General features: G+C 64.1%; 54 protein-coding genes, 2 tRNA genes and 1 pseudogene (1 of these 57 running past the window's edge). 30 read left to right on the top strand and 27 right to left on the bottom strand.

Annotated features, from left to right (window positions below):
• The 5 genes from HL671_RS08655 to HL671_RS08635 form a co-directional block, all read right to left on the bottom strand.
• Positions 1-111: the 5' end (the start) of a retron system putative HNH endonuclease gene (locus HL671_RS08655; protein WP_172236131.1), read on the bottom strand. The gene continues 507 nt to the left of window position 1, outside the view; 111 of the gene's 618 nt are visible here — the first part of the coding sequence; its start codon is at positions 109-111; its stop codon lies beyond the left edge, outside the window.
• Positions 108-1,514 (bottom strand): AAA family ATPase, encoded by a 1,407-nt coding sequence (locus HL671_RS08650; RefSeq protein ID WP_172236130.1) that lies wholly within the window; start codon positions 1,512-1,514, stop codon positions 108-110. Before HL671_RS08650 ends, HL671_RS08655 begins: the two co-directional genes overlap by 4 nt.
• Entirely contained in the window at positions 1,511-5,098 is a 3,588-nt protein-coding gene (locus HL671_RS08645) for a helicase-related protein (RefSeq protein WP_172236129.1), read from the bottom strand. Before HL671_RS08645 ends, HL671_RS08650 begins: the two co-directional genes overlap by 4 nt.
• A 515-nt stretch (positions 5,099-5,613) precedes the next feature.
• A tRNA-Glu gene (locus HL671_RS08640) sits at positions 5,614-5,688 on the bottom strand.
• A 285-nt stretch (positions 5,689-5,973) separates the two neighbouring features.
• Complete coding sequence (locus HL671_RS08635) at positions 5,974-6,312, bottom strand: hypothetical protein (RefSeq protein WP_012046587.1); 339 nt, start codon at positions 6,310-6,312, stop codon at positions 5,974-5,976.
• Between the two features lie 31 nt (positions 6,313-6,343).
• Here HL671_RS08635 and HL671_RS08630 point away from each other — a divergent pair, with 31 nt between their 5' ends.
• The gene (locus HL671_RS08630) at positions 6,344-7,324 is read left to right on the top strand and encodes an RluA family pseudouridine synthase (protein ID WP_172236157.1); all 981 of its coding nucleotides are present in this window, start codon (positions 6,344-6,346) and stop codon (positions 7,322-7,324) included.
• A gap of 219 nt (positions 7,325-7,543) precedes the next feature.
• Positions 7,544-8,443 carry an RNA polymerase sigma factor RpoH gene (gene rpoH / locus HL671_RS08625; RefSeq protein WP_012046589.1) on the top strand — a complete coding sequence of 300 codons (900 nt, stop codon included), beginning with the start codon at positions 7,544-7,546 and terminating at the stop codon, positions 8,441-8,443.
• 80 nt (positions 8,444-8,523) lie between these two features.
• On the opposite strand, the gene HL671_RS08620 is transcribed toward rpoH, so the two are convergent.
• Together HL671_RS08620 and HL671_RS08615 are read right to left on the bottom strand one after the other, a co-directional pair.
• Positions 8,524-9,147, bottom strand: coding sequence for a peptidoglycan recognition protein family protein (locus HL671_RS08620; protein WP_172236128.1), 624 nt, complete (start codon positions 9,145-9,147; stop codon positions 8,524-8,526).
• A gap of 18 nt (positions 9,148-9,165) precedes the next feature.
• A complete protein-coding gene (locus HL671_RS08615; RefSeq protein ID WP_172236127.1) occupies positions 9,166-10,401 on the bottom strand; it encodes a GGDEF domain-containing protein in 1,236 nt (411 codons plus the stop codon).
• 259 nt (positions 10,402-10,660) lie between these two features.
• Here HL671_RS08615 and HL671_RS38300 point away from each other — a divergent pair, with 259 nt between their 5' ends.
• On the top strand, positions 10,661-10,858 hold the full coding sequence (locus tag HL671_RS38300) for a hypothetical protein (RefSeq protein ID WP_041751019.1): 198 nt from the start codon (positions 10,661-10,663) through the stop codon (positions 10,856-10,858).
• Positions 10,859-11,031: 173 nt separating this feature from the next.
• Here the strand turns inward: HL671_RS38300 and HL671_RS08605 are convergent, their stop codons facing one another.
• Positions 11,032-11,436 (bottom strand): response regulator, encoded by a 405-nt coding sequence (locus HL671_RS08605; RefSeq protein ID WP_172236126.1) that lies wholly within the window; start codon positions 11,434-11,436, stop codon positions 11,032-11,034.
• 150 nt (positions 11,437-11,586) lie between these two features.
• Between HL671_RS08605 and HL671_RS08600 the strand changes: the two genes are divergently transcribed.
• Positions 11,587-12,426 carry an SDR family NAD(P)-dependent oxidoreductase gene (locus HL671_RS08600; protein ID WP_012046593.1) on the top strand — a complete coding sequence of 280 codons (840 nt, stop codon included), beginning with the start codon at positions 11,587-11,589 and terminating at the stop codon, positions 12,424-12,426.
• Between the two features lie 858 nt (positions 12,427-13,284).
• On the opposite strand, the gene HL671_RS08595 is transcribed toward HL671_RS08600, so the two are convergent.
• Positions 13,285-14,103, bottom strand: coding sequence for a lytic murein transglycosylase (locus HL671_RS08595; protein WP_172236125.1), 819 nt, complete (start codon positions 14,101-14,103; stop codon positions 13,285-13,287).
• A 358-nt stretch (positions 14,104-14,461) separates the two neighbouring features.
• Here HL671_RS08595 and HL671_RS08590 point away from each other — a divergent pair, with 358 nt between their 5' ends.
• Complete coding sequence (locus HL671_RS08590) at positions 14,462-14,977, top strand: hypothetical protein (RefSeq protein WP_012046596.1); 516 nt, start codon at positions 14,462-14,464, stop codon at positions 14,975-14,977.
• A gap of 169 nt (positions 14,978-15,146) precedes the next feature.
• Positions 15,147-15,461, top strand: a complete 315-nt coding sequence (locus HL671_RS08585; RefSeq protein WP_172236124.1) for a hypothetical protein — start codon at positions 15,147-15,149, stop codon at positions 15,459-15,461.
• Positions 15,462-15,563: 102 nt separating this feature from the next.
• Here the strand turns inward: HL671_RS08585 and HL671_RS08580 are convergent, their stop codons facing one another.
• Complete coding sequence (locus HL671_RS08580) at positions 15,564-15,938, bottom strand: thiol-disulfide oxidoreductase DCC family protein (protein ID WP_012046598.1); 375 nt, start codon at positions 15,936-15,938, stop codon at positions 15,564-15,566.
• Positions 15,939-16,306: 368 nt separating this feature from the next.
• Between HL671_RS08580 and HL671_RS08575 the strand changes: the two genes are divergently transcribed.
• Positions 16,307-16,543: a hypothetical protein gene (locus HL671_RS08575; protein ID WP_008963614.1), complete on the top strand. Its 237-nt coding sequence runs from the start codon at positions 16,307-16,309 to the stop codon at positions 16,541-16,543.
• Between the two features lie 287 nt (positions 16,544-16,830).
• Here the strand turns inward: HL671_RS08575 and HL671_RS08570 are convergent, their stop codons facing one another.
• Entirely contained in the window at positions 16,831-17,778 is a 948-nt protein-coding gene (locus tag HL671_RS08570) for a DUF817 domain-containing protein (RefSeq protein ID WP_172236123.1), read from the bottom strand.
• Positions 17,779-18,478: 700 nt separating this feature from the next.
• Here HL671_RS08570 and HL671_RS08565 point away from each other — a divergent pair.
• Positions 18,479-18,937: a hypothetical protein gene (locus HL671_RS08565; RefSeq protein ID WP_172236122.1), complete on the top strand. Its 459-nt coding sequence runs from the start codon at positions 18,479-18,481 to the stop codon at positions 18,935-18,937.
• A 135-nt stretch (positions 18,938-19,072) separates the two neighbouring features.
• Here the strand turns inward: HL671_RS08565 and rpoD are convergent, their stop codons facing one another.
• From rpoD to HL671_RS08545, 4 genes are all read right to left on the bottom strand, one after another.
• Entirely contained in the window at positions 19,073-21,181 is a 2,109-nt protein-coding gene (rpoD, locus tag HL671_RS08560) for an RNA polymerase sigma factor RpoD (protein WP_012046601.1), read from the bottom strand.
• A 409-nt stretch (positions 21,182-21,590) separates the two neighbouring features.
• Positions 21,591-23,606, bottom strand: coding sequence for a DNA primase (gene dnaG / locus HL671_RS08555; protein ID WP_012046602.1), 2,016 nt, complete (start codon positions 23,604-23,606; stop codon positions 21,591-21,593).
• 105 nt (positions 23,607-23,711) lie between these two features.
• On the bottom strand, positions 23,712-24,110 hold the full coding sequence (locus HL671_RS08550) for a gamma-glutamylcyclotransferase family protein (RefSeq protein WP_172236121.1): 399 nt from the start codon (positions 24,108-24,110) through the stop codon (positions 23,712-23,714).
• A 64-nt stretch (positions 24,111-24,174) separates the two neighbouring features.
• Positions 24,175-24,999 (bottom strand): transglutaminase-like domain-containing protein, encoded by an 825-nt coding sequence (locus HL671_RS08545; protein ID WP_172236120.1) that lies wholly within the window; start codon positions 24,997-24,999, stop codon positions 24,175-24,177.
• A gap of 208 nt (positions 25,000-25,207) precedes the next feature.
• Between HL671_RS08545 and HL671_RS08540 the strand changes: the two genes are divergently transcribed.
• Positions 25,208-26,011 carry an N-formylglutamate amidohydrolase gene (locus HL671_RS08540; protein WP_012046605.1) on the top strand — a complete coding sequence of 268 codons (804 nt, stop codon included), beginning with the start codon at positions 25,208-25,210 and terminating at the stop codon, positions 26,009-26,011.
• 2 nt (positions 26,012-26,013) lie between these two features.
• On the opposite strand, the gene HL671_RS08535 is transcribed toward HL671_RS08540, so the two are convergent.
• A complete protein-coding gene (locus HL671_RS08535; RefSeq protein WP_012046606.1) occupies positions 26,014-27,423 on the bottom strand; it encodes an aminotransferase-like domain-containing protein in 1,410 nt (469 codons plus the stop codon).
• Between the two features lie 86 nt (positions 27,424-27,509).
• Between HL671_RS08535 and HL671_RS08530 the strand changes: the two genes are divergently transcribed.
• The 3 genes from HL671_RS08530 to HL671_RS08520 all read left to right on the top strand — a co-directional run bounded on the left by HL671_RS08530 (position 27,510) and on the right by HL671_RS08520 (position 29,197).
• Positions 27,510-27,653 (top strand): DUF1127 domain-containing protein, encoded by a 144-nt coding sequence (locus HL671_RS08530; protein WP_012046607.1) that lies wholly within the window; start codon positions 27,510-27,512, stop codon positions 27,651-27,653.
• A gap of 22 nt (positions 27,654-27,675) precedes the next feature.
• Entirely contained in the window at positions 27,676-28,512 is an 837-nt protein-coding gene (locus HL671_RS08525; RefSeq protein ID WP_012046608.1) for a PhzF family phenazine biosynthesis protein, read from the top strand.
• Positions 28,513-28,612: 100 nt separating this feature from the next.
• Entirely contained in the window at positions 28,613-29,197 is a 585-nt protein-coding gene (locus tag HL671_RS08520; protein ID WP_172236119.1) for a Uma2 family endonuclease, read from the top strand.
• A gap of 48 nt (positions 29,198-29,245) precedes the next feature.
• Here HL671_RS08520 and HL671_RS08515 read toward each other — a convergent pair whose 3' ends face one another.
• Positions 29,246-29,866, bottom strand: a complete 621-nt coding sequence (locus tag HL671_RS08515; protein ID WP_012046610.1) for a LysE family translocator — start codon at positions 29,864-29,866, stop codon at positions 29,246-29,248.
• A 122-nt stretch (positions 29,867-29,988) separates the two neighbouring features.
• Here HL671_RS08515 and HL671_RS08510 point away from each other — a divergent pair, with 122 nt between their 5' ends.
• Entirely contained in the window at positions 29,989-30,303 is a 315-nt protein-coding gene (locus HL671_RS08510) for an ArsR/SmtB family transcription factor (RefSeq protein WP_012046611.1), read from the top strand.
• Complete coding sequence (locus tag HL671_RS08505; RefSeq protein WP_012046612.1) at positions 30,290-30,838, top strand: SRPBCC family protein; 549 nt, start codon at positions 30,290-30,292, stop codon at positions 30,836-30,838. The genes HL671_RS08510 and HL671_RS08505 overlap by 14 nt, the downstream gene beginning before the upstream one ends.
• A gap of 7 nt (positions 30,839-30,845) precedes the next feature.
• On the opposite strand, the gene HL671_RS08500 is transcribed toward HL671_RS08505, so the two are convergent.
• From HL671_RS08500 to HL671_RS08485, 4 genes are all read right to left on the bottom strand, one after another.
• Positions 30,846-31,268, bottom strand: a complete 423-nt coding sequence (locus HL671_RS08500; protein ID WP_012046613.1) for a hypothetical protein — start codon at positions 31,266-31,268, stop codon at positions 30,846-30,848.
• A 96-nt stretch (positions 31,269-31,364) separates the two neighbouring features.
• Positions 31,365-32,141, bottom strand: coding sequence for a DUF2189 domain-containing protein (locus HL671_RS08495; protein ID WP_041751025.1), 777 nt, complete (start codon positions 32,139-32,141; stop codon positions 31,365-31,367).
• 322 nt (positions 32,142-32,463) lie between these two features.
• The gene (locus tag HL671_RS08490; RefSeq protein WP_172236118.1) at positions 32,464-34,071 is read right to left on the bottom strand and encodes an acyl-CoA synthetase; all 1,608 of its coding nucleotides are present in this window, start codon (positions 34,069-34,071) and stop codon (positions 32,464-32,466) included.
• Positions 34,072-34,354: 283 nt separating this feature from the next.
• A complete protein-coding gene (locus tag HL671_RS08485; protein WP_172236117.1) occupies positions 34,355-34,810 on the bottom strand; it encodes a GatB/YqeY domain-containing protein in 456 nt (151 codons plus the stop codon).
• Positions 34,811-35,002: 192 nt separating this feature from the next.
• Between HL671_RS08485 and carA the strand changes: the two genes are divergently transcribed.
• Positions 35,003-36,199 (top strand): glutamine-hydrolyzing carbamoyl-phosphate synthase small subunit, encoded by a 1,197-nt coding sequence (gene carA / locus HL671_RS08480; RefSeq protein ID WP_012046617.1) that lies wholly within the window; start codon positions 35,003-35,005, stop codon positions 36,197-36,199.
• A gap of 117 nt (positions 36,200-36,316) precedes the next feature.
• Here carA and HL671_RS08475 read toward each other — a convergent pair whose 3' ends face one another.
• Positions 36,317-36,643, bottom strand: coding sequence for an ArsR/SmtB family transcription factor (locus tag HL671_RS08475; protein WP_012046618.1), 327 nt, complete (start codon positions 36,641-36,643; stop codon positions 36,317-36,319).
• Between the two features lie 51 nt (positions 36,644-36,694).
• Between HL671_RS08475 and HL671_RS08470 the strand changes: the two genes are divergently transcribed.
• The 4 genes from HL671_RS08470 (at position 36,695) to HL671_RS08455 (ending at position 39,441) form a co-directional block, all read left to right on the top strand.
• Positions 36,695-37,153: a YeeE/YedE family protein gene (locus HL671_RS08470; protein WP_335341769.1), complete on the top strand. Its 459-nt coding sequence runs from the start codon at positions 36,695-36,697 to the stop codon at positions 37,151-37,153.
• Positions 37,154-37,161: 8 nt separating this feature from the next.
• Positions 37,162-37,614, top strand: a complete 453-nt coding sequence (locus HL671_RS08465) for a DUF6691 family protein (protein WP_012046620.1) — start codon at positions 37,162-37,164, stop codon at positions 37,612-37,614.
• A 29-nt stretch (positions 37,615-37,643) separates the two neighbouring features.
• Positions 37,644-38,537, top strand: coding sequence for an MBL fold metallo-hydrolase (locus HL671_RS08460; protein WP_172236116.1), 894 nt, complete (start codon positions 37,644-37,646; stop codon positions 38,535-38,537).
• A gap of 103 nt (positions 38,538-38,640) precedes the next feature.
• Entirely contained in the window at positions 38,641-39,441 is an 801-nt protein-coding gene (locus HL671_RS08455; RefSeq protein WP_172236115.1) for a sulfite exporter TauE/SafE family protein, read from the top strand.
• Positions 39,442-39,494: 53 nt separating this feature from the next.
• On the opposite strand, the gene HL671_RS08450 is transcribed toward HL671_RS08455, so the two are convergent.
• A complete protein-coding gene (locus HL671_RS08450) occupies positions 39,495-40,022 on the bottom strand; it encodes a Dps family protein (protein WP_012046623.1) in 528 nt (175 codons plus the stop codon).
• A gap of 109 nt (positions 40,023-40,131) precedes the next feature.
• Here HL671_RS08450 and HL671_RS08445 point away from each other — a divergent pair, with 109 nt between their 5' ends.
• From HL671_RS08445 to HL671_RS08425, 5 genes are all read left to right on the top strand, one after another.
• Positions 40,132-40,836: a class I SAM-dependent methyltransferase gene (locus HL671_RS08445; RefSeq protein ID WP_172236114.1), complete on the top strand. Its 705-nt coding sequence runs from the start codon at positions 40,132-40,134 to the stop codon at positions 40,834-40,836.
• A gap of 112 nt (positions 40,837-40,948) precedes the next feature.
• A tRNA-OTHER gene (locus tag HL671_RS08440) sits at positions 40,949-41,025 on the top strand.
• A 222-nt stretch (positions 41,026-41,247) separates the two neighbouring features.
• On the top strand, positions 41,248-44,712 hold the full coding sequence (carB, locus tag HL671_RS08435; protein WP_172236113.1) for a carbamoyl-phosphate synthase large subunit: 3,465 nt from the start codon (positions 41,248-41,250) through the stop codon (positions 44,710-44,712).
• A 211-nt stretch (positions 44,713-44,923) separates the two neighbouring features.
• Positions 44,924-45,400: a transcription elongation factor GreA gene (gene greA, locus HL671_RS08430; protein WP_012046626.1), complete on the top strand. Its 477-nt coding sequence runs from the start codon at positions 44,924-44,926 to the stop codon at positions 45,398-45,400.
• A gap of 285 nt (positions 45,401-45,685) precedes the next feature.
• Positions 45,686-46,090 (top strand): DoxX family protein, encoded by a 405-nt coding sequence (locus HL671_RS08425; RefSeq protein WP_012046627.1) that lies wholly within the window; start codon positions 45,686-45,688, stop codon positions 46,088-46,090.
• Positions 46,091-46,231: 141 nt separating this feature from the next.
• Here HL671_RS08425 and HL671_RS08420 read toward each other — a convergent pair whose 3' ends face one another.
• On the bottom strand, positions 46,232-46,711 hold the full coding sequence (locus tag HL671_RS08420) for an Lrp/AsnC family transcriptional regulator (protein WP_012046628.1): 480 nt from the start codon (positions 46,709-46,711) through the stop codon (positions 46,232-46,234).
• 284 nt (positions 46,712-46,995) lie between these two features.
• On the opposite strand from HL671_RS08420, the gene trxB reads away from it, so the two are divergent.
• The 4 genes from trxB (at position 46,996) to HL671_RS08400 (ending at position 50,627) form a co-directional block, all read left to right on the top strand.
• Positions 46,996-47,961 (top strand): thioredoxin-disulfide reductase, encoded by a 966-nt coding sequence (trxB, locus tag HL671_RS08415; protein ID WP_172236112.1) that lies wholly within the window; start codon positions 46,996-46,998, stop codon positions 47,959-47,961.
• Positions 47,962-47,968: 7 nt separating this feature from the next.
• On the top strand, positions 47,969-48,892 hold the full coding sequence (locus tag HL671_RS08410; protein ID WP_012046630.1) for a LysR family transcriptional regulator: 924 nt from the start codon (positions 47,969-47,971) through the stop codon (positions 48,890-48,892).
• 473 nt (positions 48,893-49,365) lie between these two features.
• Entirely contained in the window at positions 49,366-50,286 is a 921-nt protein-coding gene (gene dapA / locus HL671_RS08405; RefSeq protein ID WP_172236111.1) for a 4-hydroxy-tetrahydrodipicolinate synthase, read from the top strand.
• Positions 50,287-50,456: 170 nt separating this feature from the next.
• Positions 50,457-50,627, top strand: coding sequence for a hypothetical protein (locus HL671_RS08400; protein WP_168167853.1), 171 nt, complete (start codon positions 50,457-50,459; stop codon positions 50,625-50,627).
• A gap of 133 nt (positions 50,628-50,760) precedes the next feature.
• On the opposite strand, the gene HL671_RS08395 is transcribed toward HL671_RS08400, so the two are convergent.
• On the bottom strand, positions 50,761-51,438 hold the full coding sequence (locus tag HL671_RS08395; protein WP_012046633.1) for a ParA family protein: 678 nt from the start codon (positions 51,436-51,438) through the stop codon (positions 50,761-50,763).
• A 1,813-nt stretch (positions 51,439-53,251) separates the two neighbouring features.
• Between HL671_RS08395 and HL671_RS08390 the strand changes: the two genes are divergently transcribed.
• Both HL671_RS08390 and HL671_RS08385 read left to right on the top strand, forming a co-directional pair.
• Positions 53,252-53,995, top strand: a complete 744-nt coding sequence (locus tag HL671_RS08390) for a response regulator transcription factor (protein ID WP_172236110.1) — start codon at positions 53,252-53,254, stop codon at positions 53,993-53,995.
• Positions 53,996-54,036: 41 nt separating this feature from the next.
• Positions 54,037-54,687, top strand: coding sequence for a response regulator transcription factor (locus HL671_RS08385; protein WP_172236109.1), 651 nt, complete (start codon positions 54,037-54,039; stop codon positions 54,685-54,687).
• A gap of 121 nt (positions 54,688-54,808) precedes the next feature.
• On the opposite strand, the gene HL671_RS39300 is transcribed toward HL671_RS08385, so the two are convergent.
• Together HL671_RS39300 and HL671_RS39295 are read right to left on the bottom strand one after the other, a co-directional pair.
• Positions 54,809-55,534 carry a thioesterase domain-containing protein gene (locus HL671_RS39300; RefSeq protein WP_470287770.1) on the bottom strand — a complete coding sequence of 242 codons (726 nt, stop codon included), beginning with the start codon at positions 55,532-55,534 and terminating at the stop codon, positions 54,809-54,811.
• Positions 55,523-55,832, bottom strand: a pseudogene (locus tag HL671_RS39295) (phosphopantetheine-binding protein); the annotation flags it as partial. The gene HL671_RS39300 and the pseudogene HL671_RS39295, both read right to left, overlap by 12 nt.

Here is a 55,832-nt window from a genome sequence, read left to right as displayed (position 1 = left end):
GTTTTGGCGCAAATCGCCATGACACTGGGTCCGCATGAACGTGTACCAGTCTTGGCCATGAGGCTGGCCGGCAAGGCAAGCTGGCTCGGCAGAACGGATGATCGTCTTCATCTTTTTCCCAGCGCCTCAATCTGCCGAACTCGCAGGTCGGCGCGACGTAGATCAGGATCGCTCTTCCCGAGCGCATCTTCCAATTCCGCTCGCAAGGCGCGAGCCTCGTCGCCGTCTTGCTTGCGCTCTTCGACCAAACGCAGATAGCGCTGCAATTTCTGGGTAGTATCGACACTCGGTGGCCGCGCGTGCGTTCCGAACACTTCAGCGAGAACCCTCGAGTTTTCGGCGCCGTATGTGCCGACATCGTCCGGCAGGCTTTCGAACTCGTGCTCCGAGGTGAGGAGGTGAATATGTTCTCGGCGCACCGTCGTCAGCACAGCGGGACTGTGCGTGGTGATGATGAGCTGCGTGTTGGGAAAGGCGGACCTGAGGCTGGGAATGACGGTCTGCTGCCATCGGGGATGCAAGTGCAATTCGATCTCGTCGATGAGGAGAATACCGGGCGCCTCAAGCGGGTTTGGCCAAGTCGGATTGGCTTGCACGAGCCGGCGCGCAAAATCGAGGAATAATGCCAGAAGATTGCGATAGCCATCGCTGAGCTGGCCCAGCTCCATGACTTGATGCTCGCCATCCTGCGACCCGAGATCGACCATCAAGCGCGGCGGGTTGCCGTCGAAATAGACGCGCTCCACGCCGGCGATCGATTTCTTCAACACCTCTCGGACAGCGTGGAGATCAGGAAGCTCAGCTGCCTTCGCGGCTTTATTGCTTGCGCGCGCTCGCAGCTCCTCATTTTCACGCAGATAAAGCCATTGACACATCGAGGCGAAACTCTCGCCCGCATCCATCGCGTTGACATACGCCTCGACTCTTCCTTGCGCACCTTTGAAAATTCCGCTGAGTTCCGGCATTCCGTTGATGCGACGGCGCGCGCGGTAATATGCAACTGCTGGAAGAGGGATGAGCGCTTGCGGACCGCTCGTATTTATTTCCTGCCACACGGCGCGGAAATATCTGGCCAACTGAGACAGTTGCTCCGAAGCGCTGGATGCATAGCTGAAATTATTGGGTGGAGTGAAAACGATGTGTTGAGACCATTCCAATATCGGTGCGGAATCGTCTGGGATGAGTGTTCGCGCCGCAAACTCGCCGACGGCATAGAAGTCCGTCGCTTGTGCGCGAACTTGCACAAAGGGTTTCCTGCCAACAGATGGATCCGCAGCATTCCGGTCGATATAGATGTCGGTCGGCTTGAGGGTAGCATTTTGCTGCGTCCGCTGGCGTTGACCGCCGGCGCCGTTCGCCGCAACGATCTCATAGAGAGCGATAGCGATCGCGTCGAGGACGCTGCTCTTGCCGGCCCCATTCGCTCCCACGATGATATTGACGTCCGGTTGCAGAGCGATCGGCAGCGACTCGAAGCAACGGAAGTGCGTGATTTCGACTCGTGAAAGTTTCATCGAGGCATCTCCGCACGCCTTAGCAATTCTGAGAATTCATAGTTGACGCTCGTTACTCCGAAATCCGGCTCTTGGCCGAACGGTCTCCGCAAATAGTAGACCTCGTGCGCCCCGTCTGCGCCGAACGCAACCATAGCCAGGATGAAGTCATCAGGTTTGTTGAGCGAATAAAGGATCTCGTTCTTCGTCACGGTAACGGTGTCCGCTCCCATGACGCGGCCCTTCACTTCGATGAAGCGCAGGCGGCCCGTGCCGGGGATGGCGCTCTCGATGTCGTAGCCGAGCTTCTCGAACTCCCGATCAGTCGGGACGAAGCCGAGACCGCGCTCGATCTCCATCACGATCTCCCGGGCCCGCGCGGCCACAGCTTGGGTATCAACCACGACATGGACCGACGTCTGCGGTTGCCCGCCCATCGCACAGATCAACCCGATAGGCGCCACCAGCAGGCCGCCGAGCACCACTGGCGGCAGCGGCGCCAACTGGCGCTCGCGTTTGATTTCTTCCGTGCGCTTTTGCAGGCGAGCCTGTAGCTCGTCCGCCCGCTTTCGCGCCTCACCCGAGTTCAGCCGCGCATTGGCCTTGCCGGAGCGTTCCTGTTCCTTGAGCTGCTCGGCCCGGAAGTCCCAGTAATTGATCTCTTTGGTCAAGCGGTCCTTGACTGCCGCCTCGGTCTTGTCGAGCAGCGCGAGTTTGCGGTCGCGGACCTCGGCCAAGTGCTCCGGCACCACTTGGGCAATGGCGTGCGCCTGTGCCTTGCTTTCGAGGTCGCGTCCAATCCATGAGGCCTCGGCGCGCGCGAGGATCAGCTCTGCCGTCGGCTCGCCCTCGGCGAGCGGGCGATAGTCGAGATAGGGCGCATAGTTGAGATGCCGCGCTGTGCCCTTGGAGTCGATCTCCACGAACAGCAATCGCTTAGAGACGACGCGGCGTTCACCGGACTTAGTGAGGCTCGCGTCCTGGATCGCGTGTTCGAGGAAAAACAGCACGCGCGGGCTTGTGCCTTGATCGCGCTCGTCGACGAGCACGGCGCCCCGCCGCAACAGGTCGCGGTAGCGTTCCAGGCTTATGTCGATGACGGCATTCAACAGCGGATGGCCCGGACAGACGAACGCCGCCAGAGGCTGTCCCTGCGGCGCCACCAGCGCCTTCTCAAAGGCGATGCGCTCATAGCGCGGCATCACCGGTTCACCGAAGCCGATCAAGCGATCGCGATTGCGCACCGGTGCCGGGACATGAGTGATCTCGTAACGTCTGGGCTCACGCTGCCGAACGGCACCACCCAGACGCTTGAAGGCTTCGAGGAAGAAGGACTCGACATAGTGCGGCTGGAGCCGGCGCGCCTCGGCCCGCTCCATTTCCTCACGAATATGGTAAACGCGCGAGGCGTCCATGGAATCGTGTGCCAGCGCGCGGTCTTCGAGCAACTCCCGCAAGGAGTTCTTGTCGAAAGCGTTCTCGACCACCTTCGTCAGCCGCGCCCGGACCTCTGGCTCATCGCCGTAGCGGATCGCGTCTATTAGCAGTTCGCGGAGCGAGCGGCCTTCGAACTGCACTTTGCCGAGCACGTCGAAGACCTGGCCGCCGAGCGCGCTGCGCGCCTGCGCCAGCTTGTCCAACAGTTTGTGATAGACATCGCCCTCGCGGGTCTCTTCCGCCACCAGATTCCAGAGATGGCAGACCTCGGTCTGGCCGATACGATGAATGCGCCCAAAGCGCTGCTCCAACCGGTTCGGATTCCAGGGCAGATCGTAGTTCACCATCAGATGGGCGCGCTGGAGATTGATGCCTTCGCCAGCGGCGTCGGTCGCCAGCAGCACCTGGACTTCGGGATCGTGCCGGAAGGCTTCCTGCGCATTCATGCGCTCCTCTCGGCCCATGCCGCCGTGGATGGCGACGACCGCCTGAGCACGTCCGAGCAGTGTCCCGATCCTCGATTGCAGGTAGTTCAGCGTGTCGCGATGCTCGGTGAAGATGACCAGCTTCTGATGCGGCGAGGGCGTCGGCTTCGGCGGCTCTGGCACACCCGCATCGTAGGGACCGGCTTCTTCTGCGAGGTGGTTGCTGATCGAAGCAGGGGTGAAGATTTCGCCGAGCAGGGTCGCCAGCTCGCGCCACTTCTTGTCTTCGCCGCTCCGCCGGATCGACAGCGCGAGCGCTTCGAGGCGCTTCAGCGTCTCTATCTCGATGCGCAGCTCCTCTATCGAGCGCGCCGCCGTGGCCTGGTCGACAACCTGCTCCTCGGTCTCTTCCAGTTCGGCGTCGGGCGCGTCGTCTAGATCCTCCACCTCTTCGCGATCGAGCAAAGGCGTCCGGGTGTCGAACACGCCGCCGACCTGGCCACCGCGGTGCAGAACCTCCAACTCCCGCAGCCGGCTTTCGAGCCGTTCTCGCCTGCGCCGCAGCGACTGATAGATGGCCTCCGGGGACGAGGCGAGACGGCGCTGAAGGATGGTCAGCGCGAAGCCGACCGTTCCGGCGCGCTTGTCGTTCTCCAGCGCCTCGGCGCGATTGAACTCTTCGCGCACGTAGTCGGTAACGGCCTTGTAAAGCGCAGCCTCGGCGTCCGAGAGCCTATAGGGTACGGTGTAGGCGACGCGCTCGGGGAAGAGCGGCGTCGCGTCGAATTTCAGCAGATTCTCCTTCACCATGCGCCGCATCAGGTCTGAGACGTCGGCTACATGCACCCCGTCGCGGAACTTGCCCTCGAAGCGGTCGCCGTCGAGGAGCGCCATGAAGAGCTGGAAGTCCTCCTCCTTGCCGTTGTGCGGCGTCGCCGTCATCAGCAGGAAGTGGCGCGTGAGCTGCGAGAGGAGCTGCCCCAGCCGATAGCGCTTGGTGTACTTGACCTCGCCGCCGAAGAAGGTCGCCGAGAGCTTGTGCGCCTCATCGACCACGACGAGGTCCCAGCGGCAATCGGGTGCCTGCAGCTTGAGCTGGACGTCCTCGTTACGGGCGAGCTTGTCGAGCCGCGCAATAGCAAGGTTGGTCTCAAGAAACCAGTTACCCGTGCGCGCCGCCTCCAGCTTGTCGTTGGTCAGAATGTCGAACGGCAAGTTGAAGCGGCGATAAAGCTCGTCCTGCCACTGCTCAGCCAGACTCCCCGGGCAGACGACGAGACAGCGTTGCAAGTCGCCACGGGCGATCAGCTCCTTGATGAGGAGCCCGGCCATGATCGTCTTGCCGGCGCCCGGATCGTCAGCAAGCAGGAAGCGCAAGGGCTGACGAGGCAACATACTCTCGTAAACGGCCGTGATCTGGTGCGGCAGGGGCTCGACCACCGAAGTGTGAACCGCCAGCACCGGGTCGAACAGATGAGCGAGGTGGATGCGCTGAGCCTCGGACACCAGCCGGAACAGCGCTCCGTCCCCGTCGAAGCTCCAGGGCCGCCCTTCCTCGACAATTTCAAGATCGCTTTCGCGGTCCCGGTAGAGCAACTCGTTGCCGACCTTGCCCTCCGCGTCCTTGTAGGTCAGCTCGATCGCGTCCGATCCGAACCACTGGACGTTCACCACCGTCACTATACCGTTGGGTAAAACACCGCGGATCGACGCGCCGGGTTTAAGGTCTTCGAGGAGGCTCATTCAGCGCTCCTCCGTTCGGTCAAACGCGGTCGCTTGCCCCACCTGCATTAGCGCTCTCACAGAATCAAACCTGTTTCCTTCCGACATACAGCCTGACGTTCTTTGTCGCCATTGTCGTCGCAAATTCCACTCTTCGAAGTTCGGCTATGGTCTATAGGCAAAGCTATTGCGCGGCCAAAGTGCAATTGGGCTTCTCAGCAGCCGATTTGACGGGACAGCCGACATGGCGCGCAACGACATTGGTCTTCGGCCAGCCGGCTATAAAGACCGTTTGTCAAATTCTCCCCTGCGATGTGCCCGACACAGCGCGGCGCTGAACTCCCTCTTCGTGAGGTGAGTCAGTGATTCAGCTAAACGCTGACAGCCTCTGGAGCGGGGATAGATGTCAGTGCAGGCCGCCGGCGTCAGGGGGCGGGTCTCGGCAAGTGACCACAGACGTTCATGGCCGTCCGCAATCGCTTATTTGACGAATATTTGACGACTTTTGCCAGATCCGGCTAAGTCATTGATTTTATTGGCGCTCCCTAGGGGAATCGAACCCCTGTTTCAGCCTTGAGAGGGCCGCGTCCTAACCGCTAGACGAAGGGAGCGTGAGGTGAACCGCATAGCCTCGAAATCGCCGCGCCGCAAGACGGGGAATGGGATTTTTGTGGGGGCGGTGGAGGAGAGAGTCCCCGGGGGGACCCCCACCCCCGCCCCCTCCCCGCAAGGGGGAGGGGCGCTCACCGCCCGGGTCGTGGAGGGGAGCGGGTGTCAATGGGGACGGAAACAGCCGGCCGCGAGGGCGGTGGGCTCCCCTCCCCCTCTTGCGGGGAGGGGTCGGGGGTGGGGGCCGCGAGTCCCGCTCGACGTGGAGGCGTCCGCATCGCCTGCCCTTACGGCTCCACGGCGAAGCGGAGGCGGCCGGTGGGTTTCAGGGTTTTGGCGTCGAAAGTACGGATCTCGGTGGTGCCGGCGATGTCGAGCGTGACCGCCAGGCGGTCACCGGCGGTGCCGGTTGCGACGATGCGGGCGCCCTTGGGCAGCATCGCGGTGAGGTCCGGGCCTGAAGCTGTGCTTCCATCGCCGCGGAAAAGGCGATAGCCGATGGCGACCAGAAGCACTGCGATCGCGACCGAGGTGGTCACGCCCGCGATCATCATCATGCGCCGCAGCCGCGCCATCAGCTGGGCCTGCTCGGGCGAGGACGGCTCGGGCGCAACGGTAGAGTTCATGGACATCTCGACTTCACATTCCCACGGTCTGATGACGGTCATTGTCGCCGGCGACGAAGGCTCGCCGCGGCTCGATCGCGTGCTCGCGGCCCGGCTGCCGGAGCTGTCGCGGTCCCGGCTGAAGGCGCTGATCCTGGCCGGCCAGGTCAGCCTCAGCACCGGGGCGGTGCGCGACCCCGCTTATCACGTCGCCAGCGGCGACACGATCACAATCGACGTGCCCGAAGCGGCCCCGCCCGAGCCGAAGGCCGAGGCGATCCCGCTCCACGTCGTCTACGAGGACGACGATATCGTCGTCCTCGACAAGCCGGCCGGCCTCGTGGTGCATCCCGCCGCCGGGCACGAAACCGGGACCCTGGTGAACGCGCTGATCGCGCATTGCGGCGCCAGCCTGTCCGGGATCGGCGGCGTCAAGCGGCCCGGCATCGTCCACCGGCTGGACAAGGATACCACCGGGCTGATGGTGGTCGCCAAGAACGATCACGCGCACGCCTCGCTGAGCGCGCAGTTCGCCGATCACGGCCGCACCGGCGCGATGGAGCGCGGCTATCTGGCGTTTTCCTGGGGGCTGCCGCACCGGCCGCATGGCACCATCAACGCCCCGCTTGACCGGCATCCGCATGCCCGCGACAAGATGGCGGTGCGGCCACGGGGCCGCGAGGCCATCACCCATTACGAGGTGCAGGAGAGCTTTGTCGGCCGCGACGGCAAGCCGGTGGCGTCGCTGATCGCCTGCCATCTCGAGACCGGGCGCACCCACCAGATCCGGGTGCATCTGGCGCATCTCGGCCATCCCCTGCTCGGCGATGCCGTCTATGGCCCGCACTTCAAGACCAAGGCGAACCAGCTGGCGCCAGGCGCGCGGGCGGCGCTGGAGGCGCTCGGACGGCAGGCGCTGCATGCCTATCTGCTGGTGATCGAGCACCCCCGGACGGGAGAAATTCTGCGCTGGGAATCGGAGCTGCCGGAGGATCTTTCCCTCTTGCGGGAGGCGCTGCGAGCGGCGCTATGACGCAGGACCTTCAGAAAAGCGCAAGCATGCCAAGAGGTTATAGCAGGGACACGGGGACGTGACCCCCGGAATCCTTCCACCTCGGGCTGAAAATGGTGTATGTTGCGCCTGCGTCGAATGGTCGACGCGTGGAACGTCGCAAACCGGTTGGCTTTAACCAAGCGACCGCTTTGCCTGGCCCGCCGCTATCGGGGGCCTGAACCAACTGGAGGGCGCTCAATGGCCCGTACAGCTACACTACCGGTTCTCAACGGAGAATCCGGACTTGCACGCTACCTCGCTGAGATCCGCAAGTTCCCGATGCTGGAACCGCAGGAGGAGTACATGCTCGCCAAGCGTTGGCGTGAGCATGACGACAGTGACGCAGCGCAGAAACTCGTCACCAGCCATCTCAGGCTCGTGGCCAAGATCGCCATGGGCTATCGCGGCTACGGCTTGCCGATATCCGAAGTCGTGTCGGAAGGCAATGTCGGCCTGATGCAGGCGGTGAAGAGGTTCGAGCCCGAGAAGGGCTTCCGCCTCGCCACCTACGCCATGTGGTGGATCAAGGCGTCGATACAAGAGTACATCCTGCGTTCCTGGTCGCTCGTGAAAATGGGCACCACCGCGAACCAGAAGAAGCTGTTCTTCAACCTGCGCAAGGCGAAGAGCCGGATCTCCGCGCTGGATGAAGGCGATCTGCATCCGGATCAGGTCAAGCTGATCGCAAAGCGCCTCGGCGTGACCGATCAGGACGTGGTCGACATGAACCGCCGCCTCGGCGGCGACGCCTCGCTGAACGCGCCGATCCGCGACGACGGCGAAGCGGGCGAATGGCAGGACTGGCTGGTCGATACCTCGCCCAACCAGGAAGCCATCATGGCCGAGCACGAGGAATACGACCACCGCCGGCAGGCGTTGAACGGCGCGATCGGCGTGCTCAACGCGCGCGAGCGCCGCATCTTCGAGGCGCGGCGTCTGGCCGACGAGCCGATGACGCTCGAGGACCTCGCCGCCGAGTTCGGCGTGTCGCGCGAGCGCGTGCGCCAGATCGAGGTGCGCGCATTCGAGAAGGTGCAGTCCGCCGTCAAGGGCGCCATCGCCAAGCAGGAGGCGGCGGCCCTGGAGGCCGCGCATTAACGGCGCGGCTTCCTAGCTTAAGGTGGTTTTGATGCGATCGGAGCCGGCGGAGACGCCGGCTTCTTGTTAGGTGAGGCTCGTTAGTCAGGCGCGGCGCGGGCGAGCTCGGCGAGCGCGCAGCCCTCGCAATAACGGGCGTCCTTGTAGTCGATCCAATTATGCGCATAGATCCGGTCCCGCGGAATCCGGTAGCGCAGCCGGAGCAGCTTGGAGAGCACGCGCCATGCGGCGATCTGGGCTTCCGTAGCGGGCGTGGTGACGTCGGGATAGTTGCCGGCGAACTCCACGCCGATGGAATTGTCGCGCACGACCTTGCGATAGGTGGATGCGTTGTCGATATAGCGGTTGTCGTTGCGATTGGCGCCGTCGCCATGCAGCGTGACCATGGTTTCAGGCACCGCCCAATACACCGTGCCGTCGGTTTCTACCCACAGGGTCACGCCGCGCCGTTTCGGGGTCTTGGCCTGCGCCAGCGCCCCCGCCCGCGCCGACCCCGCCGGCCCCTCGGTCTGGTGGACGATGATGTTGGTCCAGGGATGCGCCTTGGCCGGGTCGCCCCACGGCGCCAGCCAGACGATTCTGAGGCCCGGAATATACGGCGTGCCGGATGCGCGGGCCATTGCGGCGAGGTCGTCCGCCGCGGCCGGCCGTGAGAGGAAGAGCAGCGCAAGCGCTGCGTGGCGGGAGAACAGGAGCGGCCTCATGGCCGAACATTAGCACCGCTATTCGGCGGCGGCATCCTGGCGCGGGTGATGCAGGGCCAACGCGGCGATCTGCTCCGGGGCCAAGCTGGGTGCATCGGGCTCGCTTTGATAGACGGCATAACGGTTCTTGCCGTCCTTCTTGGCCGCATACAGCGCCTGGTCCGCCCGCGCCATCACCCGGTCCGGGAATGCACCGAGGTCCCGCGTCCACTCGGCCACGCCGATCGACACCTCGATCGGCACGTCGGCTCCGGCGCAGGCCTCTGCATCGTCGCGGCAGACCTGCAGGATCCGTCGCGCGATCATCGCGCCCTCCCGCAAAGAGGACGACGGCAGCAGGATGCAGAACTCGTCGCCGCCGGTGCGCGCAAGCATGTCACCCGGCCTGAGCCGGGTCTGCGCCATCAGCGTGAAGTGCTGCAGGCAGGCATCGCCCGCCGCATGACCGTGATTGTCGTTGATGAGCTTGAAGCCGTCGAGATCGATCACCAGCAGCGCGAACGGCTTTCCGGACCGCTCTGCGCGCGCGCACTCCTCGCCGAGCCGCTGCATCAGATGGCGCCGGTTGGCGACGCCGGTAAGATCGTCGAGCAGCGCGAGATCGGCGACCTCGTTGCGCAGGCGGTCGACGGCCATCAGCAGAAAACCAAAATTGAGCGACATCGACAAAAAGATCAGCAACAGCACCGCAGCGGCCTGACCGCTGGTGGAATGACTGAAATTGAAGTCCGCGCCAATAAAGGCGCCGATCGTCCGCGCCGCGAACACGGCGATGATCAGGACCGACAGCAATCCGGCGAGTCGCGCCCCTGGATTGATGGGTCCGTTTCTGGCGTCCAGCACCAGCCGCGCGATCACCGCCATCGGGACCGCCTGCCCGAGCGAGTAGCACAGGATCCGTAGCGGTCCGTGGTCGTAGACATAGAGAAAGAAGGCGATCGACGTGCAGGTCAGCGCGACCACGGAGAGGCTCAGTCGCCACGAGGCTGCACGGCCATAGAAGCGCTGCACGCCCATCGCCGCGAGGCAGATCGCGAACGTCATCAGCGAGGCGCCGGCGAGCAGGGGCATGAAGGAGCCGAAATAGAATTGGCCCAGCGCGCACAAGGCGGCCGGCGCGCACATGAACGCAGAGGCTGTCCAGTAGCGCGCCGATGCCAGATTGGGGTAGCTCCGCATCACATAGGCCCAGATCAGGCCCAGTGCGAGGAAGTTGACCACGAAGGCGGTCCACAGCGTCGGAACGTTCAACATCCCGATTGCCGGATGCGATCGATCCTGCCCTCACTGTCTCGCAACGCCACGCTCATGACCATCCCTGTCTTTTACGGGCACCATGAGCGCGATGCGCTTAACGTTTCCTCAAATCCGGAACCAAGATTGCGCCTTGGTTTTGAAACAATGAAGACACGATTAGTCCGCTGTTAACCCTCTCGCGAAGCCCGCGCGAACGCCGCAACGGGCTGCGGCCTCCATCGAGCTGTGGATAAGGGCAAGTTGCCCAGGTGACAGGGTGAGGCAGAGCTTCGCGAATCTGCTGGGATCGTCTCCCGAGGCTGATGCATGGCTCCTCTGCGCCAGCGAGGCCTCGAAGTCGCGTTGCAATCCATCCACTCCTGACGAGGATTCCATGGCGAAGAAAGCGAAGAAGGCCGCGAAGGCGACCAAGAAAGCGGCGAAGAAGACCAAGAAGGCCGCCAAGAAGAAGTAGTCGTACTCCCCCGGGTGGGAGCGCGGCTTCCACCCGGTGTCACCGCCGTCGCGCTGCCGATCGCCAATCGTTCATCGCCCGCCTTCATCTCCCTCGCCACCCCGGCCTACGCCTTCGCATTTCCAGAAATGGTACGACCGAGCCGATCCGTCAAGGCGATCCGGCCCGCCGGCTCACTCCCCCCATCTGCGGGCCATCTCCGGCGCACGCTCCAGCGTCACTTCGGCCTCGCGCAGCACGTCGAGCGGCGCCCACGGCTTGCTCCAGAACTTCGTGCCGCCCGGCAGCGGCTGCGACAGCGGCCGTCCCGATGTCACGACCACGTTGATATGGGGATGGCGCGCCCGCGCGATGTGCGCGAGCTCCACGCCGCTCATGCGACCGGCGAGATTGACGTCCGTCATCATCAGTACGATGCGGTGACCGGGCTTGTTGAGCACCAGTTCCGCAGCCTCGGCGCTCTCGCACGCGATCACGTCGTAGTCGCTCTCCTCCAGCAGCAGCGCGATCATCTCGCGCTGGGTCGGATCGTCCTCGACGATCAGTGCGGTCGCGCGAAACGGCTGCGACTGTCCCATGCCTGTACCTCCACGAAATGTGCCACGGCCCATTGCAATGTGAGTTAAAAGCGGAACAGCAGGATGGTTCGGTTCCAATGCGAAAAACTGGCAGAAAATCCAGCCCGCTTTGGAACGGCGACGCGAACGCGCGAGGGAGGGACAGCGGCGATGACGGCAATCAGCGGCGCGGCGGCGGCCGTGACGGGAGCATCCAGCGGCATCGGCCGCGCCTTGGCACAGGAACTCGCGGCGCGCGGCTGCGATCTCGCTTTGGCCGATCGCGATGAGGCGGGCCTGGCCAGCGTAGCAAGCGAACTCGCCACGACAGGCCGCAAGGTCACCACGCATCGCCTCGATGTCAGTGACGGCCAGGCGATCGGCCAGTTCGCCGAGGATGCGACGCGCGCGCATCCCAGCCTCAACATCGTCATCAACAATGCCGGCGTCGCGCTGTTCGGCGGTTTCAACGAGATCGACCAGGCCGAGATGGAGTGGCTGTTCAACATCAACTTCTGGGGCGTCGTGCACGGCACCCGGGCCTTCCTGCCGCATCTTGCGCGGCAGCGCGCGGCGCACATCGTCAATCTGTCCTCGATCTTCGGCATCATCGCCCCGCCCGGCCAGTCGGCCTATGCGGCAGCCAAATTCGCGGTGCGCGGTTTCTCCGAGAGCCTGCGTCATGAGCTTGCCACCGCCAACAGCCCAATCAGGCTGTCGGTCGTGCATCCCGGCGGCGTCGCCACCGCGATCGCGCGCAATGCCCGCGCCGGCCACGGCATGACCGACAATGCGCGCCGCGTGCAGGCGATCGAGCGCTTCGAGCGGCTGGCCAGGACCACCCCGCGCGAGGCGGCCCAGCGCATCATCCAGGGCATCGAACGCAACGAGCCGCGCATCCTGATCGGCGGCGACGCGCGAATCATGGATCTGCTGCAGCGGTTCATGCCGGGCACCTATTGGAAGGTGATGGCCAAGCGCCTGGAGAAGGCGGCCGCGAAGCAAGGCTGATGCGTCGGTCGAACGCATAAGGCCTCGCGGCGCGTCACGCGTCCGAGTCTTGTGCATTCGCCGCCCTCATCAGGATGGAGGGCGCAGGGAGAGCCAGGCCTCGGCTGAGGCCTGCGGCCCGCGTGCGATAAGAAAATGCACGCGGCGGTTACCACAGGTTCAGCCGGAGCGACCCGGCCCTCCCTGCGCGATGGTCTGACGCGTTATACGTGGTCTCCCTGGTGCGCCGGCGTGTTGGCCACCATTGTCAGTGCGATGCGCGAGCATCGCGACCAACGTGATACCAGCATCGGGGTATCGGGACGCCACGATTTCGGCGTGCGCAGCGCTTCGTTCGTCGGCGCGGCCAAGCCACGCTGCGGAGCTCTACGCCCATCGCATCCTATCAGCCCGCGCCTCGTGACGATCGCGAAACGCCCCTCCGGCGGGCCGGGACGGCGGCAAATGTGCGGCTGATTTGCCCGACGACACAAGAGGTGTTGGTGCGACAAAGCAACACGACGGGCAGTTTGCGCATGACGGGCATGTGCCGAGATCTCTCGGCGTGTCATTCCGGGACGTGCGTGAGCCGCGAGCCCGGAATCCATCACCACGACCGGCTGCGGTGAGATACGGTCGTCGCTCCAGCAGTCGCCAACGACATTTCGTGGTAATGGATTCCGGGCGCGCGCCCTGAGTGCCGCCGCGAAATGACGGCGTGGTTGGGGTTGAGCGCTGTGGCCAGACCCGAAGCTGTCATCGCCCGGCTCGCCCGGGCGATCCCGTATTCACAGCCAATCATTGTCGAGCTGAGAGGTCACGGCGTACTGGATGCCCGCCTTCGCGGGCATGACAGCGAGGGGGAGGCGATCCCCTGCCCTATCGCCCCACCAGCTGATCGGCGAAATAGCCGATGGTCTTGCGATAGATCACAGCCCTGTTCCACTCGCGCATCGCGTCGAAATTCGCCGAGCCCTCGTCATAGGGCGCGCCCATCTTAAAGCCGTTGCTGTGGAGCAGATTGGCGGTCGAGGCCAGCACGTCGGCGGTGGAGTGACGCAGATCGACGCGGCCGTCGCCATCGAAATCGACGCCGTATTTGATGTAGGAGGACGGCAGGAACTGGGTCTGGCCGATCTCGCCGGCGAAGGCACCGATCAGATCGCGCAAAGTGAGATCGCCGCGCTCGACGATCTTCAGCGCCGCCATCAGCTCGGTCTGGAACAGCTCGGTGCGGCGGCAATCATGCGCCAGGGTCGCCAGCGTGCGGATCACCGGCAGCTTGCCCATGTCGCCCTTGCCGAAATCGGTTTCCAGCCCCCAGATCGCGATCAGGATCTGGCGCGGCACGCCATATTGCTGCTCGATGCGCGACAGCAGCGCCGCATGCCGCTGCAGCATCGCGCGGCCGCCATTGATGCGGCCGGGGCCGACGCGGGTCGCGACATACTGCTCGAAGCTCTTGTTGAAGGTGTAGCGCTGGCGGCGGTCGAAGGCGAGCACGGCCGGATCGAGCGTCACGCCCGACAGCGCCTGGCTGATCGTTGCGGACGAGACGCCGGCGCTCTGCGCCTCTGCGGAGAAGCTGGCAACGAACGTGTTGAAATCACCGCCGCAGCGCGCGGCCTGCGCGGAGCTGACCGCCGAGAGGGCCGAGAGCGAGGCCGCGAGCAGCACGGCAAGACGACGCAAGAGCATGCGGGATCCTTGTTGATTCCAGATTGCCCCGATCATGGCATGAGCGAAATGCTGGCGTCAAAACTGCGGCGGTTCAGACAAGGCGTTCACCCCACAACCGGTGCACCCTCTCCCCCGCGTGTGCTATCGCCTATGGCGCTCGACAGAGTGTGCCCGTCTGTTTCCACGTCGTCATGGCCGGGCTTGTCCCGGCATGACGGAGTAACAGATTGGCAGGCGTTCGTGCTGCGGCTTGTCCCATGTGGTGCGGCACGATGAATGACTCCCGCGGTCTGCAGCTTCCCCATACCCGCTTGATCCTCGTCAACATCCGGCCACCGTCCGCTTTCTAAGCTGACCGGCAAAAGGAGACGACGCCATGATCGGGATTACGCTGACCGCCGACCAGATCCGCTCGGCCCCGCCGGAGGTGCGGCGCTGGATCGAGCATCAGGTGCTCGCCAGCCTCGGGCTCGGCGCGGAGGCAGCGCCGGCGACGCCCGCACTGCCGGTGCCGGGTGCGCATCTCGTCGCCTGCACCGCCGATGACGCGGCCAAGATCCTGGCGCAGATCGAGGGCGTGCTGCCGGCGGTCAACGTGTTCTTCGAGTTCAGCCGTCCCGGCATCTCGCTCGGGCAGCCGCCGATCATGATGTTCCGCCTGATCGACATCCTGCATCATACCCGGCTGCAGAACATCGGCCAGGTGATGGCCTCGCTGGAGATGATCAACAAGGCGCTGATCGACGCCAGGAACGATCCGTCAGCACGGTTCTGCGGCTTCGACCATGAAGGCCACTGCCTGATCGCCCCGGAAACCCAGCGCGCGATTGCCAGCGTCTGGCAGAGCGTCATCGCCAAGCAGCATGGCGTGGCCGAGGGCGAGGCGGCGTGAGGCTGCACGGCGCAGCGATTGACGCTGCGCATGTCCCAAAACGAAGCACGGCCAGGGAAGCACGCCCAGGTCGGTTCAGCCATGCCTGTTCCGGGCGGCTCCGGCCTTGAGCCCGCCGGGATCGGTGCTACGATTCCGCCGTCGTTTCCGATCCCAAGGGAGATCGCCGATGCCGCCCCGCCAGCGCCGATTGCTCCAGGTCCCCCTGTTCCGCCTGCTCGCGATCAACCTCGCGCTCGGCCTCGTCATGGCCGTGGTGCTGGTCGGCGGCCTCCTGGCGCTCGATCCCTGGGGCCTGCGTCACCTGATCTTCGCCGACCATTCGCCTGGCGTCGCCATCGGCCTGCTGCTCGGCTCGTTCTTCGTCACCTTCGGCTCGACCGCGATGGGCACGGCGATCATGGCGCTCGGCGGCAGCGACGAGGATGACGGTCCGCAAGGCGGCACGCGCGTACCAGCACGGGTGAAGGTGCGGAGGCGATAGAGGCGAGCTGTCGCCGCAACGGTGCTGCGCCCCCCTCCCCCTTGCGGGGAGGGGAGCTCACCGTCATCGCCGCGACGGCCTTGGCTCAAGCGCGCACGCGCCTCACCAATGCCCCTTGCGCTTGTTCCAGGCGAACAGCACGTCGGCGAAGCGGTCGTAGCCGAACCGGGTCAGCGGGCGCACCAGCGGGTTGCCGAACAGAGTCGCCAGCCAGCCTTCACCCGGCGTCAGCTTCCACAGCAGCAGCGCGACGTCGGCGCCGGTGATCAGCTGGCCGTCCTCGTCGGTCGCATGCAGGCGGCGGCGGACGTCGTCGACATCGGCGCCGAAGCCGCGCAGCGCCTCCGGCTCCGCGTTAATGTCCCTGAACGCGACGCGTCCCGACTTCACCAGCGCCAGCAGCTTGTTGCGCTGCCAGTCGATGCCGGCGTCGCAGACCGGGCAGCGCGTGTTGTACCAGATGGTGAGTTGCGGCATCGACATCGGGGTCCAAGGTTTGCAGGATCCAGGCTTGGCGTTCTCAGGCTTGGGGATCTCAGGTTGGCGTTCATCAAGCTGACATGGAATCGGGCGCATGGGGGCATGCCGATCCGGCAAAATCGAGGAGTCCGCATGCGGCCGCAGGGTCGAAAATCCGGCCCGTGATCACCATATCGACGGGGTCTCAGCGGGCCCGCACCGCGCCGCGCGATGCTCTCGTGACGGTGCCGGTTGCGGCAAGGCATCGCCGCCACGGCGGCGACCGTCCTCAGCTGCGTCCTTAACCATTGTCTTCCGCAAAATCGATGAGCAGACCGGCGTCCGTTCACGTTGACGCGGCGCTTCTGATCCTGGAAAAGCCCCCCATGGCAAAGAAACCCGGCTCCAATCCCAAAGGCGAATTCGCCTTCTTCAACGTGACCTATGAGGACGGCTCGCAGCGCTCCAACCGCCGCGTCCCGGCCGAGCTGCTCGGCGGCCTCGACGGCGACGAGCCCGCGCGCGGCTTCATCATGGAGCAGGACCGCGACATCGCCGAGAAATCCGGCCGCCCGCCGCTGCAGATCAAGTCGCTAGAGCGGGTCGGGGCGAAGAAGAAGTAACTTCACGAGCGGCCATAGGGTGGGCAAAGCGCGCAGCGCGTGCCCACCATAAGCTGCCTGCCGCGAGGCGCGGTGGGCACGGCGCGCGACAGCATCCCCAACCTGACCACCATGCCAGCGCCTTTGCCCACCCTACGGCAGCAGCCTTCCGCGAAGCCTGCTCTCAATCGGGTGACGCGTCATGGCCGGGCTTGTCCCGGCCATCCACGTCTTGACACGGCACGATTTGGATGCCCGGGACGAGCCCGGGCATGACGACGTGGGTAGATCTTCACCTACATCGCCGATCACGCCGCCTCACGATCCGGCTCCCTGACAGGCGGAGCGGCCGACCTGCCTCGCCCCATCTCCCTCGGCCGGTTGATCAGGCTGACCAGCGTGTAGCTGATGATCAGCAGCAGAAACCATGAGCCGAGCTTGGCCGGCGACACCATGGTCCAGCCATGCGCCTGCTGCGGATAGAGCCAGACCCGCGTGAAAGTGCCGACGTTCTCCGACAGCCAGATGAACAGCGACACCAGGACAAGCCCGAGCAGCAACGGCATCGAGCGATGCACGCGCCAGACCTTGAAGTGGACCGTCGCCGGCGCGAACAGCAGCGCGGCCCAGCCGAACAGCAGCAGCCTGCCGTCGAGCCCATAGTGGTCGGTGAAGAAGTTGAGATAGATCGCTGCACTCAAACCGATCAGCCAGCGCCGCGACGGATGGCCGGTGAAGCGGAAATCGAACAGCCGCCAGACGCGGCAGAGATAGCTGCCGATGCAAGAATACATGAAGCCGGAAAACAGCGGCACGCCACTGATCCGGATCAGGCTCGGCTCGGGATAGATCCACGAGCCGGTCGCGGTCTTGAACAGCTCCATGGCCGTGCCGACGAGGTGATAGATCAGGATGATCTTCGCCTCCTCCCAGGTCTCCAGGCGCGCAGCGAGCAGCGCGGCCTGGACGGCGAGCATGCAGAGGAAGAGAAAGTCGTAGCGCGCGAGCGGCGCGTTGGCCGGATAGAACCGCCACGTCAGCAGCATCAGCGCCACCGCGATGCCGCCGAACAGGCAGGCCCAAGCCTGCTTCACACCGAAGCGGAGGAATTCGTAGAGGAAGGCGGTCCAGGGTTTCTTTGCCGCGCGCGCGGCCAGACGTGCTTCAGCGGCGATGAAGGGGCGCAGCGGCGCCCAGATGGCGGCGGCGCTTGAACTGCTGTTTAACGAGGGAGATGAAGTTCTGTCGTTGTGCATCGAGGGTAATCCGTGGAGGCCCTCATGCGTAGCAGCGGCTCCCCACGCCATGTCCGTGGAAAAATCGGCCTTCTCCCGGAGAAATGCGGACAAGTGCGGACGCAGATGACCACGCGTGCGAACGTTTGAAAGTCACGACTGATAATGAACGCAGTGCCCGTGACTGCGCCCTCTCCCCTTGCGGGAGAGGGCATGTAGGACAGCGCTGAAAATTCGCTTGGGTGAGGGGTATTTCTCCACAAGCGTTACTCGCGGAGAGAGACCCCTCACCCAACCGCGGACGCGGATGGGTCGTACATGCCCTCTCCCGCAAGGGGAGAGGGCGCTCTATCGCAGAGTGTACGCGCTGTGAAAGCAATGACAGCCTGTATGGTGGGCAAAGCGACGCCGCAGGCTGCGCGTGCCCACCATCAGGAGCGCCGTGCGTGGACGGTGGGTACGGCGTACGAAGCAGCAGTGCGAGCCGATATACTCCGGACACGCCTTTGCCCACCCTACGAACTACGGCCAACGAACAATCGTTTGGAACACAGATCTCCGAATGCGCCCGGATTGCCGATCTCCTTGGCCACGCGTATTTTCCCACTCAAAGATGCCCGGCGCACGGATGTAAGCAACTGCATATTGAGCGAACCTTTAACAGGACGCCCCAGCTTGTCCGAGCCGTCGGGGCTCCTCTCGTGATTAGGATTGTACATCCATGATCTATGAAGAAGGCAGGCAGACAGCGCGCGATCAAAAAGGAGCAGCTATCCACGAGGCAGGTCATGCAATCGTCGCATCTGCATTGGGGTTGCAGGTTGGGCGCCTTGAGATTGCGATCGACGGCGATGATGCAAAGGGTGTAGCAGAAATTGCAGGCAGCGCCGCACTTGGCCTTGTCGACCAGCTGGCAATTTGTGCGGCCGGCATGGAAGCTCAACGGTTGTTTTCAGCACCTACTCACGGCGGCGCCGGTTGGGCGGACCATGGAATGATGATAGCGTTGGTAGAGGGCCTACCCGAGGAGGACAGCCGTACATTGCGCTATGCTGGACATCAACGCGCACATGACATCCTGATCCAGCGCACGAACCAAGTCGAACGCCTTGCAGAACGTCTTTTTGCTGAGAAGCGCTTAGAGCCTAATGAGGTAAAAGATCTTCTTTGCGACGACTAGGGCGTATCATGCCACTCCAGTTGATCGGCATTGGGCCCCGGCTTCGGATGCAAAAACGGCGAACCTTTCGGTCCGCCGTTGTATTTTGATAGATTGCCGGGTCAAGCCCGGCAATGACGTCTGTCTGGAGCGCGATCAGTTGTCCAAGAAGCTCCGCAGCTTCCGCGACCGCGACGGGTGCTTCAGCTTGCGCAGCGCCTTCGCCTCGATCTGACGGATACGCTCTCTGGTCACTGAGAACTGCTGGCCGACTTCTTCCAGCGTGTGGTCGGTGTTCATGCCGATGCCGAAGCGCATGCGGAGCACGCGTTCTTCGCGCGGGGTGAGCGAGGCCAAGACGCGGGTGGTGGTTTCGCGCAGGTTCGACTGGATCGCGGCGTCGATCGGCAGGATGGCGTTCTTGTCCTCGATGAAGTCGCCGAGATGAGAGTCCTCCTCGTCGCCGACGGGCGTCTCGAGCGAGAGCGGCTCCTTGGCGATCTTGAGGACCTTGCGCACCTTCTCCAGGGGCATGCCGAGCTTTTCGGCGAGCTCCTCCGGGGTCGGCTCGCGGCCGATCTCATTCAGCATCTGGCGCGAGGTGCGGACGATCTTGTTGATCGTCTCGATCATGTGCACGGGGATGCGGATGGTGCGGGCCTGGTCGGCGATCGAGCGGGTGATCGCCTGCCGGATCCACCAGGTGGCGTAGGTCGAGAACTTGTAGCCGCGGCGGTACTCGAACTTGTCGACCGCCTTCATCAGGCCGATGTTGCCTTCCTGAATCAGGTCGAGGAACTGCAGGCCGCGGTTGGTGTACTTCTTGGCGATCGAGATCACGAGACGGAGGTTGGCTTCCACCATCTCCTTCTTGGCCTGACGGGCCTCGCGCTCGCCCTTCTGCACCGAGTGGACGATCTTGCGGAATTCGCCGATCTCCAGACCCGTGAGGGCGGCCAGCGACTGCACCTCCTGGCGCAAATCCTTGATGCGGTCCTTCTCGTAATGAACGAAGTTCTTCCAGCCCTTGGCCGACAGCTTGGAGACGCGGTTCAGCCAGCGCGGATCGAGCTCCGAGCCCTGGTAGTTGCGCAGGAAGTCCTCGCGCGCGACGCCGTGGGAGTCGGCGAGGCGCATCAGCCGGCTCTCGAACGAGACCAGCTTCTTGTTGATGTCGTAGAGCTGCTCGACGAGCGAGTCGATGCGGGCCTGGTTGAGGCGCAGCGACTTCACCTCGACGATGATCTCGTCCTTGAGCTTCTTGTACTTGCGCTCCTGCGAGGGCGACAGCGACTCGCTCTGCAGCTGGTTGGCGATGTCCTGCTCCTGCAGGCGGCGCAGCTTCTTGTACTCGGACGCGATCTTGTCGAAGGTCTCGACCACCTTCGGCTTCAGCTCGGCCTCGATGGCGGCGAGCGACATCTGGTTCTCGAACTCGTCGTCGTCCATGTCGGCTTCGGCCGCCGCCTCGCCGGGATCCTTCTCCTCGACAGGCGCGCCGTTGGGCGCGGCACGGAACGGGGTCGGCTGCTGCGGCGCGGCCGGCGGCGCGACCGCCGCCTGGATCTCGCCGCCATCGGCGGCCTCACCCTCGCCATTGGCGGGGGCCGCGATCTGCGGGTTCATGCCGCCCTTGGACTCGGGGCCGGCATAGGTCGCTTCGAGATCGATGATGTCGCGAAGGAAGATCTTGCCTTCGTTGAGCTCGTCGCGCCAGATGATGATGGCCTGGAACGTCAGCGGACTCTCGCAGAGGCCCGCGATCATCGCCTCGCGGCCGGCCTCGATGCGCTTGGCGATCGCGATCTCGCCCTCGCGCGAGAGCAGTTCGACGGTGCCCATCTCGCGCAGATACATGCGCACGGGATCGTCGGTGCGCTCGCCGGGCTCGGACTTCTTGACCTCGGTGACGGCCTTCTGGGTGATCTCGACGAGCTCGTTGTCGGTCTCGTCGTCGCCGTCGTCCTTCTCCTCGGACTCGTCGGCCTCTTCGGCCTCGGTGACGTTGATCCCCATGTCGGACAGCATCGACATGATGTCTTCGATCTGTTCCGGCGAGGTGGTGTCGGAAGGCAGCACTTCGTTCAGCTGATCAAAGGTCACGAAGCCGCGCTTCTTGGCCTGCTTGATCATCTTCTTGACGGCAGCGTCCGACAGGTCGAGCAACGGCGAGGGCGCGTCGGCAGAGTCCTTTTCGGGAGCATCCGCGGCCTTGTCGTCCTTTTCCTTGTCCTTCACCTGCAGCGTCTTTGCCTTCGTGGCCATTCATTGCTCCCGAAACGCGCCCGCTCCGCCTGTGGCATCTTCGCCCTTGGCATCGCGGCGCCCGCCTGCTCTACTCAAACTGTTTTCGACGCGGAAAGGGCGGCGCACATTTGAAGTCGCCACCCCCTATCTCTGTCGCTGGTGTCGTCCCGTTCTGGACCGGCGCGCGTTTCTTGCAAAAGCGATACCGGTTTTGCAATCGCATGCGGCGCGTAAACTTTATGACGCGGCGTCCGACGGCCAACCGACCCCTCACTTGCACAAAATGCCCTGGACCTCTTAAACTTCGATTAACCCTGTTTTTGCAGCCAAACCATGGATTTGGCGAGTCTTTTCGCATGGCCCGGAACCCGCTCGCGCGGACCGGACCGGAATGTGCTCCTCGACGCGAGCGCGCTGCGCGCCAGCTCTACACGTTGCGGTTGGTGCGTCCGGACAGCTCCCCGAAGCCCTCGACCAGCGCCTCGGTGCCGTCGATCTCGGCCATCCTGGCCTTCACGTCCCTCAACCAGCCCATATTCGGCTCGCTCGGCTCCTCGCCCAGCGCCAGCTCGGCATCCTTCAATTCCCTAAGTAATGAGTGCCATTGCCGATGCAAGGTAACGAGCTGATGCCATGTCGCAAGAACGTCATCGCGCGCCGCGCCGGGCCGCGCCGCCCACACCGCAGCGGTCGTGATCGCCCGCTCAACCCGTTGAAGAAGCTCTGAAAAACCGGAGTTCTCCAGATCGGCGCGCATCTTCTCGGCCTGCTCGTCCGGGTCCGGCGAATGGTGATGATCATGGGCGAAGGCGGCGATGATCGCAGCCCGCAGCTTGTGCGCCTCGGGATGGGCAAGCTCCAGCGCGGCGACCTCCTCGAGATGGTCGTGCAGCAGCCAGGGATGGTTAATCAGGCATTGGAGGATCAGCGCCTCGCGGCGCGAGATCGCCGAGCGCTGGCCGCGCATGATCGGGCTCATGGCGAGCTGCGGGCTCGCCGCCATATAGGGGCCGCGGGCCATCGCAGGGCCTGTGGATGGCGCTCCGCCGCGCCGGCCCTTGCCGCCGCCCCCTGTGGATAACCGGCCCGGCTGTCCGGAACCGGGACTGCGGACGCCGAAACGGCGTCCTGATTCGGCACCATAGCCGCGGCCGAAGCCCCGTCCGCCCTCGGGGGCGAACGCCCGGTACAGCCGCTCGGTGAGGTCCTGCTTGTAGTAGCGGCGCACCACCTCGTCGCGGATGCTGTTGGTGAGCTCGCCGATACGCGCCTCCAGCGCGGCGCGGCGCTCCGGCGTGGTGAAACTGCCGCCTTCGATCTCCCGCGACCAGATCACCTCGGCGAGCGGCTTGGCCACCGCCAGCACCTCCTCGACCGCGCCACGGCCGCCGGTGCGGACGAGGTCGTCGGGGTCCTGGCCCTCCGGCAGCAGCGCGAAGCGCAGGCTCTTGCCGGGCTGCAGATGCGGCAGCGCGAGGTCGGCGGCACGATAGGCGGCCTTCTGGCCGGCGCGGTCGCCGTCGAAGCACAGGATCGGCTCGTCGACCATTTTCCAGATCAGCGCCAATTGGCTCTCGGTCAGCGCGGTGCCGAGCGGCGCCACGGCGCCGGCAAAGCCGGCCGCCACCAGCGCGATGACGTCGACATAGCCCTCGACCACGATCATCGGCGCGCCATTATGCGCGGCCTGGCGGGCGCTCTGCAGGTTGTAGAGATTGTCGCCCTTGTGAAAGAGCGGCGTCTCCGGCGAGTTCAGATATTTCGCCGGCACGTCCTTCTGCAGCGCGCGGCCACCGAAGGCGATGACGCGGCCGCGGAGATCGGCGATCGGGAACATCACGCGGTCGCGGAAGCGGTCATAGGGCACCGGGATGTCGTCGCCGCCGACCAGCAGCCCGGCTTCGACCATGTCGTTCACCGGCACGCCCTGGGCGCCGAGAAATTCCTTCAGGCCGAAGCGGTCCGGCGGCGCATAGCCGAGGCGGAACTGCAGCTGTGTCTGGGGCAGGATCGCGCGATCGGCGAGATAGCCTCGCGCCCGCGCGCCGTGGCGCGAGGCCAGGGTGTCGGTGAAGAACTTCGCCGCCAGCTCCATCACGTCATACAGCGTCTTGCGCTGCCGCTCCTGGCGCGCGGCGTCCGGCGTCACCGCCGGCAGCGGCAGGCCGGCGAGCGAGGCGAGCCGCTCGACGGCCTCGGGGAACGAGCAGCCCTCGGTCTCCATCACGAAGTCGAAGATGTTGCCGTGCTTGCCGGAGGAGAAGTCGTGGTAGAAGCCCTTCTGGTCGTTGACGTAGAAGGACGGCGTCTTCTCCTGCTGGAACGGCGACAGCCCCTTCCACTCGCGCCCGGCCTTTTTGAGCTTCACGCGCTTGCCGACGACATCCGAGACCGGAAGCCGGGCGCGCAGCTCATCGAGAAATTGCGGCGTGAAGCGGGCCATCAGCGGGGTGATCGTCCTGTGCCAAACGGGTAGGCTTATATGGGCGAGCCCGGCCTGTCCGGCAATCGCTGCCTTGGTCCGGGCTTATCCGCCCTATGCACAGGCTCACGGCGCCAGAAAGCGGCCCGAGGCGATGCGGGCGGCCGCGTCGACCGGCCAATTATAGACATAGGTCCAGGCCTCGCGGGCGGTGCCGTCGGCGAGCGTGACCTCGAGGCGCTGCCGCAGATATTCGGTCGGCGGCGCAAAGCCCTCGCCGCAGGCCTCGTACATGTCGAATTCGCTCAGCATCGGCGCGGGCTGGCGCAGCCGGAACAGCTCGCCATGGACGAGATCGGCCGCATCATCCGACAGCACCAGGCCGGGATAATGCTGGATGCGGTAGAGCCGGCCGCGGCAGCTGGCTTCACCGACGAAATCGGCATTGGCGGCGAGCAGCCGCGCCATCGGATGGTCGAAGCCGCGCATGAGCGTGCCGTAGACGAAGAGCAGGTCGGAGGTCATTGCCCCTGCATAGCCCCGCGCGCCGCACGAGGCCAGCGCCGCGTCGGTCGCGCCGCCCCCGGGCTCACGCCGCGCCGCGGGCCGCCACGATCTCGTCGCTGACGACCTGGAATTTGGTCAGGATCATGCGCCCGAACGAGGTCGACAGCGCGACGTCGGCGGCGTCGCGTCCGGTCGCCATCAGGATGCGTCCGATCCGCGGGATGTTGTGGCGGGCGTCGAACGTATACCAGCGGCCGGAGAGATAGACTTCGAACCAGCCCGAGAAATCCATCGGCGCGGGGTCCGGCGGCACGCCGATATCGCCGAGATAGCCGGTGCAATAGCGCGCCGGGATGCCCATGCAGCGGCAGAAGGTCAGCGCCAGATGCGCAAAATCGCGGCACACGCCGGCGCGCTGCTGATAGACGTCATGCGCCGATTTCATCGCATGCGCGTGCTCATAGCCGAACGTGACGTGACGGTGCACGAAGTCGCAGATCGCCTGCACGCGCGCCCACCCGGCCGGCGCGCTGCCGAACAGCGACCAGGCGATGTCGGTGAGCTTGTCGGTCTCGCAATAGCGGCTCGGCATCAGATAGAGCAGCAACTCGTCGGGCAGCTCCTCGATCGGCAGTTGCTGGGCGGCGGGATCGGTTTCATCCGGCTTTCCGCTGTCGCGGACGATGGCACTGCCGTGGAAGGTGACGCCGCCGGCGGGCGCCACCAGCCGCCCGCACAGATTGCCGAAGCTGTCATTATAGAACTTGATCGGCACATTGGGCTCGGTCGTGATGGTCTCGGTGCCGACAATGTCCGGAAAGCGCGACGGGTGGATCGACAGCATGATGACCATCGGCGTGGCCGCGGGGGCCGAATAGACAATCTCGAATCCGACCTTGATCAACATCACAGCCTCTCGCCTTCTCCGCGCAGCATGGCGCGCTGGCCCAACGATCGCGGTGGACGGCATGACCAGCGCGAGATTCGGTCTTGTGGTCGATCGCCGGGATCGGCATCGTTCCCGGTCATTATCGTGATTTGCAGCAGCCGCGTCTCCATTTGTTTGTGCTCAATCGGAGATAGGTCTGCTGCTTCATGAAGCAACGAGTGGCCGTATGAGCGTTTCGAGCATGATCGACCTTCCTCTACTCCTTCAGCCGGACGAAGTTCCCCCGGTGCTTGAGCAGAATGCCGGCGGCACGTCGGCCTTCCTGTTCACCTGCGACCATTACGGCCGGCTGCTGCCGCGCGCGCTCGGCGATCTCGGCCTTGATGCGAGCGAGCTGGAGCGGCACATCGCCTGGGACATCGGCATCGCCGGGGTGGCGGAAGCCGTGTCGCGCGCGCTGGATGCGCATCTGGTGGCGCAACGCTATTCGCGCCTGGTGATCGACTGCAACCGCTCGCCCGGCGCACCGAACGCGATTCCGATGATCAGCGAGCGGACCACGATTCCGGGCAATGAGGGCCTGACGCATGAGGACGCCGCGTTGCGGCGGCGCGCGATCTTCGATCCCTATCACGACCGCATCACCGCCGTGCTCGATGCCCGCAAGGCCGCCGGGCGGCCGACCGTGCTGGTCGCCCTGCACAGCTTCACGCCGGTCTATGCCGGCATTGCGCGGCCCTGGCACATCGGCACGCTGTATCAGCACGACCGCGTGCTGCCGCCGCTGCTCTTGAAGGCGCTGCGCGCCGAGCCGGATCTCGTGGTCGGCGACAACCAGCCTTACGCGGTCGGCAACGGCACCGACTACACCATTCCCGTCCATGGCGAGGGCCGCGGCCTGATCACATCCGGCATCGAGATCCGGCAGAACGAGATTGCCGACCCCGAGGGGCAGCAGCGTTGGGCCGAGCGGCTGATCCGCATCCTCGGCGACATCGAAGCCGAGCTGCGCAACAAGGGCCTCGTGTAACCCTACTCCGTCATGTCCGAGGCATCATGGTGTGACAGCAGGCCTGCCAGCCGCCACAGCGCCGTCCGGAGATCGTCATGGCTCGGCAGGCCGAGCGCCAGCCGCACCGCATTGGGTGAATGGCCATGCGCCACCGCAAAGGCACTCGCCGGGGTGATGGCGATGCCGGCCCGCGCCGCCGCCGCGGTCAGGGCCTCGGCGCGCCAGCCCTCCGGCAGATGCAGCCAGACATGATAGGAGCGCGGATCTGCGTCGATCCGAAGCCCCGCGAGGCACTCGGCGACGATCGCCTGCCGCACCAACGCATCGGCGCGCTTGCGCCGCGTGATCTCGGCCGCCGTGCCATCGGCGAGCAGCCCCATGCCGGCCGCCAGCGCCAGCGACGTGACCGACCAGGCCCCGGTGCGCACCGTCGCGGCGAATTTCTCACGCATCGCTGACGGCACGTAGAGGAAGCCGACCGCGATGCCCGGCGCGAGGCGCTTGGCCAAGCTGTCGACGATGACGACGCGCTCCTCCGCCTGCGCCGCCAGAGACACCTGATCGCTGAGGAAACCGTAGACGAGATCCTCGATGATCATCAGTTCGTGCTTGCGCACGAGCCGCACGATCTCGTCACGCCTGGCTTCGCTCATGGTGAGCCCGAGCGGGTTCTGCATCACCGGCTGGATGTAGATCGCGTTCAGCGCGCTTGCGCGATGCGCCTTGGTCAGCGCATCCGGACGAATGCCTTCGCTGTCCATCGCGAGCGGCACCAGGGTGACGCCGAGCCGCGCCGCGATGCCCTTGATCATCGGATAGGTGACCGCCTCGACGCCGAGGCGGCCGCCGACCGGCACCAGCGTCGAAATCGCCGCCGCCAGCGACTGCCGGCCGCTGCCGGCGAAGACGAAGTTCTCCGGGCGTGGACGCCAGCGCTCGCTCGCAAAGAAGGCAGCCGCGGTGCGCCCGGCCTCGACCAGCCGCCGCTGCGTGGTCGGCGCCAGCACCGGCGCGAGCTTCTCCGGCCGCAACCAGGCCGCCAGCGACTTGGCAATCAGCGCCGCCTGGTCGGGCAGCGTCGGAAAATTGAACTCGAGATCAATGCGCCCGTCGAACGGCTCGAGCCGCAAGGCGGGCAGCACCGGTGCCACCTCTCCGGCGACGAACGTGCCCCGCCCCACCTCGCCCACCACAAGCCCCCTGCGCAATAATTCGGCATAGACGCGGGCTGCCGTGGATGCGGCAATTCCCCGCTCATAGGCGAACTGGCGCTGCGGCGGCAGACGGTCGCCCGCCTTGAGCTTGCCGTTGGCGATGTCCTCGGCAATGTCGTCCACCAGGGTCGTATACGAAACATTCATGCTATATTGCACCGAGAGCAATGTTTCAATTGCACCGAGATATGTACTGCGCGATTGCTCTTCGAACAACGCAATTGAAGAGCAATAGGTGACACATGGCTTATTCCCTGGCGCAGCGTTGGGCAACTCCGCAAGTTGCCCACCGGAAGAGCAATTTGCTCCAGGTCCCGCAGCTGTGGCTGCAGCGCCTGTTCTGGCGGTCCGACCTCGCGATGCTGGACCTCGAGCAGATGCGCGACTGCGGCCTTGATCCGGCAATCGTGCGGGAAGAGGCTGACAAGCCGTTCTGGCGCGACTGATCACGATCGAGGAGAACACCGAATGCCGACGCTTCCGTTTCATCAGGTCGACGTGTTCTCCACGGCGCCGTTCAAGGGCAACCCGCTTGCCGTGATCGCCGAGGCCGACGGTCTCGACGACGCGGCGATGCAGGCGATTGCCAACTGGACCAATCTGTCCGAGACGACGTTCCTGTCGCGTGCCCAGAATCCGGGCGCTGATTATCGCGTGCGCATCTTCACGCCGCAGCGCGAGCTGCCATTTGCGGGCCATCCGACGCTCGGCTCATGCCATGTCTGGCTCGCGCTCGGTGGCCGGCCGCAGGGCGAGCATGTCGTGCAGGAGTGCGGCGCGGGCCTCGTGCGCATCAAGCGCGACGGCGCTCGTCTCGCCTTCACCGCGCCGCCGCTGCGCCGCTCCGGCGCGGTCGATGCCGAGCTCACAACCAAGATCGCAGCCGCGCTCGGCATCAAGCGAGAGGCGATGCGGGCCGTGCAATGGGCCGACAACGGGCCGGGCTGGATCGGCGTGCTCCTGGATTCGCGCCAGGACCTGCTGAACATCAAGTTCGACGTCCAGGCCCTGTCGCAACAGCCCATCGGCGTGGTCGCGCCGTGGGATCCCACGCGCGACGGCGGCGACGCGCAGTTCGAGGTCCGCGCCTTCATGTGGAGCGGAGCCGAGGACCCGGTCACGGGCAGCCTCAATGCAAGTCTGGCGCAATGGCTGATCGGCGCCGGAATTGCTCCGAAGCAATACATCGCCGCGCAAGGCACCGTGCTCGGCCGCGCCGGCCGTGTCCATGTCATCCAGGAGGGCGAGACGATCTGGATCGGCGGCGACGTCGCGCCGGTGGTGAAAGGGACGATCAGCCTGTAGGCCCGGCCTGGCGCGGACCGACCGACGGTGGTGCGGCCGTGAGCCATGCTTCCGCCGGCTGGCCGGCTCGCCTATACTTCGGCCGAACAGGCGTTCCTGCATGAACATCAAGGTCGATCCGGCGGCGGTCACGCCCGAGCAATTCTTTTCCTGGGTGACGACACAGGACGGGCGCTACGAGCTCGTCGATGGCGAAGTCGTGATGATGGCCGGCGCCGGCCGGCGCCACGATGCCATCGTCGTGAACCTGACGGCGGCGCTGCACGCACAAACCCGGAGCGGTCCGTGTCAGACCTTCACCGGCGGCACCTACGTGGTGATCACCCCGTCGACCCGCCGCATGCCGGACCTGGGCGTCGATTGCGGCAAGCCTGCCGAGGACTCGCTGGTGGCTGACCGGCCGGCGCTGCTGGTCGAGGTGCTGTCGCCGACCACAGGCGGCTTCGACGTCACCGTCAAACTGGCCGAGTATCAGGCGCTGCCGTGCCTCGACTACATCCTGTTCGTCGACACTGACAGCCCCAATGTCCACCTCTATTCGCGCGGTCCGGACAGCGCCTGGACGGACGCCGTACTGAAGGGGCTCGACGCAATCATCCGGCTCGACACGCTGAACGTCACGCTCCGCCTGCACGACGTCTATGCCGGCCTGGAATTCCGTCCACGACCACGCCTCGTCGAGTAATGGCCCGGGACGCCACGGCGAGAGACGAGCCGAGAACCGGATGCGGACCTATCGTGCCCGCGTCAGGGCCAGCCACACGCCACCGCCGATCATGAAGCCGCCGGAGATGCGGGAGACCAGCCGGGTGCGCCGCGCCGAGAACAGCTTTCGCGCACGACCGGCGAGCAACGCGTAGATCGCATCCGTGAGGCCGGCGACCACCATGAAGGTGACGCCGAGCAGCGCGACCTGCGGCACGTGATCGCGGCTCATGTCCATGAACTGCGGCAGGAAGGCCCCGAAGAACACCATGACCTTCGGGTTCGACAGCAGCACCAGCAGGCCCTGCAGGAAGAAGCCGCCGCGCGGCGGCGGGGGCGGCGCCTCGCCTTCGGCGATACCCTCGACCGGCGAGCGGATCAATTGGATGCCGAGCCAGACCAGATAGGCGGCGCCGATCAGGCGTACCCATTCGAACCAGTAGCCCATCGTCGCCATCAGTGTCGTCAGACCCATCGCGACGATGCCGATCGCGATCGCCAGCCCGGTCTGGACGCCGGCGATGTTGATCAGCGCGGCGCGGGTTCCATGACGCAGCCCGTTGGCGATCAGCAGCGTGACGACGGGTCCGGGCAGCAGCGCCAGCGCGATGCAGGCGGCGACGAAGGCGAGATAGACTTGCAGGGACATGAGACGCCTCGGTGCAGATGATGCGCTCACTAATGCACGGCATCTCTACGGAGGGAAGCGGTGTTCGGCTCACCACCGTGACCGCTTGACATGCAACCTTTTGGTTGCCTATGCTTCGCTGCATGGACGAGGTCTTCAAGGCGCTGGCGGACGCCTCGCGGCGTGCACTGCTCGACAGGCTCCATGCGCGCAACGGCCAGACCCTGACCGAGCTCTGCGACGGCCTCGCAATGACGCGGCAGGCCGTGACCAAGCATCTGGCGATTCTCGAGACCGCCAACCTGGTCACGACACTCCGGCACGGCCGCGAGAAGCTGCATTTCCTCAATCCAGTGCCGATCCACCAGATCGGCGAGCGCTGGATCAGGAAATTCGAGCGCGCCAAGCTGACCGCGCTCAGCGAATTGAAGAAGCGATTGGAGGATGGCGATGACTGATAAGAGCAAGAGCCGAGATCTCGACATCTCGCGCTTCTCGCCGGAGACCGTCTACACGATCTACATCGCGGCCCAACCGGACGAGGTCTGGCGCGCACTGACCTCGGCCAAGTTCAGCCGGCAGTATTTCTTCGGCTTCGCCGTCGAAGCGGACCTCAGGGCGGGCGGCGCCTTCATCGTGCGCGCCCCCGACGGCTCCGAGCACATCAGCGGCGAGGTGATCGTCTGCCAGCCGCCGCAGCGGCTGACCATCACCTGGGACGTCAACTGGCCCGGTCTTGTCGAGGCGCTCGGGCGCACGCTCGTCACCTATGAGATCGAACCGGCCGGCGACGCCGTGCGGCTCACGATGACCGAAGCGCATGATCGGCCGCTGTCGGACGACATCCTATCCGGCGGGCGCCAGGGCTGGCCAGCGATCCTGTCCGGCCTCAAGAGCGTGCTCGAGACCGGCAAACCGCTGGCGGTGAAGATGCCGCCGCCGGCGCGCATGCTCGCGGCGTTGAAGACGCTGGGCGTCAAGCTGCCCGGTTAATCGAGCCTTACGACACCGCCGCAATCTGGGGAATGCACGCCAGCACGCCACCGACCTGGACCGCGTTACTGAGCATGCCGACCCAGTGCAGCCAGCGCAGCCGGCGCACGGCTGCCGCATCACCGGAATCCCTCTCGCGGATATGTGCGTCCATCCGCAACAAAAGCCAGCGGCGCGAGAGCAGCGCGAAGGCGGCGATCGCGCCGATGCCCAGGCCGAGAACGGGACGGCCGTCCGCCAGGACAGCGATCGTGCCGATGCCGCCGGCGATCGCCAGCGCCACAAAGTAGGAATCGAACATGCCGCGCAGCAGCTGCGTGACCTGGACGATGTCGAGCCGCACCAGCAGGAAGGCCGGCGCGGCCAGCAGCAAATAGAACATCGGCAGCAGCAGGATGATCGTGGCAAACAGCGCGATGTTGTCCGGCACGCGGCCCCTCCTGATCCGAACGGCTCCGGCGCGGCCCTTCCCCCGGCTGGATCCAGACCATCATGCGCCGAGCCAGCCGCTCGGCGCAATCTCCCCTCAGGCTGGCGCGACGATGCGGCGATAGAGGTGCCAGGTCGCATGGCCCAGAACGGGCACGGTCACCAGCAGCCCGAGGAAATAAGGCAGCGCCGAGATGATCAGCAGCACGGTGATGATGGCGGCCCAGCCGATCATCGGTCCGGGACTGGCCACCACCGCCCGCACGCTGGTGATCATCGCGGTGACGAAATCGACGTCGCGATCGAGCAGGAGCGGAAACGACACCACGGTGAGCGAGAACAGCACCAGCGACAGCGCCGCGCCGTCGAGATTGCCGATCACGAGGAACAGCAGGCCCTCATTGGTCGTCAGCACCACCGTCATGAACTCCTTGATGCTGGAGAAAGAGGCATTGAGCCCGAGCAGCAGCGCGATCAGGAGGCGCACCTGGTACATCCAGATGACGAAGAAGAACAGCGTGACGAACGCCATCCACCCGATCTCGCCGCGCGAGGTGACGGTGCGCAGGATCGCTCCATAGGAGATCGGCTGACCAAGCTCGCGGCGGCGGCTGACCTCGTAGAGGCCGATGGCGACGAACGGGCCGATCAACGCAAAGCCCGCGGCCAAGGGATAAGCGAGATAGACCATGCCGAAGGCGGTGACACACAGCACGATGCTGATACCGCCAAGCACATAGATCAGGCCGAAAGCGAGGCCGAACAGCGGCTGCGCCTGAAAGTCGCGCAGGCCCTGCGTCAGGGCCTCGGCAATATCGGCCGTGGTGATGCGGCGCACCACGGGGTCTGTTCGTCCCGATACGGATGCGGTCATCGGCGGTCCCTCCTGACTGTTAGTCTTTGGCCTGATGCTAACAGTGAGAGGCCCGCGATTTCAATTTCAACTTGTGGGCAAGAGGACGATTGCGAGGTCTCAAAATGCCTCAGTGAGCGATACAATCTGCCGCGACATGGGCAGTCTGCCCCTCTCCCCGTTCTTCACGGGAGAGGTTGAGGTGAGGGACAGCCACGCCCAGTGATCGGTGTTGTTAGACCTGCCCCTCACCCGGATTGCATCTGACGATGCAATCCGACCTCTCCCCGCAGGCGGGAAGAGGTCAGAAAGCCGCGCCATCGCGCTCAATCCAACGAAAGCCCTACCCCCGCGCCCGCAGCTCGCGCCGCAGCACCTTGCCTGTCGCCGTCATCGGCAGGCTGTCGGTGAATTCCACGTGACGCGGATATTCATGCGCGGCGAGCTTCACCTTGACGAAGTCCTGGATCTCCCGCGACAGCGTGTCATTCGCAACGACCCCCGGCCGCAGCACGATCCACGCCTTGACCGCCTCGGTGCGCACCGGATCGGGAATGCCGACGACCGCGGCGAGCGCCACGGCGGGATGCTTGAGCAGCGTGTCCTCGATCTCCGCCGGGCCGATGCGATAGCCGGCCGAGGTGATGACGTCATCCTCGCGGCTCGCATACCAGAAATAGCCGTCGGCATCCTGGGTGCCAAGATCGCCGGTCAGCAGCACGTCGCCGGCGAACTTCTTCCGTGTTGCTTCGGGATTGCGCCAATATTCGATCATCGTGCAGGGATTGGGCTGGCGCACGCCGATGATGCCCCTCGTGCCGCGCGGCAGCTCCTCGCCCTTGTCGTTGACGATCAGAACGTCGAATCCCGGCGTGGCCTTGCCCATCGAGCCCGGCCGGATCGGAAACAGCTTTGCGTTGTTGCCGACGACGAGATTGCATTCGGTCTGACCATAGATCTCGTGGGCGTCGATGCCGAAGGTTGTGCGCACCCAGTCGAGCAGTTCGGCGCCGAGCGACTCGCCACCGGTCAGGATGCTGCGCAGCTTGACGCCGTCATGTTTGACATTGGCCTGGCGCATCAGCTTCAGCGCGGTCGGCGGCAGAAAGACGTTACGGATCGCATAGTCGGCCATCAACTGCATCGCGGCCTGCGGCACGAACTTCCTGGCGCGATAGCCCACCACCGGGACCGCGTGATACCAGGCCGGAAACAGCGCATCGAACAGTCCGCCGATCCAGGCCCAATCGGCCGGCGTCCACATCACGTCGCCGGGCTTCGGCAGGAAGCCATGCACCATCTCGACATTGGGCAGATGGCCGAGCAGCACGCGATGGGCGTGCAGTGCGCCCTTAGGATTTCCCGTTGTGCCCGAGGTGTAGATGATGATGGCCGGATCATCGCTCGACGTGGCCACGGTTGGGAAGCGATCGGAGGCCCGCTCGAGCGTCGGCCAGAATGGCCGGGCGCCGGCACCATCGCCGTCGATGACGTAGACCGTCTTCAGCTCCGGCAAGTGGTGGCGGATCGTTGCGAGCTTGGCGAGGCCGACAGCGTCGGTGACCACGACCTTGGCGCCGGAATTCTGCAGCCGGAATTGCAGCGCGTCCTCGCCGAACAAAGTGAACAACGGCACGGACACGAGGCCGGCACGGAACGCCGCGAGATGGACGATCGGCAGCTCCAGCGACTGCGAGAGAAACACCGCGACGCGATCGCCCTGGGCGAGGCCATCGGCCTTCAACACATTGGCGAAGCGGCAGGAGAAGTCGCGCAATTCATCGAACGAGACGCGGCGGGCGGTGCCGTCCTCCTCGACGACGATCAGCGCGAGGCGTCCCGAACCGTCCGCATGGCGATCGCAGGTCGCAACCGCAATGTTGAACTGCGCCGGGATCTCCCAGCGGAAGTCGCTATAGAGCAGGTCGTAGTCGGACGTTTCCTTGAGCATGGCGGAGGCGTTTCCCTCTCGGTTGTTAGTTCATCACTTGCACACCTGCTGACGGCGACGGCGTCCGTCGCTTGCGCGGTGCACCTCGCCCCGCCAGGGCGAAGCGAAGCTCGGCTAGGGCGGGGAGAGTTCGGATTGCATCATTAAATGCAATCCGGGTGAGGGGGGCTCTCCGCACGGCCGGTGCGCGTGGCTGCCCCTCACCCCAACCCTCTCCCCGCAAGAACGGGGAGAGGGAGCGCACCGGACGTGCCGACCGGCCGATGCGCACCACAAGCAGCGGTCAACCCGACAGCGCGGCCTTCACCAGCGCGCTGGCCTTTGCGAAATCCATCTGGCCGGTGTACTTGGCCTTCAGCACGGCGATCACCTTGCCCATGTCCTTCATGCCGGCGGCGCCGGTCTCAGAAACCGCGGCGGAAATGGCCGATTTCACCTCGTCCTCGCTCATCTGCTTCGGCAGATAGGCCGAGATGACTGCGATCTCCTCGCGCTCGCCGGCGGCGAGCTCGGCGCGGCCGCCCTTTTCATACAGCTCGACCGATTCCTGGCGCTGCTTGATCATCTTCTGCAGCACCGCGAGCACGTCGGCATCGGTGAGCGGCGGCTTGCCCTCACCGCGCGCGGCAATGTCGGCGTTCTTGAGCGTCGAATTCACCATGCGAAGGGTGGACAGCTTGCGCTCGTCCTTGGCCTTCATCGCCTCCTTCACCGCATTGTTGATGTCGTCGCGCAGCATGATCTCGCCCTTTCGAATTCGGTTGGCGGCGGGTCTAGGCGGTTCGTCCCCGCGAAACAACTCGGTTCCGCATCCGTTCCGGCCTTGCGGGCTGAAATCGGCCCATTTTCAGCGCAAATTGACCGAAATGGCGTGTGAATCGCCCGCTTCCCGCTTTGACGCCGAGCCCTCGCCCCTCTATGTAGGGGCCTCATGACACACATCGATACTGACGCCGCCTGGCCGGACCATAAACCGACCGCGCTCCTCGTGCTCGCCGATGGAACGGTGCTGGAAGGCTTCGGCCTCGGCGCCGAAGGCCACGCCGTGGGCGAGGTCTGCTTCAACACCGCAATGACCGGCTATGAGGAGATCCTGACCGATCCGTCCTATGCCGGCCAGCTCATCACCTTCACCTTCCCGCATATCGGCAATGTCGGCACCAACGACGAGGATATTGAGACGGTGAACATGGCGGCGACGCCGGGCGCCCGTGGGGTGATCCTGCGCACCGCGATCTCGGACCCGTCGAACTACCGCGCCACCCGGCATCTCGACCAGTGGCTACGTGCCCGCGGCATCATCGGCCTGTCGGGCATCGACACCCGCGCCTTGACCGCGCTGATCCGCTCCAAGGGCATGCCGAATGCGGTGATCGCCTATTCCAAGGATGGCCAATTCGATCTCGACGCGTTGAAGAAGGAGGCGCGGGAGTGGCCGGGGCTGGAAGGCATGGACCTCGTCCCGATGGTCACCTCGGCGCAGCGCTTCACCTGGGACGAGACCCCCTGGGTGTGGAACGAGGGCTTCGGCCAACAGACCAAGCCGGAATTCAACGTCGTCGCGATCGACTACGGCATCAAGCGCAACATCCTGCGCCTGCTCGCCGGCGTCGGCTGCAAGGTGACGGTGGTTCCGGCGACGACGTCGGCCGAGGACATCATGGCGATGAAGCCGGACGGCGTGTTCCTGTCGAACGGTCCCGGCGATCCGGCCGCGACCGGCAAATATGCCGTGCCTGTCATCCAGCAGGTGATCGCCTCGGGCACGCCGACCTTCGGCATCTGCCTCGGTCACCAGATGCTCGGCCTCGCCGTCGGCGCCAAGACCAAGAAGATGCACCAGGGCCATCACGGCGCCAACCATCCGGTCAAGGACGAGACCACGGGCAAGGTCGAGATCACCTCGATGAACCATGGTTTCGCGGTCGACCAGGATACCCTGCCGGCCGGTGCGACCCAGACGCACATCTCGCTGTTCGACGGCTCGAACTGCGGCATTGCGCTCGAGGGCAAGCCGGTGTTTTCGGTGCAGTACCATCCCGAAGCCTCGCCCGGCCCGCGCGACTCGCATTATCTGTTCCAGCGCTTTGCCGAACTGATGCGCGAGAACAAGCGCAGCGCGGCGTGACGCCGCCCAGTTGATTGCAAATGCCCGGGCTGGTCCCGGGCATTTTTTGAGCTGCGGACCAAGCCCGTTTTCGGCGAAGCTGGAGCGTTGACCCGGCTGTGGCGCCCGGACAGCTGATCAGGCGCAGTACAACCGGTACAGGGTCTGCAGGATTTCGCGAACCTCGTGGCTCGCCAGCCGGTAATAGATGGTCTGGCCGTCGCGGCGCGTCGCCACCAGATCGAGCGCGCGCATCTTGCCGAGATGCTGCGACAGGGCCGCCTGCCGCAGTCCGACCTGCTCGGCCAGATCGCCGACGGCGCGCTCGCCATCGATAAGGTTGCAAAGCACCATCAGCCGCTTGGGATTGGCCATGGCCGCGAGCAGGCCGGCCGCCTCCTCCGCCTTGTCCTCTAGCCCCGCCACCGAAGCGTCCCGCCGATTCCGCGCTGTCCGACTTGACATGATCGTTACTTCTCTATTTTCGTACATAAGCAATAATGCACATGATAGCCGATTGCAACGAACGATGCCTCGAGGAATCAGGAGCACATGACGACCGAATATACAGCCATTGCGGCGCTCGCTGGTGGCGCTCTCATCGGCGCGGCGGCGGTCATGATGATGGGCCTGACCGGGCGGATCGCGGGGGTGAGCGGGATTGCCGCAAGACTGCTGCCGCCCTGGGACGGCGCACTCGCCGGGCGCATCGCGTTCATCGCCGGGCTGATCGTCGCGACCCTGGTGGTTCGTCTCACGACCGGACGCCTGCCGCCGCTCACGCTGGACATCGGCCCCATCGCACTGATCGTCGCCGGGCTGCTGGTCGGCTTCGGCGCGGTCTGGGGCAATGGCTGCACCTCGGGCCACGGCGTCTGCGGCATCGCCAGCCTGTCGCCGCGCTCGATGGTCGCCACACTCGTCTTCATGGCCACGGCTGTCGCAACCACTTTTCTCGTTCGGCATGTGATGTGAGGCAGCCGATGATCATCGTGATCCAGTTCGTGGTCGGGCTCGTGTTCGGATTCGGACTGCTGCTGTCCGGCATGTCCAATCCGGAGAAGGTGCTGAACTTCCTCGACCTCGCCGCCATCCCTTCCGGCGGCTGGGACCCGAGCCTGCTACTCGTGATGGCCGGAGCCGTGGGGGTGACCTTCGCGGGCTTCCAGCTCGTCCGCCGGCGGCAGCGTCCGGTTCTTGGCGAGCGCTTTCACTTGCCACCGTCGCAAACCCTGGATTGGCGGATCGCGGCCGGACCGGCGATCTTCGGCATCGGCTGGGGGCTCGCCGGCATCTGTCCGGGTCCGGCCTTCGTGGCGCTCGGCTACGGCTCGCCCGCGATCCTGCTGTTCGTGATCGCCATGATGGTCGGAATGGCCGCGGCACGCAGGGTCGCGGACCGACAGCCATCACTCGCGTCTGCGCTGACAGAATGAACCAGAAACAGCTTGCGCCAGAGGGGCAAATGTCCAACGTTCCGCACGCGGTCGACCTGTCGGTGAAGCCCGACATCACGCCGTTCTTCGATCCGGCGACCAACACCGTCAGCTATGTGGTCAAAGATCCGAGCTCGGCGGCCTGCGCGGTGATCGATTCCGTCATGGACATCGATTATGCGTCCGGCCGGATCGCGCCGACCTCCGCTGACACCATCATTCGCCTGATCGCGGATCGCGGCTGGTCTCTGGAATGGCTGATCGAGACCCATGTCCACGCCGATCATCTGTCGGCGGCGCCCTACATCCAGTCCAGGCTGGGCGGCAGGATCGGCATCGGCGCAGGCATCCGGATCGTGCAGGAGACGTTCGGCAAGATCTTCAACGAAGGCACGGAATTTCAGCGTGACGGCAGCCAGTTCGATCGCCTGTTTCACGACGCCGACAGCTACCAGATCGGCGGCATGACCGCGTTCGCGATGCACACGCCGGGCCATACGCCGGCCTGCATGACCCATGTGATCGGCGACGCCGCCTTCGTCGGCGACACGCTGTTCATGCCCGATGGCGGATCGGCGCGGGCCGATTTTCCCGGCGGCGATGCCCGCACATTGTATCGCTCGATCCGCCGCGTCCTGCAGCTGCCGGAGACGACACGGCTGCTGATGTGCCACGATTACGGTCCCAACGGCCGCGATATTCGCTGGGAGACGACGGTGGCCGAGCAGCGCGCCCACAACATCCACGCGCGCGACGGCATCACCGAGGACCAGTTCGTCATGGCGCGGGAAGCGCGCGACCGCACCCTGGACATGCCACGGCTGATCATTCCCTCACTGCAGGTCAACATGAAGGCCGGGCAGCTGCCGTCTCCGGATGCCAGCGGCCGGCGCTTCCTGAAGGTCCCGCTCAACGCGCTCTGAGCGACGGCCGGCCGATCCACAAGCACAGACGATCGCGGACCGCGTGGCCACCCGCCGCGGCGCCCGGCCCGCAACGCCTCACGACAATCCGGAGCATCGCAGGATGAATTTGCCCGCCGCCGAGCTCGCGCTCGGCTCGCTCTCCGGCTCGCTGGTCGGATTCACGCTCGGCCTGATCGGCGGCGGCGGCTCCGTGCTGGCCGTGCCGCTGATGGTCTATCTGGTGGGCGTCGGCAATCCGCATGTCGCGATCGGCACCAGCGCGGTGGCCGTGGCCGTCAATGCGGCTGCCAACCTCGTCAATCACGCCCGCTCCGGTCACGTCAAATGGCCCTGCGCGCTGATCTTCGCGGCCGCAGGCATGGTCGGCGCGCTGGCCGGCTCGACGCTGGGCAAGATGGTCGACGGTCAGAAGCTGCTGTTGCTGTTCGCCCTGGTCATGATCGTCATCGGCCTGCTGATGCTGCGCAAGCGCGGCACTGACAGCCAATTGGACGTCAGACTGTCACGCCGCAATCTGCTGCCACTGCTGGCGTTCGGGCTGGGCACAGGAACACTGTCGGGCTTCTTCGGCATCGGCGGCGGCTTTCTGATCGTGCCGGCCCTGATGTTCGCAACGGGCATGCCGATCCTCTCGGCGATCGGGTCTTCGCTGGTCTCGGTCACAACCTTCGGCCTGACGACTGCTGCCAATTATGCGCTGTCGGGGCTGGTGGATTGGACCCTCGCGGGGATCTTCCTGGTCGCCGGCATCGCCGGTGGTCTTGCCGGCGCCAGGCTCGCGGCGCGCCTGTCCGCAACGCGCGGCACCTTGAACAAGGTGTTCGCGACGATGGTCTTTGCGGTGGCGGCCTACATGATCTATCGCAGCCTGCTCGCGATGAGCGGCTCTGGCCAGAGCTGAGAAACGCGCCACGTCGTCGCAGCGCGTCTCTCGGACCGTGCCAGGCGATCAGCTCAGGCGGCGTTGCTGCCTTCCTGGCGGCTGGCCTCGAACAGGAACCAAGTGCGGCGCTCGGTCTCGTCGATGAAATTCTCCAGCAGGCCCGCGGTCGCCGGATCGTCATTGTCGTCGCACAGTCCATGCGCCTTCCGCATCGCCGCGGCGATGTGCTTGTTGTCTTCCATCAACTCCCGCAGCATCTCGCGCGGCGGCACATACTCTTCGTTGTTGTCCTTGATCGTCTGCAGCTTGCTGATCTGGCTGATCGATTTCAGCGTGGTGCCACCGAGCTTGCGCACGCGTTCGGCGAGCTGGTCGGTGGTGGCGAAGATGGCGTCCGATTGCTCGTCCAGCATCTCGTGATAGTCATGAAAATGCCGTCCACTGACATGCCAATGAAAGTTCTTGGTCTTGAGGTAGAGCGCAAAGGCGTCGGCCAGCAGCGTGTTCAGCGCCGTGGAGATCTTGTTCACCGCATCCGGCGACAGATCGGTCGGCGTATCGAGTTCGGGGGCGGTCTTGTCGGTCTTTGCTTTACTCACGGCTTAACCTTCCTGTTAGAAGCAGCAATGGACACGGGTCAACGGACCCGTTAACGCTCGCTGACCCCTGCAGTTCCGTTCAAGGAACTGTGTTTGCCGGAACCCCGCCATGGACGATTGGATCGATTATTACGATTCCACGCACACGATCTATGCGAGCAAGCTCCACCGCGACCTGCATTTCCAGGTGATTGCACGCGATATCGTCGGCTACATCCCCTCGCCCGACGCCGTCGTACTGGATTATTCCTGCGGCGAGGCGCTGTCGGCCGCAAAGGTCGCCGAATCCTGCATGACGCTGATCCTGGCCGAGCCGGCGCCGGGCGTGCGGGGCCGGCTGATCGCGCGCTTTGCCCCGAACACCAAGATCCGCGTGCGCTCGCTCGACGAACTGCGCAACATGCAGGAGGGCTCGATCGACCTCGTCGTCATGAACTCGGTGGCGCAATATATGAGCGAGGCCGAGTTCGACGCTGCCCTGGCCGTGATCCGTCGGCTGCTGAAGCCCTCGGGCAAATTCGTGCTGGGCGACGTCCTGCGCCCGGACGTCGGCATGCTCCGCGACGTGCTGGCGCTGCTGATGTTCGCCGCGCGCAACGGTTTCCTGAAGGATGCGCTGGTGGGGCTGGTCGCAACGGCGCTGTCCGATTACCGGCAACTCCGCACCAAGGTCGGCCTGCAGCGCTACAGCGAGGCCGACATCCTGGCCCGGCTGAAGAACGCCGGCCTCAGCGCCGTCCGGGCGCCTAAGAATATCGGCTACAACCCCTGGCGCATGACGTTCGAGGCCAGACCAGCCCCTGGCCGGGCCTGACCTGGCGGCGCCGGCGGCGATCGGCCGGGGACACAGCCAAGTTCGGCAATGCAGTTAGGGTTAACTGTAACACGGGCTGGCTCACGGGCCCGTGAGAGGTAAGATCGCGTTCGGCCCGGTGGCGGAAGCTACGACGCGAAGAGCGGTGCAACGCTCTTGAACCTGGTTCAAGTCCAGGCCGGGCCTCCAGATCTCGCAGCCGTCATCCTGCCCTCTGCCCAGAGCCCGTTTTGGCCCCGCCCCGCCAAATTGGCCGTTGATTTCGACCCAAAACCCTTTTCGGTCAGCGGAAACTGGTCTAAAGACCGCTCGCGCGCGAGCACAGGTCGCGCCTTGGCCTTACGGGGACGCGCGATACGCGCGCCCTTTTTTTGTGCCCAATTCCTGCCCGTTTCTTGCCCGTGAGCTTGAATGCCGAAACGCACCGACATCTCCACAATCCTGATCATTGGCGCCGGCCCGATCGTCATCGGCCAGGCCTGCGAGTTCGACTATTCGGGCACGCAGGCGGTGAAGGCGCTGAAGGAGGAGGGCTATCGCGTCGTCCTCGTCAACTCCAACCCGGCCACGATCATGACCGATCCGGAACTGGCCGATGCGACCTATATCGAGCCGATCACGCCCGAGATCGTCGCCAGGATCATCGAGAAGGAGCGGCACGTCATCCCCGGCGGCTTTGCGCTGCTGCCCACGATGGGCGGACAGACCGCGCTGAACTGCGCGCTGTCGCTGCGCCGGCAGGGCACGCTGGAGAAGTTCGACGTCGAGATGATCGGCGCCACGGCTGACGCGATCGACAAGGCGGAAGACCGCCAGCTGTTCCGCAACGCGATGGAGAAGATCGGGCTGCAGACGCCGAAGTCGCGGCTCGCCAACGCCTCCGCGCTCAAGAAGCAGTTTCGCGACAAATATCTCGCCGAGCGCGAGAAGCTGTCGGGACCCGCGCGCGACGAGCTCGACCGGCAATGGAGCTTGGGTGAGAACGAGCGCCGCAAGCGCTATCAGGAATACGCGCTCGGCGAAGCCATGATGGCGCTGTCCGAGATCGGCCTGCCCGCGATCATCCGTCCGTCCTTCACCATGGGCGGCACCGGCGGCGGCATCGCCTACAACAAGGAAGAATTCCTCGACATCATCGAGCGTGGCCTCGACGCCTCCCCCACCAACGAAGTGCTGATCGAAGAATCGGTGCTCGGGTGGAAGGAGTATGAGATGGAGGTGGTCCGCGACAAGAAGGACAACTGCATCATCATCTGCTCGATCGAGAACCTCGATCCGATGGGCGTGCACACCGGCGACAGCATCACGGTTGCGCCAGCGCTGACCTTGACCGACAAGGAATATCAGATCATGCGCGACGCCTCGCTGGCGGTGCTGCGCGAGATCGGCGTCGAGACCGGCGGCTCCAACGTGCAGTTCGGCGTCAACCCGGCTGACGGCCGCATGGTCGTGATCGAGATGAATCCGCGGGTGTCGCGCTCCTCGGCGCTGGCCTCAAAGGCGACCGGCTTCCCGATCGCCAAGGTCGCGGCCAAGCTCGCCGTCGGCTACACGCTCGACGAGATCGCCAACGACATCACCGGCGGCGCGACGCCGGCGTCGTTCGAGCCGACCATCGACTATGTCGTCACCAAGATCCCGCGCTTTGCCTTCGAAAAATTCCCGGGCGCCTCGACCACGCTGACCACCTCGATGAAGTCGGTCGGCGAGGTCATGGCGATCGGACGGACCTTCCAGGAGAGCCTGCAAAAGGCGCTCCGCGGTCTGGAGACGGGCCTGACCGGCCTCGACGAGATCGAGATCGACGGGCTCGGCCGCGGCGACGACAAGAACGCGATCCGCGCCGCCCTGGGCACGCCGACGCCGAACCGGATCCTGCAGGTGGCCCAGGCCATGCGCCTCGGCTGGTCGGACGAGGAGATCTTCAACTCCTGCAAGATTGATCCCTGGTTCCTGGCGCAGATGCGCGGCATCGTCGAAATGGAAGACAAAGTGCGCCGGCACGGCCTGCCGCCGAACGCGAACGGGATGCGCAACCTGAAGGCGATGGGCTTCTCCGACGCGCGGCTCGCCGTGCTGGCCAACACGACCGAAGCCGAGGTCGCGGCCAAGCGGCACGCGCTCGGCGTGCGTCCGGCGTTCAAGCGCATCGACACCTGCGCGGCGGAGTTCGCGTCGCCGACGGCCTACATGTATTCGAGCTACGAGACGCTGTTCGCAGGCCACCTCGCCGACGAAAGCGCTCCGTCCGACAAGAAGAAGGTTGTCATTCTCGGCGGCGGACCGAACCGCATCGGCCAAGGTATCGAGTTCGACTATTGCTGCTGCCATGCCTGTTTCGCGCTGGCCGACGCCGGCTACGAGACCATCATGGTCAACTGCAATCCGGAGACCGTGTCGACCGACTACGACACCGCCGATCGTCTGTATTTCGAGCCGCTGACGGCCGAGGACGTGCTGGAAATCATCGCGACCGAGCGCAAGAACGGCACCTTGCACGGGGTCATCGTGCAGTTCGGCGGCCAGACGCCGCTCAAGCTGGCGCGCGCGCTGGAGGCGGCCGAGGTGCCGATTCTCGGCACCTCGCCCGAGGCAATCGACCTCGCCGAGGACCGCGACCGTTTCAAGCGCATCCTCGACAAGCTGCATCTGAAACAGCCGAAGAACGGCATCGCCTATTCGGTCGAGCAGGCCCGCCTCGTCGCCGCCGATCTCGGCCTGCCGCTGGTGGTGCGTCCGTCCTACGTGCTCGGCGGCCGCGCGATGCAGATCATCCGCGAAGACAACCAGCTCAGCGATTACCTGCTCGGCACCCTGCCTGAGCTGGTGCCGGCCGATGTCAAGGCGCGCTATCCGAACGACAAGACCGGCCAGATCAACACGGTGCTCGGCAAGAACCCGCTGCTGTTCGACCGCTACCTCTCCGATGCCACCGAAGTGGATGTCGACTGTCTCTCCGACGGCAAGGACACCTTCGTGGTCGGCATCATGGAGCACATCGAGGAGGCCGGCATCCATTCCGGCGACTCCGCCTGCTCGCTGCCGCCGCATTCGCTCGACGAGACCACGATCGCCGAGTTGGAGCGCCAGACGCGCGAACTCGCACTCGGGCTCGACGTGGTCGGGCTGATGAACGTGCAATATGCCATCAAGGACGGCACGATCTACGTGCTCGAAGTGAACCCGCGCGCGTCACGCACGGTGCCCTTCGTCGCAAAGGTGGTCGGTACGCCCGTGGCCAAGATCGCGGCCCGAATCATGGCCGGCGAGAAGCTCGCCGATTTCGGCCTGACCAAGCGCGCGCTCAAGCATGTCGGCGTCAAGGAATCGGTGTTTCCGTTCGCCCGCTTCCCCGGCGTCGACACCGTGCTCGGCCCGGAGATGCGTTCGACCGGCGAGGTCATGGGCATCGACCGATCCTTCGAGGTGGCCTTCGCCAAAAGCCAGCTTGGCGGAGGCACGCGGGTCCCGCGCAAAGGCACGGTGTTCGTCTCCGTGCGCGAGAGCGACAAGGCCCGAATCACCGAGGTCGTGCGGATGCTGCACGAACTCGGCTTCAAGGTCGTCGCGACCTCCGGCACCCAGCGCTACCTGGTCGATCAGGGGGTCCCGACCGAGAAGATCAACAAGGTCCTGGAAGGCCGTCCGCATATCGTGGACGCCATCACCAATGGCGACATCCAGCTGGTCTTCAACACCACGGAAGGCCCGCAGGCGCTCGCGGACAGCCGCTCGCTGCGGCGCGCTGCCCTCTTGCATAAAGTGCCGTATTACACCACTCTTTCGGGTGCTGTGGCGGCCGCGCAAGGCATCCGCGCCTATCTCGGGGGAGACCTTGAGGTCCGCACCTTGCAGAGTTACTTTTCCGAAAACTAATCGCGCCGCGCGGGCAACCGCCGGCTAAGCGATTGGCAATAATCGGCAATAAAGCCTCACGGCAGGAACTCGCCGCCCCGTTCGATGTTGGTCCGGCCTTTCGTGGTCCGGTATGATCGGGGTTTCGGGCTTTGCATTGGGCCGCAAAGGCCTATTCTGAAGATGCTGATCGTGCGCGCCCCTTGCCCGCACGACTGAAGGACGAGAAGAAATGGTCGAAAAGGTTCCCATGACCTCGGGCGGCTACGCCGCGCTTGAGAACGAGCTGAAGCAGCGCCAATCGGTGGACCGCCCGCGCATCATCGAGCACATCGCCGAGGCGCGCTCGCATGGCGACCTGTCGGAGAACGCGGAATATCACGCCGCCAAGGAAGAGCAGTCGCACAATGAAGGCCGCATTGCGGAGCTTGAGGACAAGCTCGCGCGCGCCGACGTGATCGACGTCACGAAGCTCTCCGGCGAGACGATCAAGTTCGGCGCGACCGTGACCCTGATCGACGAGGACACCGAGAAGAAGACGGTCTGGCAGATCGTCGGCGAGGTCGAAGCAGACGCCAAGAAGGGCAAGATCTCCATCACCTCCCCGCTCGCCCGCGCCCTCATCGGCAAGAAGATGGGCACCACGGTCGAGGTGATGGCGCCCGGCGGCGCCAAGTCCTACGAAATCGCCAAAGTCGAATGGCGCTGAGGCGCGGCCGCATCGCGGTCACGAAACCAAGGGCCGCGCGGATCGCGCAGCCCTTTGTCGTTTCAGCCCTTTGTCGTTTCAGCCCTTTGTCGTTTCGGCGCTGGGTCGTTTCAGCCCTGGCAACGACCGAGACCGTCAGTTCGACAGTACACGTTCAATTCATCGCAGGTGGCGACACACCCGCGTGACGCAGTACCGCTAATGGGCTAATTCATGGCAGACGGCCGCCGCAACGATCGGTCCGGCCGCCACATCATGATTTTTCTGGTTGGGGGACAATCACACATGGAGCAGATGCTCTCGAAATGGCAGCCGGCTGTGCTCAGCCTGTTTCGCTTCATCACCGGCCTGCTGTTGTTTCAATACGGCGTGGCCAAGATCTTCAAGTTTCCGGTCATCCCGTACTTCGCCAACATCCCGCCTCTGATTTACACGGCAGGCATGCTCGAACTCGTGCTTGGCGCGCTGCTCATCGTCGGCCTGTTCACCAGGCCCGTCGCGTTCATCCTCTCGGGCGAGATGGCCTTCGCCTATTTCATGGGCCACATGTTCAAGACCGGAGAGCCTGTCTGGCTGCCACTCCTGAACAACGGCACCGCGGCGATCGCGTTCTGCTTCTCCTGCCTCTACCTTGCGACCGCGGGCGGCGGCCCGATCAGCCTGGATGCGCTGCTGCGCAAGAAGAGCTGAGCTCCCGCTCCGTCGATGATCATTCCGGGGCGTCGCGACAGCAGTCCCCGGAATGCCAGACCGGTCCAGGTCATGATGCGTTTTCACGGAACCGCATCATGACCTTATCTCTTTGTTTGAGAATGATCTTTGGATCATGCTCTAGCTGCGCACCTTCACCTCGAGCGGCACCGCGGCATCATATTTGGAATTGTGCAGCACCAGCGAGGTCCGGACGTTGCGCACGTGCGGCGCCGCAGTCAGGTGCGTTACGAACTCCTGAAAGGTCGCCATGTCAGGTGCCACGCATTTCAGGATGAAATCGACCTCGCCGGACAGCATCCAGCATTCCCGCACCAGGGGCTCGGCGCGAACGAACTCCTCGAAGGCCTTCAGGTCGGCATCAGCCTGACTCGACAGATGCACCGAAGCGAAGACGGTGACGTCGAAGCCAAGCTTGCGCGGATCGAGCAGACCTCGATAGCCGGTGATGTAGCCCTCTTCCTCCAGAGTCCGCACACGCCGCAGACAGGGCGGCGGCGAAATTCCGACGCGCTTGGCCAGTTCCACATTGGTGATCCTGCCATCGGCCTGGATCTCGCTCAGGATTTTGAGGTCGATTTCGTCAAGATTCTTGGACACGGGGCGCGGGGGGCTGGCGGGAACAAGCGGGAGACGTGATCCGCGGGTGGGTGGCAACTCTCTTAGCGCAAGCCGGTCAATTTGCGCAATTTTATTACTCTAGATTTCCCCTGTTGACCGGCTCGTGAAGGGAAAATTCGCCGAGATGCGTTGCAATTCTTGCATAGCTTGCCAGATGGCTTAGACTTGGATTTGACATTTTCGATGGGGCTTCGGGGGCGTTCTTTGCGCATTCCGCTCGCTGCGTCGTCAATCTCCCCCTTTTCCAGCGAGTCATCGTTCCCATGCAAGCTCCGATCCATGCCAAAGTCGTCATCATCGGGTCCGGCCCTGCCGGCTACACGGCGGCGATTTACGCGGCACGGGCGATGCTGGAGCCGGTGCTCATCCAGGGCATCCAGCCGGGCGGTCAGCTGACCATCACGACCGACGTCGAGAACTATCCGGGATTTGCCGACGTCATCCAGGGCCCCTGGCTGATGGAGCAGATGGAAAAGCAGGCGACCCATGTCGGGGCGCAGATCAAGATCGACCTCGTGACCAAGCTGGAGCTGGCGCAGCGCCCGTTCCGCCTGACCTGCGATTCCGGCGACGTCTATCTCGCCGAGACGGTCATCCTGGCCACCGGCGCCCAGGCGCGCTGGCTGGGGCTCCCCTCCGAGGAAACGTTCAAGGGGTTCGGCGTCTCGGCCTGCGCCACCTGCGACGGCTTCTTCTATCGCGGCAAGGAAGTCATCGTCGTCGGCGGCGGCAATACGGCGGTCGAAGAAGCGCTGTTCCTGACCAACTTTGCCTCGACCGTCACGGTCGTGCATCGCCGCGATCATTTCCGCGCCGAGCGGATCCTGCAGGAGCGCCTGTTCAAGCATCCCAAGATCAAGGTCGTCTGGGACAGCGCGCTGGACGAGATCTGCGGCGCCAGCAATCCGTCCAAGGTCACGCATGTCCGGCTCAAAAACGTCAAGACCGGCGCCGTCTCCGAACTACCGGCCGACGGCGTCTTCGTCGCCATCGGCCATGCACCGGCGACGGAGCTCGTCGCCGGCCAGCTCAAGCTGAAGCCATCCGGCTATGTCGAGGTCGTGCCAGGCACGACGGCCACCTCCGTCCCCGGGGTGTTCGCAGCCGGCGACGTCGCCGACGAAACCTATCGGCAAGCGATCACCGCCGCCGGCATGGGATGCATGGCCGCGCTCGAGGCCGAACGCTTCCTCGCCCACGCCGCGAGCGAACGCGCCGCTGCTGAATGAACTGAAGATGCCACGATCACGGGATGGATTTACGGATATGGATTGGGACAAGCTGAAGGTGTTTCACGCAGCGGCGGAAGCTGGCAGCTTCACGCATGCCGGGGAGCAGCTCGGGCTGTCGCAATCGGCAGTGTCACGCCAGGTCAGCGCGCTCGAGCAGGAACTGGCGGTGTCGCTGTTTCATCGTCACGCCCGCGGGCTGATCCTCACCGAGCAAGGCGACCTCTTGTTCCGGACCGCGCATGACGTCTTCATGCAGTTGCAGGCGGCGCGGGCCAAGCTCACCGACAGCCGCGAGCGGCCGAGCGGCGATCTCAAGATCACCACCACGCCGGGCGTCGGCATCAACTGGCTGATCCCACGGCTCGGCGAATTCACCTCGCTCTATCCGGAGATCCGGATCTCGCTGATCGTCACCGACGAAGAGCTCGATCTCTCGATGCGCGAGGCCGACGTTGCGATTCGTACCCGCAAGCCGACGCAGCCCGACCTGATTCAGCGCAAGCTGTTCGCGATCAGCTTCCACGCTTACTGCTCCCCGGAATATGTGAAGCGGTTCGGCACGCCGAGGACACTCGACGAACTCGACGACCACCGCATCATCATGCTTGCGGACGGCCAGGTCGCCCCGCATCTGCAGAACCGCAGCTGGCTTGTCGATGCCGGGCGTAACGGCTCTGGTCCTCGCGAAGCCTATTTCAGGGTCAACAATATCCTCGGACTGGTGCGCGCCTGCCAACAGGGTCTCGGCATCGCCGCGCTGCCCGACTATCTGGTCGAAGAAAACAGCCGGCTGGTGCAGCTGTTCGGCGAGTCCGATTCAATCCAGCTCGACACCTACTTCGTCTATCCCGAGGAGTTGAAAACGGTGGCGCGCGTGCAAGTGTTCCGTGACTTCGTCGTGAGCAAAGCGCAGCGCTGGCCGGCCTGAAATTGTGCATGTCTGACATGCGACCTACATGGTTGCTGCAACGCCGTGTCGAAGCCCATACTGCAACTGTGCTGAGCGTTGGCGTTGCGCATTGTCCCCCTCCTCCAGTGGCGCGAGCGCTCAGAATCCCTCTTGGAAGGTGATTGTGTCGGCCGCGTTGGCCAATACCTCCAGCCGGGCTCATTGGGCCCGGCTATTTTTTTGCTCAGCTGGTTTTCTGCTGAGCTGTTTTGCTGTTCGTTTCTGCGTGTCCGCCAATGCCGCATTGACAGCATCGGCAGCTCCGCGCATGTAGGTGGCATGTCCACATTTTCGAGCGCCACCTTGTCGTCGAAAAAAGCTCCCCTTCCGGGGACATGTGGACGCGCGCGCTAGAATCGTTCCAAACTTCACCGCCGCATCACCAAGCCCCGCCGCTCAGACGGGGTTTTTTCATGTCCCGTCTCCGGCACTCAGACCCAGGGAGATGGACCATGACCACGACGCGAACGCAATTGCAGGGACTTTGGCTGCCACTGATCACGCCGTTTCACAACGGCGCGCTCGATGAAGCATCGCTGCGCAGCCTGATCCGCCACTACGCCGCCAAGCCCATCGACGGCGTGGTGCTGGGCGCGACCTCGGGCGAAGGACTGACACTGTCTTGGGACGAGCGCATGCGTGTGGTCAGCGTGGTCCATGACGAGGTCGCCGCGGCTGGCCGGCCGCTGCCGCTCTGCCTCGGAATTGGCGGGGTGGCGACGTCCGATCTGATCGAGGCGCTCGATCGCACCACCTCATGGCCGATCGATTTCTATCTGATCTCGAGCCCGCCTTATGTGCGCCCATCGCAGCGCGGACTGCTGGCGCATTTCACGGCGCTGGCTGATCATGCTGCGCACCCGATCATCCTCTACAACATTCCCTATCGATCGGCGGTCGGGATCGACAACGACACAATGCTGCGGCTCGCCGAACATCCGATGATCGCGGGCCTGAAGGATTGTTGCGCCAACCGCGCGCAAACGCGCGACCTGATCGCGCGCCGGCCAGCGCAGTTCCGGATCCTGACCGGAGAGGACGCTCAGAGCTTCGATGCGCTACAGGCCGGCGCGGACGGCGCCATCCTGCTCTCGGCCCATCTGGAGACGGAGACATTTGCTGCGATCCTGCGGCACGTGAAGGACGGTCGACATGATCACGCCGCGGCGGGCTGGGCGCAGGTCGAGGATCTCACACGCCTGCTGTTCACCGAGCCGAGCCCTGCGCCTGCCAAGTACTGGCTGGCGCGGACAGGCGTGATCGCCAGCGCCGAAGTGCGGCTGCCGATGGTGGAGGTGAGCCCCGAGCTCGCCGCCCGGCTGGACCAGGAGATCCAGCACCGCACGGCGATGGCGCAAAGCCGCGTCGCCTGAAGCGTCTCCGCCGCGTTCGTCGGCTCTGCCCCGAACGCGGCCCGGACGCTCGGCCGCAGCAGCGCGCTACCGCGGACAACGAGCGGGGACGACTTGCGTGGTTAATCCGAACTAACGGTCACGATCAAATGCCGCGCCGCCGGCAACCTGATGTTTAAAGATGTTCGGCTATGGATGTTGAAAACGTCAGAGAACGCGGGGGCGTCGTGGCTTTGCAGGATCATCCATACCCTGAGCAGCAGGGGTTCAGCACCGAAGACATTCTTTGGGCCGTCGGGATCTGGTCTGTCATCCTGACCCTGACGCCGGCGATCGCCTTCTATCTGCTGATGATCGCCTGAGCGCCATTTCGCGGCGCTGAGCGGCCCATCGTCGGCCCTCGCGAGACGGCTGATTCCCCCGAAAGGGACGAAAGTCATCCGAAACGAAAAACGCGCGGAAGCCCGCGCGTCGATGCGTGATGACAGGCCGCGATCAGGCCGCCTGCTTGTGCATGGCGCCATTGGCCGACACGGTGCCGCGAATCGCCTTCACCGAACGCTCGATCGCCGCCCAGAGACGCGCGATCTCGGCAGCAGCCCGCCCTTCGGCGTAGTATTCGCGCACGCCTTCACCCTGCCCCAGCGCCATCAGCAGATCGGCACGGTTGGTGATCTGCCCGCCCCACACCGGCGCCTTGAACTTCGCCAGGGCCTCGCGGGCGATGGTGACAATCGGGCTCTCGGCGTCGTCGCGGCGCGCCGGCGCACCGTTGAGAACGACGGCATAGGGCTTGCGCGCCGAGCGGCAGGTCTGAATGGTTTCCTGGACCGCATTGACGTCGAACACACCGGGACGAGCCGGGATGATCACCATGGTCGCGTTCTTGATCGCATCTTCGACGACGGCCGATACGGTCGGAGGCGTATCGATCAGCACCCATTCGACGCCGTCGCGGCGGGCCGCGGCGACGATCGCGCTGACCGAGTTTACCGCCGTCTTGATCGGCGGCTCGTTGGTGCCGCGCAGCTTGTGCCAGAGCGTCAGCGACCCCTGAGGGTCGGCATCGATGAGCAGACAAGACTTGCTCGCCTTGATCTGCGCAGCGAGATGGGCGGCCAGGGTGCTCTTGCCTGAACCGCCCTTACGCGATGCGAAAACAATAACGTTCATACCTTGGCCTCCAGATTGACCCCGGCAGCGAAAATGAATCAGCGGACTGATTCGCGGAAGATAAATTTAGCGATTGTTAAGGCGTAACTCCTGATTGCCGAAACGGATTGGTTTTTGAGTCACACCGAGAGCAACACTCCAGCGGATCCGGGGCTGCGCGCCGTGACAACATGAGGTCTGCCGTGACCGTCTTTGCATGTTGAAGATGCATCGCGCGTGAACAGAACGAGTCCGCGCATCGACATCCGTTCCATCTGCTTTCCAATGCAGTTGCATGCCGGTCTCCCCCCGCATCGGGTGGCCTTGCCGAACCGGGGCGAGTTCCCACCGGATGTCAGCCAGAATGCCGTCGGATCTCGTGGAGGTTGCATGTGACCGTCGACGCGAGTTGAGCAGCGAAGGACATGCGGACCCTGGTTCGCGCGCTGCGTGGGTGGGCGCAATGGCCGCGTTGGGATGGTCGGGACAGGCCAGCCACGCAACTCGCCAAGTCGCTTCGGCGACCACGCGCCTGCCTTCGTGCCAGGTTGCCGTAACGGCCCAGAACGCCGCGATCTCCAGCACCACCCAGACCACCGGGATCCCGCTCCGATCCATGACGACGTCCAGGTGATACGGATGCACATCACGTTTGCGGCATCTTGATACCGCGCACCGAAACGCCTTGTTGTTCCTAACGACAATCTCGATCGCATGGGGCCGAGGCAGTACACCGCGCTGGATGCGACAGATGAAAGCACGCGAGCTCAACAAGGACGACTCCCGAATACGACTTCCGGATACGACTTGGCGGATGACGCTCGTGGCGGATGACACGCCGCGCGCCTAAGGCGCTGGGTTCAAGTCGCAAGACGACCTGATCTGCGCAATCGCAAAGACGAACGCTGTATCGAGCGCCATCCGATCACCTGTCGATATCAAGTCCTTTGACGCGCCCAACAAACATGATTGAGCAGATTGCCACGGGTAATGTTTGGCATCCGGAACCGCTTTGAACTATCGCCCCCGCTGTAGCTCCAACTTTCAGCGTCGAGCTGGTCGACTCAGCAGCTACACGCCCCCGCCAGAAACACGCACCGCTCGATCAACGCAGGCCACCCGCCGATCATTGACCTGTTTATACACCTATCACGAACCTCTACTGATGAAATCTCATCACCCACAGCACACAATCGACGTAAGCCTTGTGTAAGGCACGCAGCCGACCAAATACGCATGCTATTCGCAATGACTATTCGTCATAGTGGCCCCCACGACGCTCCTGCCCAACAAACGCAGAACGGCCCCCCCTCGACCAACACGGAAGATACAACTGTTCGCCCTCTATCTGGTCTGCATGTCCTTGCACTTGCTCGCATTCGAGCGAGCCCATCGCCCGGACGCACCGGGAGGCAAGACGGCGCGATCGGGCAAGTAGAAGAACGTCGCAAGCGCGCGACCGTAAAGAGGACAATCTTCACGGACAACCGCCCGAAACTAGAACAAGATCACACTCGAACAGCCTGTCCCCTTACCGCAATGCAGGGCCTGCATTCGCGGCAAGACGCCAATCTTCAGCTAGCCCGATCTGTCAATATAGAATTTTCACCGGTTGCCGACGGATATGCTCTGTCCCATAAGTGGCATCCTTCGGCCAAACACATGCATCGCCGTGTGATCTGCACCAGATGCACAAAGATACGCAGCAACCGCTCAACGGTTCCCAAACAGAAGCACTCCGCTCTCTGGCCAACTAGCCCCCACTCACAATAAGGCGTTCAGCACACGGCGCTCTCCCGACTCAACGAGACTCACCACATTATGGAATGAATCGATGCCAGCCGTGATGGTCCTCTCCAGCAGCACCTCGACATCGTCCCTCATGCAAGATCAGCTGAACTCACTCCGTTACAGCATGATACATCACTCCTGCTACGACGTCGGATGGACGATCCAGCCCTCTGCTTTGACAGGCATCGACGCTCTGATCATTCTGCTGGATCACCAAACGACCGACGGTATCGCCCTGATCGACCACTGGAGAGGCGCATCGATCGGCCATCCCGTTCTTGCGGCGGGCACATCATGCACCAAGCAACAGATTGTCGATGCGATCGATCATGGCGCTGACGACTACATATCGCTGCCATGCGGATTGATGGAGTTGGCGACGCGGTTGAGCGCAATGTTGCGCCGGTGCAGATCAGCCCGCAAACTCATTCGCACGATCGACCACGTGAGCGTGGACGAGGATCAAATGCAGGTTATCGTCAGCGGAATTCATATTCACGTCACTCCGTTCGAATATCGCCTCCTCCTCGCACTCATGCAGCGACCAAATTCGGTTCTGTCGATCAAAGAGCTTCGTAAGGAAATATATGGAGAAGACTCACGAACTCCCCCGGGGGCAGCCGAAATGCTTGTCGCCCGACTCAGACGAAAAGTCGGACACGACTTCATCAAGACGCAACGAGGTGCCGGCTACTACGTCGTCGAGAACCCCACGTCGATGTCAGCGAATTCTCGCCAGTCGGGATCCTCTTGCCCCGCCGAGCCTCGCGCAGCATGCCATTCCTGACCTGACGATCAAATAACTCCCCTCCAACACCAGCACCAAAGATGCGCATTCTCATTGCGGACTGCGATACAGCAACCACTCGGCTGCTCGCGCCAGCGCTACACTCTGCGGGGTTTGTCGCCGAAAACGCCTCCACGCCAGACGATGCATGGTTCTTGGGCGATACCGAAGAGTATTCTGCGACGATACTCGGTGTCCGGTCGGGTGGAGCGTACCGCGAGCTGTTGCAACGCTGGCGACGATCTCATCGATACTTTCCTATATTGGCTCTTGGTCGAAACACCAACTTGGACACTTGGATCGACGTCATTGATCGAGGCGCAGACACTTTTCTGCCGCTGCCCTTTGTCCGGGAAGAACTACTTTCACGGCTGGAAGCCATTGTGCGGCGGTCTTATGGGCATCTGTCATCGCGGCTCACAGCCAATGAAGTTCAACTCGACCGGCGAAAAATGGTCGTGACCGTCTCCGGGCGGGTGGTCAACCTCACAGCAAGAGAGTTCTCCGTCCTCTCTCAACTGATGTATAAGCGAGGAACAATCGTATCCAGCCACGAACTCGCGGAAAGCACATTCCACGAATCGTCACGCACGACGAATGCGGTCGAGGCCACGATTAGCCGCTTGCGTCGAAAGATCGGCCATCACATTATCGAGACACGAAGAAGCGCCGGCTATTTGATAAGGCGGTGACGGCTCGCTGCTGATCCTGCCATGTCGCGCCGATTGAACAGCATCTGGCGTGGTCGTAAATCTCTTTGCGGATCCAACGCAGCGTCATCTCGTGCAGATGCGCGCCAGTTTCCTCAAAGGCTCAGCCTATCTGCCCCGTCTCATCGCACGTCAGCAATTGCTCGCTCAAACTCTGCACCAGCACCTCAATGTTGCCATCAGACATGACGTCATCATGTGCCCCGGGTATCTGAATGGTAACAATCTGATGCTCAGGCAACACCTCTTTCCATCCTCTATGCGCATCTTCATTCGGGGCCTCTGCCACAAATAGACATATCTTGATCGGAATATATTCGCTTTCATACACATTATCGGCGTTTATCAACCGGCGTGTCGTCTGCCTTAACGCCGGACTGAGCGATGAGAGAAAGCGATCCATCACCTCTTCGGAAATCCAAGTCGGTCTCCTGTAATAGGTATCGATAAGGCCAACGAATTGAACGTCGTTATCGGCCGACAGAAGTTGACGAGCGACTTCGTAGGCCAGCTTACCCCCGAACGACCACCCTGCCAGGCGGTAAGGACCGGCGGGTTGGATTTGCTTGATGATGGCCACAAAGCAGGCTGCGATATCTTCCACAGTTCGCAGATGATCCCGTCTTTGTCCGTCGCTTGTCAGACCGTAAATCGGAAAGCCATCGGGAAGTCGTGCTGCCAGCTTAGCTCCGTACAACACGCTTCCCTGGCCCTGGCTCATGATGAAGAGTGGCTTCGCCTCCGTAGCCGCGGGCGAGCGAAGCTCAACCACGTGCGATTCGAAATCGAGAGTGGGTGAATTGCCGTCGTTCTGGAGGAGACTGGCAATCGTTGGATTTGCAAAAATTCGCGGGATCGATAGGGATAAACCGGCTTGACTTAATCTCACCTGCATCTTGGCCAGAAGCAGCGAGTGTCCGCCGAGCGCGAAGAAATTGTCGTGTCGCCCGATCCGCTCAACGCCCAGCAGCTCCGACCAGATCCGGGCGATGACCTCCTCGGTCTCGCCCTGCGGCGGCTCATAGGCCTGCGCCGCGAACGCTGTTCCTTCCGGCGCCGGCAACGCCTTGCGGTCGAGCTTGCCGTTCGGCGTCAACGGCAGCCGATCCAGATGGACATACGCCGCA

The sequence above is a fragment of the Bradyrhizobium denitrificans genome (assembly GCF_013179005.1).
Lineage (GTDB): Bacteria > Pseudomonadota > Alphaproteobacteria > Rhizobiales > Xanthobacteraceae > Bradyrhizobium > Bradyrhizobium denitrificans.
Note: the sequence above shows the minus strand (reverse complement) of the source record. Positions and strands in the feature narration are given on the sequence as shown.

Excerpts from the sequence above, each read along its gene's own strand:
- HL671_RS08425 (WP_012046627.1), top strand. The coding sequence starts at position 45,686 with ATGGAGCAGATGCTCTCGAAATGGCAGCCGGCTGTGCTCAGCCTGTTT.
- HL671_RS08505 (WP_012046612.1), top strand. The coding sequence starts at position 30,290 with ATGGCGATGACTGATAAGAGCAAGAGCCGAGATCTCGACATCTCGCGC.
- HL671_RS08410 (WP_012046630.1), top strand. The coding sequence starts at position 47,969 with ATGCCACGATCACGGGATGGATTTACGGATATGGATTGGGACAAGCTG.
- HL671_RS08540 (WP_012046605.1), top strand. The coding sequence starts at position 25,208 with ATGAGCGTTTCGAGCATGATCGACCTTCCTCTACTCCTTCAGCCGGAC.
- HL671_RS08545 (WP_172236120.1), bottom strand. The coding sequence starts at position 24,999 with ATGTTGATCAAGGTCGGATTCGAGATTGTCTATTCGGCCCCCGCGGCC.
- HL671_RS08525 (WP_012046608.1), top strand. The coding sequence starts at position 27,676 with ATGCCGACGCTTCCGTTTCATCAGGTCGACGTGTTCTCCACGGCGCCG.
- HL671_RS08635 (WP_012046587.1), bottom strand. The coding sequence starts at position 6,312 with ATGAACTCTACCGTTGCGCCCGAGCCGTCCTCGCCCGAGCAGGCCCAG.
- HL671_RS08455 (WP_172236115.1), top strand. The coding sequence starts at position 38,641 with ATGAATTTGCCCGCCGCCGAGCTCGCGCTCGGCTCGCTCTCCGGCTCG.
- HL671_RS08490 (WP_172236118.1), bottom strand. The coding sequence starts at position 34,071 with ATGCTCAAGGAAACGTCCGACTACGACCTGCTCTATAGCGACTTCCGC.
- dnaG (WP_012046602.1), bottom strand. The coding sequence starts at position 23,606 with ATGGCCCGCTTCACGCCGCAATTTCTCGATGAGCTGCGCGCCCGGCTT.
- HL671_RS08550 (WP_172236121.1), bottom strand. The coding sequence starts at position 24,110 with ATGACCTCCGACCTGCTCTTCGTCTACGGCACGCTCATGCGCGGCTTC.
- dapA (WP_172236111.1), top strand. The coding sequence starts at position 49,366 with ATGACCACGACGCGAACGCAATTGCAGGGACTTTGGCTGCCACTGATC.
- HL671_RS08595 (WP_172236125.1), bottom strand. The coding sequence starts at position 14,103 with ATGCTCTTGCGTCGTCTTGCCGTGCTGCTCGCGGCCTCGCTCTCGGCC.
- HL671_RS08650 (WP_172236130.1), bottom strand. The coding sequence starts at position 1,514 with ATGAAACTTTCACGAGTCGAAATCACGCACTTCCGTTGCTTCGAGTCG.
- HL671_RS08460 (WP_172236116.1), top strand. The coding sequence starts at position 37,644 with ATGTCCAACGTTCCGCACGCGGTCGACCTGTCGGTGAAGCCCGACATC.
- carA (WP_012046617.1), top strand. The coding sequence starts at position 35,003 with ATGACACACATCGATACTGACGCCGCCTGGCCGGACCATAAACCGACC.
- HL671_RS08605 (WP_172236126.1), bottom strand. The coding sequence starts at position 11,436 with ATGGGACAGTCGCAGCCGTTTCGCGCGACCGCACTGATCGTCGAGGAC.
- HL671_RS08620 (WP_172236128.1), bottom strand. The coding sequence starts at position 9,147 with ATGAGGCCGCTCCTGTTCTCCCGCCACGCAGCGCTTGCGCTGCTCTTC.
- HL671_RS08485 (WP_172236117.1), bottom strand. The coding sequence starts at position 34,810 with ATGCTGCGCGACGACATCAACAATGCGGTGAAGGAGGCGATGAAGGCC.
- HL671_RS08615 (WP_172236127.1), bottom strand. The coding sequence starts at position 10,401 with ATGTTGAACGTTCCGACGCTGTGGACCGCCTTCGTGGTCAACTTCCTC.
- HL671_RS08475 (WP_012046618.1), bottom strand. The coding sequence starts at position 36,643 with ATGTCAAGTCGGACAGCGCGGAATCGGCGGGACGCTTCGGTGGCGGGG.
- HL671_RS08570 (WP_172236123.1), bottom strand. The coding sequence starts at position 17,778 with ATGCACAACGACAGAACTTCATCTCCCTCGTTAAACAGCAGTTCAAGC.
- HL671_RS08495 (WP_041751025.1), bottom strand. The coding sequence starts at position 32,141 with ATGACCGCATCCGTATCGGGACGAACAGACCCCGTGGTGCGCCGCATC.
- HL671_RS08510 (WP_012046611.1), top strand. The coding sequence starts at position 29,989 with ATGGACGAGGTCTTCAAGGCGCTGGCGGACGCCTCGCGGCGTGCACTG.
- HL671_RS08520 (WP_172236119.1), top strand. The coding sequence starts at position 28,613 with ATGAACATCAAGGTCGATCCGGCGGCGGTCACGCCCGAGCAATTCTTT.
- HL671_RS08465 (WP_012046620.1), top strand. The coding sequence starts at position 37,162 with ATGATCATCGTGATCCAGTTCGTGGTCGGGCTCGTGTTCGGATTCGGA.
- HL671_RS08385 (WP_172236109.1), top strand. The coding sequence starts at position 54,037 with ATGCGCATTCTCATTGCGGACTGCGATACAGCAACCACTCGGCTGCTC.
- rpoD (WP_012046601.1), bottom strand. The coding sequence starts at position 21,181 with ATGGCCACGAAGGCAAAGACGCTGCAGGTGAAGGACAAGGAAAAGGAC.
- carB (WP_172236113.1), top strand. The coding sequence starts at position 41,248 with ATGCCGAAACGCACCGACATCTCCACAATCCTGATCATTGGCGCCGGC.
- HL671_RS08600 (WP_012046593.1), top strand. The coding sequence starts at position 11,587 with ATGACGGCAATCAGCGGCGCGGCGGCGGCCGTGACGGGAGCATCCAGC.
- HL671_RS08390 (WP_172236110.1), top strand. The coding sequence starts at position 53,252 with ATGCCAGCCGTGATGGTCCTCTCCAGCAGCACCTCGACATCGTCCCTC.
- HL671_RS08400 (WP_168167853.1), top strand. The coding sequence starts at position 50,457 with ATGGATGTTGAAAACGTCAGAGAACGCGGGGGCGTCGTGGCTTTGCAG.
- HL671_RS08515 (WP_012046610.1), bottom strand. The coding sequence starts at position 29,866 with ATGTCCCTGCAAGTCTATCTCGCCTTCGTCGCCGCCTGCATCGCGCTG.
- greA (WP_012046626.1), top strand. The coding sequence starts at position 44,924 with ATGGTCGAAAAGGTTCCCATGACCTCGGGCGGCTACGCCGCGCTTGAG.
- trxB (WP_172236112.1), top strand. The coding sequence starts at position 46,996 with ATGCAAGCTCCGATCCATGCCAAAGTCGTCATCATCGGGTCCGGCCCT.
- HL671_RS08645 (WP_172236129.1), bottom strand. The coding sequence starts at position 5,098 with ATGAGCCTCCTCGAAGACCTTAAACCCGGCGCGTCGATCCGCGGTGTT.
- rpoH (WP_012046589.1), top strand. The coding sequence starts at position 7,544 with ATGGCCCGTACAGCTACACTACCGGTTCTCAACGGAGAATCCGGACTT.
- HL671_RS08575 (WP_008963614.1), top strand. The coding sequence starts at position 16,307 with ATGGCAAAGAAACCCGGCTCCAATCCCAAAGGCGAATTCGCCTTCTTC.
- HL671_RS08565 (WP_172236122.1), top strand. The coding sequence starts at position 18,479 with ATGATCTATGAAGAAGGCAGGCAGACAGCGCGCGATCAAAAAGGAGCA.
- HL671_RS08630 (WP_172236157.1), top strand. The coding sequence starts at position 6,344 with ATGACGGTCATTGTCGCCGGCGACGAAGGCTCGCCGCGGCTCGATCGC.
- HL671_RS08585 (WP_172236124.1), top strand. The coding sequence starts at position 15,147 with ATGCCGCCCCGCCAGCGCCGATTGCTCCAGGTCCCCCTGTTCCGCCTG.
- HL671_RS08395 (WP_012046633.1), bottom strand. The coding sequence starts at position 51,438 with ATGAACGTTATTGTTTTCGCATCGCGTAAGGGCGGTTCAGGCAAGAGC.
- HL671_RS08590 (WP_012046596.1), top strand. The coding sequence starts at position 14,462 with ATGATCGGGATTACGCTGACCGCCGACCAGATCCGCTCGGCCCCGCCG.
- HL671_RS08445 (WP_172236114.1), top strand. The coding sequence starts at position 40,132 with ATGGACGATTGGATCGATTATTACGATTCCACGCACACGATCTATGCG.
- HL671_RS08580 (WP_012046598.1), bottom strand. The coding sequence starts at position 15,938 with ATGCCGCAACTCACCATCTGGTACAACACGCGCTGCCCGGTCTGCGAC.